We start from the raw sequence: 55,487 nt of genomic DNA, 5'->3' as shown, positions 1-55,487 counted from the left end.
AGCTGGTGCTTGAGCAGCTTGCCGGTCGCGGTGCGCGGCAGCGCCTCGCGCACTTCCCAGGCGCGCGGGATCTTGTAGCGCGCCAGCTGCGGTTCGAGGTACTTGCGCAGCGCGTCGCCGTCGAGCACCCGGCCGGGGCGCGCCGCCATCACAGCGGTCACGGTCTCGCCCCATTCGGGATGCGGACGGCCGATGACGGCCACGTCCTGCACGTCGGGATGCATCGCCAGCACGTCCTCGACCTCCTTCGAATAGACGTTTTCGCCGCCGGTGACGATCATGTCGCGCAGCCGGTCGACGATGAAGAGGTAGCCGTCTTCGTCGATCCGCGCCAGGTCGCCAGTGCGGTACCAGCCTTCGTCGTCGAACGCGGCGGCCGAGGCTTCGGGATTGTCGAGGTAGCCCTTCATGATCGCGGGCGAGCGCAGGTGGATCTCGCCCACTTCGCCGGCCGAGCAGCGCTCGCCGTCGGCGCGGCGCACCTCGACCGCGACCCCCGGCACGCCGGCGCGTCCGATCGAGCCGGCCTTGGCGATCGCCTCCTCGGGATAGAGCACGGTGCCCAGCGGGCCCGATTCGGTCATGCCGTAGACCTGCACGAAGCGGTCGCTGCGGTAGCTGTCGGCCAGCTTGCGTGCCATGTCGGCGCCCAGCGGCCCGCCGCCGTAGGCCCACATCCGCATCGCGCTGAAATCGTAGGACTGCAGGTCGGGCACCACCTGCAGCGGTGCCAGGAAGGCGATCGGCGCGCCGAAGGTGAAGCTGATGCGCTCCTGCGCCAGCGTGTCGAGGAAGGCCTTGGGCGCGTACTCGCGCAGCAACACCACGCTGCCGCCCATCAGCAGGGTGCCGAGCAGCCAGTTGTTGAGCGGCGACGAATGCCAGGCCGGCATCGCGATCAGGGTGCGCTCGTGGCGCGTGATCGAGGTGCTGGCGGCCGCGCACACCGCCGCGAGGAACACGTTGGCATGGGTGTGCAGGCAACCCTTGGGCTTGCCCGTGGTGCCCGAGGTGTAGAGGATCTCGGCCAGCGCGTCGGTGGCCGGCGGCGTGCCGCGCTCCAGGGGCGCGGCCTGCGCGAGCAGTTCGTCGAAGCTGGCCATGCCGGCGCCGGCGCCGGCGCTGTCGGTCGAGAGCCACGCCGGTGCATGCGCGACCTTCTGCGCGAGCGCTGCCAGCGCACCGTCGACCACGCACAGCTTGGTGCCCGAATGCCGCAGCACGTGGTCGACCTCGGGCGCCTGCAGCTTGTGGTTGACCGGCACCACCGCGGCCCCGAGCCGCCAGGCGCCGAACAGCGCGAGCACGAAGCCCGGCGTGTTGAAGCACAGCAGCGCCACGCGGTCGCCGGCGACGATGCCCTGGCCGCGCAGCACGGTGGCGGCGCGGCGGCTCAGCTCGGCGAACTCGGCGTAGCTGTACGAGCGGCCCGCGGCGCGCAGGAACTCCTTGCCCGGCTGCACCCGGGCGTGCTGGTCGAGGATCGAAACGAAATCCGTCATCTTGCTTGTCGCCTCACTGCCAGGCGGCGCGCAGCAGCGCGGCCGGATCGCTGGTGCCCGAGGTGATGCCGGTCACCGGCCCCCAGTCGGGGTCGAAGCGGCTGCCGATGAAGGCGGCCGAGGCCTCGGCGCTCGCGTGCTGCAGCATCAGGCAGGCCTGGGCCGTGAGCACCAGCCGCTGCGTGAAGCGGCGCGCCTGGCGCTCGAGTTCGGCCGGGGGCAGCACGACCGCGTCGCGCAGCGCCTGGGCCTGGGCCCGCAGGCGGCTGTCCTGCGACGCCACTTGCTGCAGATGGTCGAGCACCAGGTGCGCGTCGTCCGGATTGCGCGAGACCGCGCGCAGCACGTCCAGGCTCATCACGTTGCCCGAGCCTTCCCAGATCGAGTTGACCGGCGCTTCGCGGAACAGGCGGCCCATCGGACCGTCTTCCACATAGCCGTTGCCGCCGAAGACCTCCATCGCCTCGCCGGTCAGCGCCACCGCACGCTTGCAGTTCCAGAACTTGGCGGCCGGCGTCACGAGCCGGCGCCAGGCGAGGTCGAAGGGATCGGTCGAGCCGAAGTGCGAGGCCAGGTCCATCGCCAGCAAGGTGGCGGCCTCGGACTCGAGCGCCATGTCGGCGAGCAGATCGGTCATCACGGGCTGCTCGATCAGCGCCTTGCCGAAGGCGTGGCGGTTGCGCGTGTAGTGCAGCGCCTGTGCCAGCGCCTGGCGGATGAAGCCGGCGCTGGCGAGCGCGCAGTCCAGGCGGGTGTAGGTCGCCATCTCGATGATGGTCGGGATGCCGCGGCCCTCGTCGCCGACCCGCACGCCCCAGGCCTCCTTGAACTCGACCTCGCTGCTCGCGTTGGAGCGGTTGCCCACCTTGTCCTTGAGGCGCTGGATCTGGACCGGGTTCTTGCTGCCGTCGGGCCGCCAGCGCGGCACGAAGAAGCAGGTGGACCCCCGCTCCTCGGTCTTGGCGAGCACCAGGTGGCCGTCGCACATCGGGGCCGACATGAACCACTTGTGTCCGGTGATCAGGAACTCGTCGCCCCAGGGGCCCCGGCCCGCCGGCACCGCGCGCGAGGTGTTGGTGCGCACGTCGCTGCCGCCCTGCTTCTCGGTCATGCCCATGCCGACCGTTATCGAGTCCTTCTGCGCGAAGGGCAGGTCGCGCGGATCGTGCACTGTCGCGTTCAGTTTGGGTTGCGTGGCCTCGAACAGCGCCGGATTGAGCCGCATCACCGGGATGCAGGCCTTGGTCATGGTGGTCGGACAGGTCGAGCCGGACTCGATCTGGCTGTGCATGTAGAGCGAGGCGCCGTAGGCGGTCCAGGCCGAGGGGCGCGGGTCGACGAAGGGCAGGTTGGCGATGCCGTTGCGGCGCGCGATGCCCATCATCGTGTGCCACGCAGGATGGAACTTCACGAGGTCGATGCGCTCGCCGATGCGCGAGTGGGTGTGCAGTTCGGGCTCGTGGCGGTTGGCATCCTCGGCGGCGCGGATCGTCGCTTCGCAGCCGTACTCCGCGCCTTGGCGCAGCAGCTCGTCGTCGCGCCAGCCGGCACCGCCGCGCGCCACCGCGCGGCGCAGCGCCGGGTCGCTGGCGTAGAGGTTGTAGTCCTTGAGTTCGGGGACCTGGTTGTCGGGGTGGATGCCTGTCATGGTGTGCCTTTCGGGGGTGAAGGGGGCGCAAGCTCAGCCGCCCGCCGGGCGCTTCATGTGGCAGCTGGTGCCCAGCTCGGCCGCCTTGGCGTCGACCATCGCCACGGGCTTCCAGCCCAGGCCGGTGTTCTCCTGGTCGTGCACCACGGTCTTGCCGTCGACCTTCTCCCAGCTCAGCACGTAGATCGGCTGCTGGGCCTGGTGGTCGGACTTGCGCATCTCGACCGGGCCGTTGAGGCCCTCGAAGCGCATGCCTTCCATCTTCGCGGCCACGGTGGCGGGGTCGGTCGATTTCGTCTCGCGGATCGCCTGCGCCAGCATCAGGATCGCGTTGTGGCCCAGGCCGTTGATGAAGTCCTCGCCGACCTGGCGCTTGAAGCCGCCGAGCAGCGGCCTGGACGCCAGCCGCGGGTCGTTCGGGCTGAAGGCCGAGACCAGCTTGACCCGGCCTTCGCCCGCCGCGCCCATGGCGCCCGGCACGCCGAAGTTGTTGGCGTTGAGCGTGTAGAAGTCGACGCCCAGGCCCGAATCGCGCGCGGCCCGCACGATCAGTGCGAGGTCGGCACCGAAGTCGGCCGTGATCACGGTGTCGGCGCCGGCGCGCTTGATCTTCGCCATGTAGGGCGAGTAGTCCTTGACCTGGCCCAGCGGGTGGAAGTCGTCGCCGACGATCGCGATGTCAGGCCGCTTCTTCGCGAGCGATTCGCGTGCCGCCCTCGAAACCTCCTGCCCGTAGGCGTAGTTCGGGTTCAGCAGGAAGACTTTCTTGATTGCGGGCTGCTTCGCGATGTGGGTGGTCATCGCCTCGATCTTCATGTCGGAATTCGCGTCGGTGCGGAAGTGCCAGAAGCTGCACTGCGCGTTGGTCATCGCCGGGGCCTGCGCGGCGTAGTTCAGATAGACGATCTCCTTGCCCGGATTGCGGCTGTTGTGCTTGTCGATAGCGCCCAGCAGCGCCACGCCGACCGCCGAGGAACTCGCGCCCTGCACCACGTAGCGGATGTCCTGCGCCACGATCGAGTTGAGCAGGCTCAGCGCCTCCTGCGCCGACAGCTTGTTGTCGAAGGCCACGATCTCGAACTTCGTCGGTCCGGCCCAGCCCTCGTCGTTGGCCATCTTCACCGAGTACTGGAAGCTCTTGAGCACATTGAGGCCGAGGCCGGCCATCGGGCCGGACATGGCGTCCAGCGAGGCGATCTTCAGGGTCGAGGCGGGTTGGGCCGAGGCGGTGGCAGCGGCCAGCGCAAGCGCGGCCGAGGCCGCCCGGAGGAAGGTTGTCATGTGTTGCTCGTCTCCCGTTTTTCTGCGTTCCGCGCCGGGCTGCGGCGCTGCTTTCAGCGCTGCAGAATGCCGCCTGTCAGCTCTAAAAATTCTAGGAACAACCGACGCTTCGGGTGTTCGGGTTCCGGTGCAAGGAGGCCAGGATCAAACGCTCACCGACTTCTCCCCCGAGGAGGAAGCCGCGACAGTCGCGCGCACTTCACACTTCCCAAGCCCTGCAGGACGCCTTTGTTCGGCTTTTGGTCGAGCGCGGCTACGCGGGCATCACGATCCGCGAGATCGTCCTGGTGGCCGGCACCGGCCTCGGCAGCTTCTATGAATACTTCGCGAGCAAGGAAGACCTCGCGCGGGTCTGCCTGCACCTGCGCTCCAAGGCGCTGCTGATGGCGCTGCGCGACGCGGCCGAACGCCACGCCGGCCAGCCGATGCGCGAGGTCGTCGACTCGGCGATCGAATCGCAGATCGAGGCGCACCGCGAGCATCCGCTCGAATGGGGCGCCCACTACCTGCTCGAACGACAGCTCTCCGGACCCGACGCCTACCGCAAGATGTACGACCGCTTCGTCGACGAGTGGGGCCAGGCGCTCGCGGCCGCGAGCGACGCGCTGCCGCCCGGCCCGAGGGCGGAGGCGGCACGGGTCTGCCTGACCTTGATCTACGGCCTGATGGCGCAGGCCCACATCGGCGTTCGCGACGCGCCGGACATGCCGGCGATCTCGCGCCAGGCGCGCGGCGCGCTCCACGCCTACCTGGACAGCCTGCGGCCCGACTGACTCAGTGCCCCAGCGGCACGCTGGCTTCCTTCAGCACCCGCAGCACGAAGCTCGACTTGCTGTGGCGGATGCCGGGGATCTTGTAGAGCTTTTCGCGCAGCAGGCGCTCGTAATCGCGCGTGTCGCGCACCGCGATGCGGATGTAGTAGTCGTAGTCGCCCGACACCAGGTAGGCCTCCTGGATCTCGGGAATGGTCGCCAGCACGCGGCCGAATTCGTAGAGTGTCTCGTCGGTATGGCTCTCGAGCGTGAGCTGGACGATCACGAAGTCGTTGTAGCCGAGCTTTGCCGGATCGAGGTCGACCGTGTAGCGCTTGATCACGCCCTGCGATTCGAGCTTCTTGATGCGGGTCCAGCAACTGGTGGCCGAGAGCCCGACCGCGGCGCCGATCTCCTGCAGGGTCTTGCGCGAGTCCTCCCGCAGCTCCCGCAGGATGGCGAGATCGATTCTTTCCGATGAATCTTCGATCAAATCGTCTTTAGTGCGATTGGCTTTCATTGAATGGCGCGAATAAGGCGGAAAAATGAAGCCTATTCTGCGCCAGAGCCGGAAGAATCATGGAATGCAATCCTCCCTGGCCCATTCCCCTCCGCCCGCCGCGCCGGCGCCCTTCGAATCAGCGCGCCTGCGCAATGGCGCCGTCGCGCTGCTCGACACGCTGATCGCCTGTGGCGTCGACACGCTCTTCGGCTACCCCGGCGGTGCCGCGCTGCCTCTGTACGACGCCCTGCACGGCGAGCCGCGCCTGCGGCACATCCTGGTGCGGCACGAACAGGCGGCGGTCCATGCCGCGGAGGGCTATGCGCGCAGCACCGGCCGCGTCGGCGTGGTGCTGGTCACGTCCGGGCCCGGCGTCGGCAACACCATCACTGGCCTGCTCGATGCCATGAGCGATTCGGTGCCGGTGCTGTGCATCAGCGGCCAGGTCGCCAGTTCGGTGATCGGCACCCAGGCCTTCCAGGAGAGCGATGCGCTCGGCATGTCGCGGCCGGTCACCAAGTGGAACCACCAGCCGCGCTGCGCGGACGACATTCCGTCGGTGATCCGCCGGGCACTCGAGATCGCGGCCTCGGGCCGGCCGGGGCCGGTGCTGGTCGATGTGCCGAAGGACGTGCAGTCGGCCTTGCTGCAGCGGCCCGCGCCAACGCAGCCGGCCGCGCCCGCGCGCAAGCCGCGCGCAGCGGTCCTGCCGCCGCCCGATGCCTTGCAGCGCGCGGCCGACCTGATCTCCACCGCGCGCAGGCCGGTGCTGTACGGCGGCGGCGGGCTCGTCAACTCGGGCCCGCAGGCCTGCGCCGCCTTCACGCGCCTGGTGCACCGCCTCGACGCGCCCTGCACGCTGACGCTGATGGGCCTGGGCGCCTTCCCGGGTTCCGATCCCCGCTTCCTCGGCATGCTGGGCATGCATGGCGCGCTGGAGGCCAACCTCGCGATGCACGAGGCCGACCTCGTGGTCTGCGTGGGCGCGCGCTTCGACGACCGCGTGACCGGCAAGCTCGACGAGTTCTGTCCCCTGGCGCGGAAGATCCACATCGACATCGATCCGGGCAGCATCGACAAGGTGGTCAAGGTCGACGTGCCCCTGCCGGGCGACTGCGGCGCGGTGCTCGATGCCTTGCTGGCCCAGCCGGCACTCCACGGCCCGGCACCCGGGCGGCTCGCGCCCTGGTGGCAGCGCATCGCGCGCTGGCGGGCCGAGCGCTGCTTCGACTTCGCGCCGCGCGCCGACGCCATCCTGCCGCAGCAGCTGATGGCGTCGCTGCAGGGCCGGCTGGCCGGCCGCGACGCGATCGTCTCCACCGATGTCGGCCAGCACCAGATGTGGGCCGCGCAGTACCTGCGCTTCGATCGGCCCGGCCGCTGGCTCACCTCGGGCGGCGCCGGCACCATGGGCTACGGCCTGCCGGCGGCCATCGGCGCGCAGATCGCGCATCCGGAGGCGCTGGTCGTGTGCGTGAGCGGCGATGCCTCGGTGCTCATGAACATCCAGGAGCTGTCGACCGCCGTGCAGCATCGCACGCCGGTCAAGCTGGTGCTGTCGAACAACGGCTACATGGGCATGGTGCGGCAGTGGCAGGAACTCAACCACGGCAACCGGCTGAGCCACAGCTGGAACGAGGCGCTGCCCGACTTCGTGGCGCTGGCGAAGGCCTTCGGCTGGGGCGCGCGGCGCGTCACGGCGCCCGCCGAGCTGGACGCGGCGCTGGCCGACTGCCTCGCGAGCGACGGCCCGTTCTTTCTCGACGTTCAGGTGGCGGCCGAGGAGAACTGCTTTCCGATGATGCCGGCCGGCTGCGGGCACCATCGGGTGATGCTCGCGAAGGACCGCTGGTACGAGGACCCGGTCAGGGCAGCCAGTCCCTGAACAGGCGCTTGAACAACCGCCGCCTTGCCTGGTACGGCCGGGGTTGCGCATGGCCGGCCGACGCCGGGGCCGGCGCGGGAATCGCAGCGTTGGCCGCGAGTTGCGCCAGCGATTCGAAGAGCAGCCTTCTAGGCTCCAGTCGGATGCCGCCGAGGCGCAGGAAGTCGATGGCGACGCGGGCGGCCTGGAGGGAGTCGCCGCCGAGATCGAAGAAGTTGTCGGAGCGTGAGATCTCGAACGGCGCCAGGCCCAGCACGCCGCCCCACACGCCCGCAAGGGCGATTTCGGCGGGGGTGGCGGGCTCGTCGCCGCGCCGGGCGGCCGAACGATCCTCCGCCTTCGGCGCCGGGAGCGCCTGCCGGTCGATCTTGCCGTTGGGCAGCAAGGGGAGCGCCGCCAGCGCCACGTAGTGCTGCGGCAGCATGTAGCCGGGCAGCCAGGGCCTCAGGTGCTCCTTGAGCACGCGCGCGTCGAGCGCCCCCTCGCGCAGGACCACGTAGGCCACCAGGCGGATGTCGCCCGGCCGGTCTTCGCGCGCCGTCACGAGGCACTGGGCGATCGAAGGATGGGCCAGCAGGCGGGCCTCGATCTCGCCCGGCTCGATGCGATGGCCGCGCACCTTGACCTGGAAGTCGAGCCGGCCCTGGTGCTCGATCAGGCCGTCGTGCCGCCATCGCCCGCGGTCGCCGGTGCGGTACAGGCGGGCTTGCGGGTCCGGATCGAAGGGATCGGCGATGAAACGCTCGGCGCTGAGTTCGGGCCGGTTCCAATAGCCCAGGGTGACGCCGTCGCCGCCGATGAAGATCTCGCCGGAAACGCCGGGCGGACATGGCCTGTGCTGCGCATCGAGCACGTGGACGCGGGTGTTGGCGATCGGCCGGCCGATCGATATGGCCTGCGCGTCCGGCTGCACCTTCCAGCAGGTGGACCACACCGTGGTCTCGGTGGGGCCATACATGTTCCAGAGCTCGCCGCTTCGCTGCAGGAGTTCGCGGGCCAGGCTCGGGTTCAGGCTCTCGCCGCCGACCAGGGCCTTGAAGGTCGGCGAGCCGCGCCAACCGGCATCGATCAGCATGCGCCAGCTCGCCGGGGTGGCCTGCATCACCGAAGTCCGTGAGCGCTCGATCAACTGTCCGAGTGCGATCCCGTCGGTGGCCTGCTCGCGGGTCGCCAGCACGACAGTGGCGCCGATCGAAAGCGGCAGCAGCAGCTCGAGCACCGCGATGTCGAAGCTCAGCGTGGTGACGGCCAGCACGGCGTCCTGCGCCGTGAGCCCGGGTTCGCGCTGCATCGACAGCAGGAAGTTGACCACCGCCCGATGCGGCACCACCACCCCCTTGGGCTTGCCGGTGGAGCCGGAGGTGTAGATCATGTACGCCGCGTCCCCGGCGCCGGCGTCGCGCTCGGCGTCGGGCGGCAGGGGCGTGTCGGGCTGCGCCATCAGCGCTGCTTCGTCGGCGTCCGGCACCAGCGTCGGCAGTCCGTGCTCGCGCCACCATTCGGCCATGTCCGGCGGGCTCATGAGCAGGCTCAGCCCGGCGTCCAGGGCCATGTCGAGCAGGCGCAGGCGAGGATAGGCCGGGTCCAGCGGCACGTAGGCGGCGCCCGCGGACAGGATCGCGAGCTGCGCAACCACCATGGACGGGCCACGCTCCAGGCACAGGCCGACGCGGCAGCCGCGCTGCACGCCCCTGTGGCGGAGCGCGTGCGCCAGGCGGTGCACGCGCGACCACAGTTCCGGGTAGCCCAGCGCATCGCCCGGAATCTGGAGGATCGCCGTGCCGGCCGACGCGTGTTGCCCCGCGAGCAGGCCGTGCACCGTCATCGCGCGGGGGTAGGCGCTGGCGGTCTGGTTCCACGTCGCCAGCCTGGACAGCTCCAGCGGGTCGGCGGCCGCCAGCTCGTGCAGCGGCCGTTCCGGATCCTGCATGAGCCGGTCCAGCAGATGGAGGTAGCTGTCCAGCAGGGCCTTCGCTGTCGCCGGCGCGAAGAGCTCGGTGGAGTAGGACAAGGCCAGCGAACGCTCGTCCTCGGTCTCGATGGTGAGGGCCAGGTCGAACTGGGTCGCCCCCAGGCTCAGCGGCATGAAGCTCGCGTCCAGGCCTTCGAGCCGGGGAATCTGCCGCGGCGTGTTCAGCACGTTGAACATCGCGCGCACCTCGGGCACCCGGGCGCCGTTGTTGTTGCGCCGCAGGCTGTCGATCACGTGGTCGAAGGGCGCATGCTGGTGGGTGAAGGCCGACAGGCAGGTCTCGCGCACCTGGCAGGCCAGCTCCCGGAAGTTCATCGCGGGCTGCACGTCGCTGCGCAGCATCAGGGTGTTGACCAGCGAGCCCACCAGCGCCTCGGCCTCGACCCGCGTGCGACCCGCGATCGGCGTTCCCACCACGATGTCCTGCTGCGCGCACTGGCGCGCGAGCAGCACCTGGAACGCCGCCAGCAAGGTCATGAAAGGCGTCAGGCCCAGGCGACCGCCGAAGCGATGGACTTCGTGCATCCAGTCATCGGGAATCAACCGTCGAACCTGCTCCCCGCGGCTGGTGCGCCGGCGGGTCACGGCGGAGTCGGCCACCAGGTGCAAGGGAGGCATGCCCGCGAGCTGCTGCAGCCAGTAGCGGGTGTCGCCGGCCAGCGCCTCGGCGTCGGCATGGCCGCGTTGCCAGCTGGCGTAGTCGACGAAGTCGATCGATTGGCGCTGCGCGGGCGCGGGCGCTCCGGCGCAGGCGGCGTTGTAAATCGCCTCGAGGTCGCGCAACAGCACGCCCCATGACCAGTCGTCGCCGATCATGTGGTGCAGCACCAGGACCAGCGCATGGTCCTGGGCGCCGAGTTCGACCAGGATGAAGCGGTGCAGCGGTCCGTGCGCGAGGTCGAAAGGCTCGGCGGCCAGGCGCGCAGCCTGCCGCTCCAGTTCGGTGTCCCGTTCCGGACCGGGGATGGCGCGCAGGTCCAGCCCGACCACGTTCGCCGGCTGCACCGGTCCGATGGTGGCCATCGGTTCGGCGTCCCCCATCGCGAAGGTGGTGCGAAACGCCTCGTGGCGGGCGACGAGCCCGTCGAGCGCCTGACGCAGCGGCGCCGCCTGGAGGGGCCCGCGCAGGCGAAGCGCCTTGCGGACGTGGTACGCGGCACCGTGCGGGTCCATGTCGTGGAACATCCACATGTTGCGCTGCGAGAACGACACCGGCAGCGGCCGGTCGCGCGAGACCGGCACGATCGGGGGATGCCCCGCCGCGGCGCCACCGGACAGCGCCGGTCGATGCGCATCGATCGCCCGGGCCAGGGTCTCGATGGTCGGGTGTTCCAGCACGCTGCGCACCGGCAGTTCGACCTTCAGCGTCGCGCCGATGCGCGAAGCGATCTGCGTCGCCGACAGCGAGTGGCCGCCGAGCTCGAAGAAATTGCTGCGAATGCCGAACCCGGATCGTCCGAGCACCGCCTGCCAGATGTCCATCAGGATGGATTCGGAGGTTGATCGGGGGGGCAGCCGGTCGATCTGCTCGGCGTCGACTCGAACGGCCTGGTCGTGCAGGTCGCGGCGCCTGACCTTGCCGCCCGGGCCGAGCGGAATCGTCTCGAGCACGCGGATTCGCGCCGGGATCTTGAAGTCGGCCACCTGCCCGAACAGCGCGGCCCGCAGCGCCTGTCCCTCGACGGCGTGGCCGGCCGCGGGAACCACGATGGCATGCACGTCCTCGCCGAGTGTCGGGTGCGGCGCGGGGTAGGCCGCCGCCTGGGCGACACCGGGCAGGCGCAGCAGGGCCTGCTCGACGTCGAAGGGCGAGATCTTCTCGCCGCCGCGATTGATCATCTCCTTGCTGCGTCCGGTGAGGAACAGGTCGCCGTCGGCGTCGAAGCGGCCCAGGTCGCCGGTGTGGAACCAGCCGTCGCGAAAGGCTTCCGCATTGGCCTCGGGGTTGTCCTCGTAGCCCTCGAACAGGGCCGGACCGCGCGCCACCACGGCGCCGACCTGCCCGACGGGCAGGCTGTGGCCGTGTCCGTCGATCACGCGCAGCTCGGCGCCGACCGGGCGCCCCACGGAGCCCGGCTTGCGCGGCGCCGGCGGCAGAGGATTGCTCGCCAGCTGGGTGGCCGATTCGGTCATGCCATAGGACTCGATGACCGGCACCCCCCAGAGCTCCTCGACGCGCTGCAGCAACGCCACCGGCATCGGCGAGGAGGCCGAGCGGATCAGGCGCAATGCATGTGCGGGCACGGCCATGCCTTCGCGGGAGGCCTGGTCCGCGATGGCATGGTGGACGGTGGGCGCGGCGGTGTACCAGGTGGGTTCGAACTCGGCCATCCAGTGCATGAAGGCCGTGGCGTCGAAGGCCGGCGCGCAGACCACGGACGATCCGGCCGCGAGCGGCGCGAGCAGGCCGCCGACCAGGCCATGGCTGTGATGGATCGGCATCACGCACAGTGCGCGATCCGCCGGCGCGAGGGCGAGATGCCGCGCGATGCTGCGGGCCGAGCACACGACCTGGCGCTGCCCGAGCGGCACCCGCTTGGCCTTGCCGGTGGTGCCCGAGGTGAACAGCACGAAGGCGGTCTGCGACGGCTCGGGCCAGGGGGCGTTGACGTCCGCCGTGCCTTCCGATGCGCGCGCGAGCCAGTGCGGAAGGTCGAAGTCCAGGGGGGCCAGGTTCAGGGTCCGTGCGAGTCGAGCCGGCACTGCATCGCCGGGCAACCCGACCACAGCGTCGGCGCGCGCATCGGCGAGCAGGGACAGCAATTCGGGCTCGGGCAGCCCCGGGTGGAGCGGGATGCAGGTGGCTTGGGCGCCGATCGCCAGGGTGGCCACGGCCGACTCGATCCCGCTCGGCATGACCACGGCGATGCGCGAGGCCGGCGAGAACCCGTGGCCCGCCAGCCAGGACCGCAGGCTGCGGACGATCTCGAACAGTTCGGCATGGCCGATCGGCCGCCGCCCGGGGGAGAGCAGGGCCGGGGCCAAAGGCTGCGCGAGCGCATGGAGCGCCAACTGGGCGTGGAGGGTCGCGATGCTGTGCTCGATCAAGGCAGATTCACCGGACAGGCCGACGCCACCCAGGGGAACGCAGCGGCGATGCAGAACCATCGCGCGCCCTCGATGCGTTCCGGTGGTTGGCGTTTCCTGGATGTTGACAGCATCAAGACACTCTGCCGCGCCCGGCCTGAACTGTCACTGACATTTGATGGTTCGGCGCGACACTCAGGACACTATTGCGTGATTTTCTTCACGGCCCTTCAGGCCTCTCGATGCATGGCGCACAAAAGAAAACGGCGCTATCGATTAGATAGCGCCGTTCTTTACCAGTGATGGGTTTGCTGGTGGGCCCTGAGTGACTCGAACACTCGACCTACGGATTAAGAGTCCGCTGCTCTACCAACTGAGCTAAGAGCCCCTGAAAAGCATTACTGCTACTCAGGCAATCCCACGATTATAGCCATAACTTTGGCCGCTTCTTCAGGTCCGCTCAAAAATGCAGGCAATCCCTTGGCCGCCGCCGATGCACATCGTCACCAGCGCGTACCTGCCCTGGATGCGCTCGAGCTCGTACAGCGCCTTCACCGTGATCAGCGCGCCCGTGGCGCCGACCGGATGGCCGAGCGAGATGCCAGAGCCGTTGGGGTTCACCTTGGCCGGGTCCAGGCCCAGGTCCTGGGTCACGGCGCAGGCCTGCGCCGCGAAGGCCTCGTTGGCCTCGACCACGTCCATGTCCGAGGCCTTGAGGCCGGCTTTTTCGAGCGCCTTGCGCGAGGCCGGCACCGGACCGATGCCCATGTAGGCCGGGTCGACGCCGGCGAAGGCGTAGGCCACGATACGCGCCATCGGCTTCAGGCCGCGCCGCGCGGCCTCTTCTTTTTCCATCAGCACCACCGCGGCCGCGGCGTCGTTGACACCCGAGGCGTTGCCCGCGGTCACCGTGCCGTTTTCCTTCAGGAAGGCCGGCTTGAGCTTGGCCATGTCTTCGATCTTGGCGTCGTTGCGCACGTGCTCGTCGGTGTCGAAGAGGGTGGTGCCCTTGCGGCTTTCCAGCGCGACCGGGACGATCTGCGACTTGAAGTAGCCGGCCTCGATCGCCTTCTGCGCCCGCTGGTGGCTGGCGAGCGCGGTCTGGTCCTGGGTCTCGCGGCTGATGCCCCACTTCTTGGCGATGTTCTCGGCCGTGATGCCCATGTGGATGGTCTGGAACGGGTCGTGCAGCGCGCCGAGCATCATGTCGACCATCTTGCTGTCGCCCATGCGGGCACCCCAGCGCGCCGTGAGGGACGCGAAGGGCGCCCGGCTCATGCTCTCGGCGCCGCCGCCGACCGCCACCTTGGCATCGCCCAGCTGGATGCTCTGCGCCGCGCTGACGATCGCCTGCAGGCCCGAGCCGCACAGCCGGTTGACTGTCAGCGCGGGGGTTTCCTGGGCGCAGCCGCCTTCGATCGCAGCGACCCGGGCCATGTACATGTCGCGAGGCTCGGTGTTGATGACGTGGCCGAAAACCACGTTCTCGACGTCCTTGCCGTCGACCTTGGCGCGGGCCAGCGCCTCTTTCGTGACCAGGGCGGCGAGCTTGGTGGGCGGAACGTCCTTGAGGCTTCCGCCGAAGGTTCCGATGGCGGTGCGAACGCCGCTGACGACAACCACTTCCTTCATGAATATCTCCTTGCAAACGAAGCGCCGATGATGCCAGCCCGGCCGCCGCCGGGGTGACGCCGGCGTTACGATGCGTTCCCCAACCAGGAGCGTTGCGATGACCGATTCCAGCTTTCCCCGACATGTGGTGGTCACGGGCGCCGCCGGCGCGCTGGGGCGCGCGGTGGTGCAGCAGTTTCTCGGGCAGGGCGCGCGCGTGGCCCTGGTCGACCATCGGCTGGAGCACCTGGCCAGCACCTTCCCGGGGCTGGACAACTCGCAGCACCTGCTGCTCGAAGCGGACGTGACCTCGACCGAGGCCATGACCGGGGCAGGGCAGCGCATCCTGGCCTCCTTCGGCGGGCAGGTCGACGCCCTGGTCCACATCGCCGGCGGCTTCGAGATGGGCGAGCCGGTGCATGCGCTCGGCCGCGCGGCCTGGGACCGCATGATGAACCTCAACGCCTGGTCATTCGTGGCGGTGACGCAGGCGCTGGTGCCCGCGATGATCGAGCGCAAGGCCGGCCGGGTGGTCGCCGTGAGCGCCAAGACCGCCGCCCGCGGCGCTGCCGCCATGGCCGCCTACATCGCCTCCAAGAGCGCGCTGCAGCGCCTGGTCGAGGCCGCCGCGGCGGAACTCGCGCCGCACGGCATCGCCGTCAACAGCATCGCGCCCAGCGTGCTCGACACGCCTGCCAATCGGCAGGCGATGCCGGACGCCGACCCGGGCAAGTGGGTGTCGACCGCGGTGGCGGCGCAGACCGTGGCCTTCCTGGCCTCGCCGGCCGCCGCGGCGCTGCACGGCCAGCACCTGGCGCTGGACGCCTGAGCGGCCCGGCGCCAGGGCGCGCCCTGGGCGGGTTGCACCAAGGGGCAATCGCCGCTTCACCTTGGGACAAGTGCGTTTTGTCCCCGACTTGCGCATGCTGTGGGCACGCTGCGGCGCGGCGGGTTGCCCGCACGCGCCAGCGCACCCCTCACAACCAGGAGTCGACATGGCATCGAAGAAGCCCGCCGCCAGCCCGTCCGGAGCGAAGCCGCCCAATATCCTCGTGATCTGGGGCGACGACATCGGCATCGCCAACCTCAGCTGCTACACGCACGGCCTGATGGGCTACCAGACGCCCAACATCGACCGCATCGCCAGGGAAGGGATGAAGTTCACCGACTCCTACGGCGAGCAGTCCTGCACCGCCGGCCGCTCGTCCTTCATCACCGGCCAGAGCGTCTACCGCACCGGGCTCTCGAAGGTTGGCATCCCGGCCGCACCGATCGGCATGAGCGACAAGATCGTCACCATCGCGGCGCTGCTCAAGACCCGGGGCTATGCCACCGGCCAGTTCGGCAAGAACCACCTGGGCGACCGCAACGAGATGCTGCCGACCAACCACGGCTTCGACGAATTCTTCGGCAACCTCTACCACCTGAACGCCGAGGAAGAGCCGGAGATGTACGACTACTACCCGGAGAAGGACTTCCCCAATTTCAGGAAGAAGAACGGCCCGCGCGGCGTGATCCACTCCTATGCCACCGACAAGGACGACGCGACCGAGGAGCCGCGCTGGGGCCGCGTCGGCAAGCAGAAGATCGAGGACACCGGCCCGCTGACCAAGAAGCGCATGGAGACCTGCGATGACGAATTCGCCGAGGCGGCGAAGGGATTCATCGGCAAGCAGCACGAGGCGGGCAAGCCCTTCTTCGTCTGGCTCAACTTCACGCACATGCACATGTTCACGCACACCAAGCCCGAGAGCCTGGGGCAGGCCGGGCGCTGGCAGTCGCCCTACCACGACACGATGATCGACCACGACAAGAACGTCGGCCAGCTGCTGGACTACCTCGACGAGCTCGGCATCGCCGAAGACACCTTCGTCATGTATTCGACCGACAACGGCCCGCACATGAACAGCTGGCCCGACGGCGCGATGACGCCTTTCCGCAGCGAGAAGAACACCAACTGGGAAGGCGCCTTCCGCATCCCGATGGTGGTGCGCTGGCCCGGCCATGTGCCCGCCGGCAGCGTCTCCAACGGCATCGTCCAGCACCACGACTGGCTGCCGACCTTCCTCGAGATGGCGGGCGAGCCCGACATCGTCGAGAAGTGCAAGAAGGGGGTGCAGGCGATCGGCCGAACGTACAAGAACCACATCGACGGCTTCAGCCTGCTCGGCCACATCACGGGCAAGGAGAAGGAGAGCCCGCGCAAGCTCTTCGTCTACATCAGCGACGACGGCGACATCCTCGGCCTGCGCTACGACAACTGGAAGGTGGTCTTCATGGAGCAGCGGCTGCCCGGCACCATGGCGGTGTGGGCCGAACCCTTCGTCCGGCTGCGCCTGCCGAAGATTTTCAACCTGCGGACCGATCCCTTCGAGCGGGCGGACACGACGTCGAACAGCTACTACGAGTGGTTCCTGTATCACGCCTACATCCTTTATGGCGCCTACGCGATCGCCGACCAGTTCGCCGCCACCTTCAAGGACTTCCCGCCGGTGCAGAAGCCCAATACCTTCACCATCGACGACGCGCTGTCGAAGATGGCCGAAGCCTCCGCGGGCGGCGCCAACTGAGCGCCGGCCGGCGCTTCCGGGACAGCGTCATGAGCCGCCCGGCCCGCCCGCGTGGGTGGACCGGCCGCAGGGCCGGCCCGGGCCTGCCGCGTGGCCGCGCCGAGTGCTTCCCGCTGCAGGCGCTGGCCCTGGCGCCGGCCGTCCCGGGGCCCGACCCCGAGGCCCGGCTCAGCGACGACTACGTGCGCCTGGTGGCGCGCGACGCCTACTTCTGGGCCTGGCCGATCGTCAACGTCTACAACCGGCGCATCGCCCTCGGCCGCCTGCCGCATCCGATGCTGCTGGGCGGGGTGCTGCCGGCCGGACCGGCCAACAGCCTCACGATGCTGACCGACTACGTCGATCCCGCCGGGCGGGCGGTGGCCTGCCCGAACCATGACCTGGTGTGCGGCAGCGGCATCGTCGCCCTGGACCAGTCGCCGGTGGTGCTGCAGGTGCCGGACTTCGGCGATCGCTTCTGGGTTGTCCAGGTGCTGGATTCGCGCACCGACAGCATTGCCGAACTGGGCCTCATGTACGGCTCGCCGCCGGGCTTCTATCTGCTGGTGGGACCGAACTGGGTCGGCACGGTGCCGCCGGGCATCCGCCGGGTGTTCGTCTCGCAGACCCGTACCGGGGTGGTGATTCCGCGCGTGTTCCGCGACGACAGCGTCCCGGACCTGAAGACGGTGCAGCGGCTGATCAGCCAGCTCGGCCTGTACCCGGTGGCGCAGTTCGATGGCCGCATGAAGACGACCGACTGGCGCCAGGTGCCGGTGGTGCCGGCCGCGGCCGGCGGCGGGGACGCGGAAACCCGCTGGGTGGCGCCCGAGACCTTCCTGGCCGACCTGCCCGCCGCGCTGGCCGATGCCAGGCCGCTGCCGGGCGAGTCGGCGCGCTATGCACAGGTGCTCGCGGTGGTGGCTGCCGCCGCCAGGGACGCCCGCCTCAGGCAGGTCTTCGAGCAGGCGGTGGCGGCGGCCGACCGCGAGCTGGTCGAGCCCCTGTTCGAGTTCCGCAGCCATGGCCGCCGGCTGCCGCACCACTGGTCGACGATCGCCAACGGCGCTTGCTTCGGCACCGACTATTTCACCCGCACGGCGGTCGCTAAATCGAACATCTTCGTCAACAAGCCCAACGAGGCGCAGTGCTTCCACCAGGACTTCGACCGCGACGGTGCGCGCCTGTGCGGCAGCGGACGCTACACGGTGACTTTCGCGCAGGGGGCTGTGCCGCCGGTGAAGGGTTTCTGGTCGATGAGCCTCTACAACGGCCGCCATCTTTTCGAGGTCAACGCGCTGGGACGCTATGCGGTGGGCAGCAAGAGCAGGATGCGGTTCGCCGCCGACGGCTCGTTGACCATCCACGTCCAGCCGCAGTCGCCCGGAGCCGAGCACGAGAGCAACTGGCTGCCGGCACCGGCTGGCGAGGCGAGCGAGTTCTCGCTTTCGATCCGCGCCTACTGGCCGGAGTCCGCGCTGCTCGACGGCCGCTGGACGCCGCCGGCCGTGGTCCGCTGCGCATGAAGGAATCCATGATGATGAAGTCCAGATCCTCGGTCACGCGCGCGGCGCGCCGCCTCCTGCTGCTGGCCTGGCTGGTGGCCGCGGCCACTGTGGCGCAGGCGCAGGGTCTGCCTTCCTGGAACGACGGTGCCGCCAAGCAGGCGATCCTGCGTTTCGTGGCCGATGTCACGACCCCGGGCTCGGCGAGCTTCGTGCCGTCGGCCGAGCGCATCGCGGTCTTCGACAACGACGGCACGCTGTGGCTGGAGCAGCCGATCTACGTGCAGTTCGCCTTCGCGCTCGACCGGGTCAAGGCGCTGGCGCCGAAGCATCCCGAATGGAAGACCACGCCGCCTTTCGACGCGATCCTCGGGGGCGACATGAAGGCCTTCGCGGCCTCGGGCGAGAAGGGCCTGATGCAGGTGCTGGCCGCCACCCATGCGGGGATGACGACCGAGGAGTTCTCGCGCACCGTTGCCGACTGGCTCGCGAAGGCCCGCCATCCGCGCTTCAAGCAACCCTACGAGGCACTGGTCTACCAGCCGATGCTGGAGCTGCTCGCCTACCTGCGCGAGAACGGCTTCAAGACTTTCATCGTCTCGGGCGGCGGCGTCGAGTTCATGCGCGTCTTCGCCGAGAAGGTCTACGGCATCCCGCCCGAGCAGGTGGTCGGATCGACCGGGCAGCTGGCCTTCAAGACCGGCGCCGACGGCAAGCCGGTGCTGCTGAAGCTTGCGAAGATCGACCTGGTCGACGACCATGCGGGCAAGCCGGTCGGCATCCAGCGCTTCATCGGCCGGCGCCCGATCTTCGCCTTCGGAAATTCCGACGGCGACCAGCAGATGCTCGAATGGACCGCCGCCGGCGCCGGGCCCCGCTTCATGGGCCTGGTGCATCACACCGACGCCGAGCGCGAGTACGCCTACGACCGGACGTCCGGCGTCGGCAAGCTCGACAAGGCCCTGGACGAAGCCGGCACGCGGGGCTGGACCGTGGTCGACATGAAGCGCGACTGGAACAAGGTGTTTGCGTCGGACAAGTAGCCAAGGAGGTGCGGGCATGGCAGATGACAAGGCGTGGGTCGACCCGGGGGCGGACTTCGATCGGGTCTCGGTCGAACTGTCCTCGCGCCGGACCGGGATGTCGTTCCAGCGCACGCGCATGAGCGCGGAGCGGACCCTGATGTCGGTGATCCGGACATCGTTGTCGCTGATCGGCTTCGGCTTCACGATCTTCCAGGTGTTCCAGAAGCTGCACGACATGCAGGTGGTCAAGAGCAGCATGGCGGCGCGCCGCTTCGGCGAGGCGCTGGTCCTGATCGGGATCGCGATGCTGGTCTCCGGCATTGTCTACCACTGCACCTTCATGGCCGGGCTGCGCGCCGAACGCAAGATGCTGAAGAGCCAGGGGCTGATCCATGCCGAGAGCCAATTCCCGCCGTCGCTGACGCTGGCGGTGGCGCTGCTGCTGTTGCTGCTTGGCTTCCTCGCCATCTCGAGCATGGTGTTCGACATCGGTCCCTTCGGGTCCTGAGGGGGTCCCGATGCGCCGAACGAAGACCGGGTCGACTATGGCGTCGAGCTGCTGCTGGCCGACGGATCGACCTTCCCCGCCCGGGGCGCGTCGCCGACGCGGCCTTCAGCCAGGAGACCGGCACCTTCGGCCAGGCGAGCCGCTCGCTGTCCGACCTGTGGGGTCGGCTGGGCGCGGATCTGGAGCTATGGGGCCGACGTCAGCCTGCCCATCTTCACGCCGGCGCCATCGCCGGCCAGGTGGAGAGCGCCGAGGCGGGGCAGCGCGCGGCCGAAAAGAAAGTGTTGGTGGAGAGGATGAGGATCGAACTCACGACCTCCGCATTGCGAACGCGGCGCTCTCCCAGCTGAGCTACCCCCCCAAACACAAAGAGAATTCTAACCAGAACCGGCCCCGGTTTGCACGGCGGCGTGGCGGCCGTGCCAAGATGCGCGCCTCGCACACCCTGGAGCAGAACCGATGGCCTCGTACGATCCCGCCTGGCTGGACCGCATGTACAACAACCGCGCCCTGGTGCCCGACCATCCGGCCTACTTCGAGCGCTGGGCGGCGGAATCCGCCGCCACCCGCGCCGCGCAGCCTTGCCATGTCGACTTGCGCTACGGCGACGGCGTGGGCGAGACGCTCGACGTCTTTCCGGCGCCGGTGCCCGATGCGCCGGTGCTGGTGTTCATTCACGGCGGCTATTGGCGCGCGCTCGACAAGAGCGAGCATTCATTCATCGCCCGACCCTTCAACGACCGCGGTGTCTGCGTCGTGGTGCCCAACTACGCGCTGTGTCCGGGCACGCCCGGGCAGCCGGTCGGCATCGATGACATCGCGTTGCAGATGGTGCAGGCGCTCGCCTGGACCTGGCGCCACGTCGCGGCGCATGGCGGCGATCCGTTGCGCATCACGGTGTCGGGCCATTCGGCCGGCGGGCACCTGGCGGCGATGCTGCTGGGGTGCGACTGGCAGGCGGTCGCGCCCGATCTGCCGCCGCAACTGGTGCGCAACGCGCTGTCGATCTCGGGCATACACGACCTGCGGCCGCTGCAGCACGCGCCCTTCATCGCCGACACGCTGGGGCTGGACGACGCCCAGGCGCGGCGCCTGAGCCCGGCGCTGTGGCCGGCGCCGGCGCGGGGCCGGCTCTGGGCGGTCGCCGGCGGCGACGAGAGCGAGGAATTCCAGCGCCAGAACGCGCTGATCCGCGATGCCTGGGGTCCGCGGACCGTGCCGGTGTGCGAACTGATGCCCGGGCGCAACCATTTCAGCGTCCTGGATGCGCTGGCCGAGCCGGCGCACCGGCTGCACCAGCTGGCGGCGCAGCTGCTGGAGGCTTGAGCCCGGCCGGCCTACATGAGCAGGTGTTCGCCGGCGTTGTCGCCGCCCAGGGTGACGTAGTTGACCCTGCGGATGTCCATCAGCTTGCGCCCGCCGGCATAGCTGATCGAGCTCTGGATGTCCTGCTCCATCTCGACCAGCGTGTCGGCCAGCTTGCCCTTGATCGGCTCCAGGATGCGCTTGCCCTCGACGTGCTTGTATTCGCCCTTGTTGAAGTCGCTGGCCGAGCCGTAGTACTCCTTGAAGAGGGCGCCGTCGACCTCGACCGTCTTGCCGGGCGACTCTTCATGGCCCGCGAACAGCGAGCCGATCATCACCATCGACGCGCCGAAACGGATGCTCTTGGCGATGTCGCCATGGTCGCGGATGCCGCCGTCGGCAATGATCGGCTTGGTCGCCACGCGGGCGCACCACTTGAGCGCCGACAGCTGCCAGCCGCCGGTGCCGAAGCCGGTCTTGAGCTTGGTGATGCAGACCTTGCCCGGGCCGATGCCGACCTTGGTGGCGTCGGCGCCCCAGTTCTCGAGGTCGATCACGGCCTCGGGTGTGCCGACGTTGCCGGCGATCACGAAGCTCTTGGGCAGCTTCTTCTTGAGGTAGCCGATCATGTTCTTCACGCTGTCGGCATGGCCGTGCGCGATGTCGATCGTGATGTATTCGGGCGTCAGGCCGGCGGCGACCATCTGGTCGACCGTGTCGTAGTCGGGCTTCTTGACGCCCAGCGAGATCGAGGCGAACACGCCCTGGGCGTGCATGTCCTTGACGAACTGGAGGTTGTCCAGGTCGAAGCGGTGCATCACGTAGAAGTAGCCGTTCTTGGCCAGCCAGGTGCAGATGGTCTCGTCGACCACCGTCTTCATGTTGGCCGGCACCGTCGGGATGCGGAAGCTGCGCCCGCCCAGCATGACGCTGGCGTCGCATTCCGAGCGGCTTTCCACCACGCATTTGCGGGGCAGCAAGAGGATGTTGTCGTAGTCGAAAATCTGCATACCAAGCTCCTTTGTGTCAGGTGGATGAGCGCTTGGTCCGGCCGGTTTTCGAGCTGTCTGCACTGCGGGACGCAGCGTGAAACGGGCACAAAAAACCGGGCGCAAGAAACTTGGGCCCGGTGACTGATTTTACACGCTTGCCCGCGTCGGGGGCTTGGGCAACTTCGTATAACCCCGATACGCAGGGCTTTCTACAATCGACGGATGTTCACCGACCTCGCGGCCGCCGCAGATTCGCCGCTGCTCCACAACCTCAACCCGGAGCAGCGTGCCGCCGTCACGTTGCCGGCCGGCAACGCCCTGATCCTGGCGGGCGCCGGTTCCGGCAAGACCCGGGTGCTGACCACCCGCATCGCCTGGCTGATGCAGACCGGGCAGGTGTCGCCGGGCGGCATCCTGGCCGTCACCTTCACCAACAAGGCCGCCAAGGAAATGATGACCCGGCTGGGCGCGATGCTGCCGGTCAATGTGCGCGGCATGTGGATCGGCACCTTCCACGGCCTGTGCAACCGTTTCCTGCGCGCCCACTGGAAGCTCGCCAACCTGCCGTCGACCTTCCAGATCCTCGACACCCAGGACCAGCTCTCGGCCATCAAGAGGCTGATGAAGCAGTTCAACGTCGACGACGAACGTTTTCCGGCCAAGCAGACGCAATGGTTCATTGCCGGCGCCAAGGAAGACGGCCTGCGTCCGCGCGACGTCGAGGCCCGCAGCGACGACGACCGCAAGAAGGTCGAGCTGTACCAGCTCTACGAAGAACAGTGCCAGCGCGAGGGCGTGGTCGACTTCGGCGAACTGATGCTGCGCAGCTACGAGCTGCTGCGCGACAACGACCCGGTCCGCGAGCACTACCAGCGGCGCTTCCGCCACATCCTGATCGACGAGTTCCAGGACACCAACCGGCTGCAGTACGCCTGGATCAAGATGCTCTCGGGCACCACGGCCGAGGGCCGCTTCACGCCGAACGACAACAGCGTGATCGCGGTCGGCGACGACGACCAGAGCATCTATGCCTTCCGTGGGGCGCGCGTGGGCAACATGGCCGACTTCGTGCGCGAATTCGACGTCTCGCACCAGATCAAGCTCGAGCAGAACTACCGCAGCTACAGCAACATCCTCGATTCGGCCAATGCGCTGATCAGCCACAACACCAAGCGGCTGGGCAAGAACCTGCGCACCGACCAGGGCCCCGGCGAGCCGGTGCGGGTCTACGAGGCGACCAGTGATTTCGCCGAGGCGCAATGGATGGTCGAGGAGATGCGCCAGCTGGTGCGCGACGGCATCGATCGCAAGGAAATGGCCGTGCTCTACCGCAGCAATGCGCAGAGCCGGGTGATCGAGACGGCGCTCTTCAATGCCGCGGTGCCGTACCGCGTGTATGGCGGGCTGCGCTTCTTCGAGCGGGCCGAAATCAAGCACGCGCTGGCCTACCTGCGGCTGCTGGAGAACAAGGACGACGACACCAGCTTCCTGCGGATCGTCAATTTCCCGCCGCGCGGCATCGGCGCCCGCAGCATCGAGCAACTGCAGGACGCGGCCCGCGCAGCCGGACGGTCGATGCACGACGCGGTGAGCGCTGTCGGCGGCAAGGCCGGCAGCAACCTGACTGCCTTCGTGGCGAGGATCGACGTGCTGCGCGAGCAGACGCAGGGCCTGTCGCTGCGCGAGATCATCGAGCTGGTGCTCGACCACAGCGGCCTGATCGAGCACTACAAGGCCGACCGCGAAGGCGCCGACCGGATCGAGAATCTGGAAGAACTGGTGAACGCGGCCGAGAGCTTCGTCACCCAGGAGGGCTTCGGCCGCGACGCGGTGGCGCTGCCGGTCGACGAGCTGCGCCAGTCGCCGGCCAGCCAGGGGCTGGACCCGAACCGGCCCTTGCTCGACGAGCCGCTGGCGCCCGACGCCGAAACCGGCGAGACCCTGAGCCCGCTGGCCGCCTTCCTGACCCATGCGGCGCTGGAATCGGGCGACAACCAGGCCCAGGCCGGCCAGGACGCGGTGCAGCTCATGACCGTCCACGCGGCCAAGGGCCTCGAGTTCGACTGCGTCTTCATCACCGGCATGGAAGAGGGCCTGTTCCCGCACGAGAACTCGATGAGCGACAACGAGAGCCTCGAGGAAGAACGGCGGCTGATGTACGTGGCCATCACGCGCGCACGCCAGCGGCTCTACATGAGCCACTCGCAGACCCGGATGCTGCACGGCCAGACCCGCTACAACCTGAAGAGCCGCTTCTTCGACGAACTGCCCGAAGGCGCGCTCAAGTGGCTGACGCCCAAGAACCAGGGCTTCGCGCCTTCGGCCTTCGGCTATGGCGGCGGCTATGCCACGACCCGCGGCGGCGCCGGCGGCTTCAGCAAGGATTCGTTCGCCAGCCCGCCGGTGCCGCCGCAGAAGGCCGCGCCGTCGCACGGGCTGCGCTCGGGCATGCAGGTGTTCCACAACAAGTTCGGCGAGGGCACGGTGACTGCGCTCGAAGGCACCGGCGACGACGCCCGCGCGCAGATCAATTTCCCGCGCCACGGCATCAAGTGGCTGGCGCTCTCGGTCGCCAAGCTCACGCCCGTCTGACCTTGACCCGGCCCCCGGCCGGCGCAGCCCGGCACGGGGCCGAGCCTGGCTACTCCTGGAACGAGTCGCGGAAGGTGAACCAGGTGCTGGTGAAGAACATCGCCGCCATCACCAGCGCGCCGGCGATCATCATGGCGCCGCCGATCGCGGCGGCACCGTCGCCGGCACCCATCGCGCCCACCGCCACCAGCAGGCTGGCGAGCAGGCTCAGCACGATGCCGGCGCCGATGAAGACGCCGACCCAGGCCAGGCCGAACACGGTGAGGGCGCCGAAGTTCTTGAAGCAGGCCACGAAACTGAAGAACAGGCTCTTGGCCGGCGGCACGCGGTGCCAGTGGACCAGCGCCGGTGCGTGCCAGAAAGCCAGCGAGAGCGGCAGGTACAGCCCCATGGCGATCCACAGTGCAACCTGGAATTCGGTCGATTCCGCCAGCTCGCGGGTGAGCGGGCCGCCGAGCAGGTAGACGCGGGCGAACTGGCCGCCGTCGGCCAGGGCCGAGATCGCCATGACCCCGAGGAACAGGCCGGCATACAGGGCCCCGAGCACCGCCATCGGCCGCACGTCGGCGCGAATCGCGTTCAGGGCGGCCAGGAACACGGTGCCGGCCGCCGGCTTTTCGGGCCCGGCGGCCTGCTGTGCCGCGGCCATGAGCCCGAGCGTCATCGTCGGCAGCAGCATCAGCGCGATCGCGGCGCCGACCAGTGGCAGCTGCGAGGCGATCGAGACCAGCGCCATGAAGAAGAAGAACAGCGAGATGAAGGCCAGCGGTTGCCGGGCGAAGGCCTTGAGCCCGCTACGGACCCACAGCACGCCGGTACGGGCCGGCACGAGATTGAGTTTCATCGGGTCCGGTCAGGCGGCCAGCGCGTCGGCGCCGGTCGCGAATTCGAAGGTGGCGTGGGCGCGCTGCCGCAGCACGCGCTCGAAGTGGGTGGGGTCGTGGGCCTTGAGCATGGTGGCCTCGCGCGGCAGGTGGAAGTCCCAGAGGCGCGAGATCCAGAAGCGCAGCGCCGCGGCCCGCAGCATCGCCGGCAGCAATGCCCGCTCGGGCGCCGTCAGCGGCCGCACGGTGCCGTAGGCGGCCAGCAGGGCATCGGCCCGGGCCGCATCGTGGCGGCCGCTGGCCAGGTCGATCGCCCAGTCGTTCAGGCAGACGGCGAGGTCGAACAGCCAGCTGTCGGCGCCGGCGAAATAGAAATCGAACACCCCGGTGAGGCGTGGCGCGTCGGCGCTGGCGTGGGTGTCGAACATCGCGTTGTCGCGGAACAGGTCGGCATGCACCGGCCCGCGCGGCAGCGCCGCATAGGCCGAGGACTCGGCCACGTGATTCTGGTAGGCCAGCTCGCTGCGCAGCAGCGCGGCCTGGGCGGCGTCCAGGTGGGGCAGCACCACCGGCATGGTGTCGTTCCACCAAGCCAGGCCACGCAGGTTGGGCTGGATGCGGGGGTAGTCGCGGGCCGCCAGGTGCATGCGGGCGAGCAGCCGGCCGAGTTCGGCGCAATGGGCGGCCGAGGGGGCCAGTTCGCTCTTGCCGTTCAGGCGCTGGACCACCGCCGCCGGCTTGCCCGCCACCGTGTGCAGCAGCTCGCAGGGGGCGTTGGCCGGGATCGACAGCGGGTGGCCCTGGGGCGGCGCCACGGCCGGGTCGGCCACCGGCTCGGGCACCGGGATGCCGCGCGCCGCCAGGTGCTTCATCAGGCAGAGGTAGTAGGGGAGCTGCTCGGCGCCCAGGCGCTCGAACAGGGTCAGGACATATTCGCCGGATTCGGTGCTGGCGAAGTAGTTGGTGTTCTCGATGCCGCCCTCGATGCCCTTGAGGGCGGTCAGGGCGCCCAGGCCGAGGCGCCGGACGAGCGCGTCTGCTTCGTCGAATCCGACTTCCGTGAAAACCGCCACTGCGCGCTCAGAACTTGAAGACGTTCCACCAGACCCGCGAGCCGCCTTCGCCCGCGCTGGAGTCGGACTGGCCCTGGCTGCGGCTGCGCTCTTCGGTGTTGGGCAGGACCTGGTAGGGCGGGGCGTTGTTCTTGGGCTTGACCTTGATGTCCTGGGTCTGGCCGCCGACGCGGAGCTCGTCGATGGTGGCGCCGCTGTCTTCGACGTGGATGCGCTCGATCGTCTGGTTCTGGCGGCCGGCGGCCTTGTCCGGGTCCGGCTGCGCCTGGGCGGGCGCCGGAGCCGCAGGCTGCGGGTTTTGCGCAAAGACGACGGCGGCGGGCGCGGCGCAGGCCAGCGCGAGCAGTGCCAGGCGGACCAGGGGCATGGAAGAAGACATGGAAGAGATTGTAGGTCCGGGTCCGGTCCGGAGATAGCCAAGAGGTCCGATCTTTTCGACCTTCCGGGGGCGGCCGCGCGGCACGGCAAAATGGCCCGATGACCGACAAGAAAACGCTGCTGCTCGTGGACGGATCGAGCTACCTCTATCGTGCCTTCCACGCGATGCCCGATCTGCGCGCCGTTCCGGGCGACAACGGCAGCCCCGCCACCGGGGCCATTCGAGGAATGATCAACATGATGCAGGCGCTGCGGCGCGAGGTGCGGGCCGACTACGCGGCCTGCGTCTTCGATGCGCCCGGAAAGACCTTCCGGGACGACTGGTATCCCGACTACAAGGCCAACCGCTCGCCGATGCCGGACGACCTGCGCAGCCAGGTCGAGCCGATCCACCGCGTGGTGCGGATGCTCGGCTGGCCGGTGCTGACGGTGCCCGAGGTCGAGGCCGACGACGTGATCGGCACGCTGGCGCGCACCGCCGCCCGCCAGGGCATCGAGGTGATCGTCTCCAGCGGCGACAAGGACCTGAGCCAGCTGGTGGACGAGCACGTCACGATCATCGACACCATGAACGGCAAGAAGCGCGACGTGGCCGGCGTGACGGCTGAATTCGGCGTGCCGCCGAACCTGATGATCGACTATCAGACGCTGGTCGGCGACAGCGTCGACAACGTGCCGGGCGTGCCGAAGGTCGGCCCCAAGACCGCCGCCAAGTGGCTGCTCGAATACGGCTCGCTCGACGCCCTGATCGCGCGCGCGGCCGAGGTCAAGGGCCAGGCCGGCGAGAACCTGCGCCGGGCCCTCGACTGGCTGCCCCAGGGCCGCCGGCTGGTCACGATCCGCACCGACTGCGAGCTCGGCGAGCATGTGGCCGGCCTGCCGGCGCTGGACGCGATCGCGATCGGCCCGCAGCAGGTCGACGCGCTCAAGGATTTCTACGAGCAGTACGGCTTCAAGAGCCTGGTGAAGTCGCTCGAGGCGCACGCCGTGCCGCCCGAGCTGATCGAGGAAAACAAGAAGCGCGGCGGCCCGGAGGCGAACGGCGACCTGTTCAGCGACCCGGCCCAGGCGGCGGCCGAGAAGGTCAGCAACCTGGTCTACGACACGGTCATGACCTGGGAGGCCTTCGACGCCTGGCTGGCCAAGATCGAGGCCGCCGAGCTGGTCGCGCTCGACACCGAGACCACCTCGCTCGACGAGATGCGCGCCGAGATCGTCGGCCTGAGCTTCAGCGTCGAGCCGGGCGCGGCGGCCTACATCCCGGTGGCCCACAACTACCCCGATGCGCCGGCGCAGCTGCCGCGCGACGAGGTGCTCGCCAAGCTCAGGCCCTGGCTCGAGAACGGCGCAAAGAAAAAGCTGGGCCAGCACGTCAAGTACGACCGCCACGTGTTCGCCAACCATGGCATCGAGGTGCAGGGCTACGCCCACGACACCATGCTGCAGAGCTATGTGCTCGAAGTGCACAAGCCGCACGGCCTGGCCAGCCTGGCCGAGCGGCACCTGGGCCGCAGCGGCATCGACTACGAGGACCTGTGCGGCAAGGGCGCGCACCAGATCTCGTTCAGCCAGGTGTCGATCGACAAGGCGGCCCAATATTCGTGCGAGGACTCCGACCAGACGCTCGACGTGCACCGGGTGCTCTGGCCGAAGCTCGAGGCCGACGAGAAACTGCGCTTCGTCTACGAGCTCGAGATGGCCAGCAGCGAGACGCTCTACCGGATCGAGCGCAACGGCGTGCTGATCGACGCGCCGACCCTGGCGTCGCAGAGCAACGAACTCGGCAAGCGCATCATGGCGCTCGAGGAGGAGGCCTACGCGCTCGCGGGCCAGCCTTTCAACCTCGGGTCGCCCAAGCAGATCGGCGAGGTCTTCTTCACCAAGCTCGGGCTGCCGGTGATCAAGAAGACGCCGAGCGGCGCACCGAGCACCGACGAGGAAGTGCTCGAGAAGCTGGCCGAGGATTTCCCGCTGCCGGCGAAGATCCTCGAGCACCGCGGCTTGTCCAAGCTGAAGGGCACCTACACCGACAAGCTGGGCCTGCTGGCCAATCCGCGCAGCGGCCGCGTCCACACGCACTACGCGCAGGCGGTGGCGGTGACCGGGCGGCTGTCGAGCAACGACCCGAACCTGCAGAACATCCCGATCCGCACGCCCGAGGGCCGGCGCGTGCGCGAGGCCTTCGTGGCGCCCGCGGGCCGTGTCATCGCGAGCTCCGACTACTCGCAGATCGAGCTGCGCATCATGGCCCACATCAGCGGCGACGAATCGCTGCTGCGGGCCTTCACCGAGGGCATCGACGTCCATCGCGCAACGGCGGGCGAAGTCTTCGGCGTCCCGGTCGACCAGGTGTCGAGCGAGCAGCGCCGCTATGCGAAGGTGATCAACTTCGGCCTGATCTACGGCATGAGCAGCTTCGGGCTGGCGCGCAACCTCGGCATCGAGACCAAGGCCGCGGCCTCCTACATCGAGCGCTACTTCGCCCGCTACCCTGGTGTGAAGGTCTACATGGACGAGACCAAGGCGCTGGCCAAGGAGAAGGGCTATGTCGAGACCGTGTTCGGCCGCCGGCTCTACCTGCCCGAGATCAACTCGCCCAACGGCCCGCGCCGCGGCGGCGCCGAGCGCGCCGCGATCAATGCGCCGATGCAGGGCACGGCGGCCGACCTGATCAAGCTCAGCATGGTCAAGGTGCAGCAAGTACTCGATGCCGAGCAGCGCGGCACGAAGATGATCATGCAGGTGCACGACGAACTGGTCTTCGAAGTGCCCGAGGAAGAGGTCGAGTGGGTCCGCACCGAAATACCGCGCCTGATGGCCGGCGTGGCCGACCTCAAGGTCCCGCTGCTGGCCGAAATCGGCATCGGACCCAACTGGGACAAGGCACATTGAGAATCCCCAAGAGAAAAATGAACCCGATGAAACGCTCCGCTCTCGCCACCTTTGCGCTCTGCGCCGTCTGCGCCGCCTGGATGGGCAGCGCGTCCGCCGCCCCCGATGCACGCATCGCCGCGCTGGCCGCCAAGGAAAAACCGGCGCTGCTGCAGACCTTGAACCAGCTGGTCTCGATCGAATCCGGCAGCCGCGACCTCGAAGGGCTCGACAAGATCGCCAACCTGATCGCGGACAAGTTCCGTGCGCTCGGCGGCCAGGTCGAACTGATCGATCCCTCGGCCGACGCCTACCGCATGGAGGACACGCCCGAGAAGATCGGCAAGGTCGTGCGCGCGACCTTCAAGGGCACCGGCAGCAAGAAGATCATGCTGATCGCGCACATGGACACGGTCTACCAGATCGGCATGCTGAACAAGCAGCCCTTCCGCATCGAAGGCGACAAGGCCTACGGTCTGGGCATCGCCGACGACAAGCAGGGCATCGCCGTGATCGCCCACACGCTGGCGCTGCTGAAGGCGATGGACTTCAAGGAGTACGGCACGCTGACCGTGCTGATCAACGGCGACGAGGAGATCAGCTCGCCCGGCGCGCGCAAGCTGATCACGCAGCTGGGTGGCGAGCACGACGTCGTGATGTCCTACGAAGGTGCCTACATCCACGGCGACAAGCTGTCGCTGGCCACCGCGGGCATCGCCTCGGTCACCCTGAACGTCACCGGCAAGGCCTCGCACGCGGGGTCGGCGCCGGAGCTGGGCGTGAATGCGCTGTACGAACTGTCGCACCAGATCCTGCAGATGCGCGACCTGTCCGACCCGGCGACCGGTCTCAAGATGAACTGGACCATCTCGCGCTCGGGCAGCAACCGCAACGTGATCCCGGCCAGCGCCACGGCGGGCGCCGACGTGCGGGTGCTCAGGGTCGCGGACTACGACCGCATCGAGCAGCAGGTGCAGGAGCGCGTGAAGAAGCAGCTCGTCCCCGAGGCCAAGGTCGAGCTGAAGTTCGAGCGCCGCCGGCCGCCGCTCGAGGCCAACGACGCCTCGCGGGCCCTGGCGCTGCATGCGCAGCAGATCTACAAGGACATGGGCCGCGAGCTGGGCGCCGACGACAAGGTCGCCGGCGGTGGCACCGATGCGGCCTTCGCGGCCCTGAAAACCAAGGCGGCGGTGGTCGAGCGCTTCGGCCTGCAGGGCTTCGGCGCCCACTCGGCCGACGCCGAGTACGTGCTGATCGATTCGATCGAGCCGCGGCTGGCGCTGTCGGCGCAGCTGATCATGGACATCTCGCGCGACAAGATCTCATCCCCCTGAGCGATTGATGCGCCTGCGCCACATCGAGGTCTTCAACGCCATCATGCTCACCGGCAGCGTGAGCGCTGCGGCGCGGCTCATCAACATCACGCAGCCGGCGGTCAGCCGCACCTTGCAGCATGCCGAGATCCAGCTCGGCTTTCCGCTGTTCCAGCGCGCCAAGGGCCGGCTCTCGGCCACCACCGAGGCGCTGGCCCTCTATCCGCACATCGAGCGCCTGTTCGCCCAGCTCGACGAGGTGCAGCGGCTGGCGGCCAACCTGCGCACGGCGAGCGATGCGGGCGAACTCCGCGTCCTGAGCGTGCTGGCCTTGAGCTACGAGGTGCTGCCGCGGGCCTTGAAGCGCTTCCGCGAGCAGCATCCGTCGATCGCGGTGACGCTCGAGTCGCTGCATTCGCCGCAGATCATGTCGGCGCTGCTGCTCCAGGAGGCCGATGTCGGCTTCGCGTTCAGCCCGGCGGTGCATCCCTCGCTGACCCAGGAGGCGCTGGCCGACAGCCGCATGGTCTGCATCGCCCCGAAGGGCATGCTGCCGCGGGCCCTGCTGCGCAACGGCTCGGTGGCCCTGCACGACCTGGTCAAGCTGCCGGTGATCGGCCTCGACAGCCGCGACCCGGTGGGCACCAGCCTGAGCCAGGCCTGCCGGCAGGCCGGCGTGGGCTTCCAGCAGGCGGTGGTCACGGTGCAGACCTACCACGCGGCGCTGGCGATGGCGCACCATGGACTGGGCGTGGCGCTGGTCGACGGCTGCACCGCGAATTCGGCCGATCGCGGCAAGGTCGACGTGCTGACGCTCGAGCCGCACATCCCGGTGCCGATCCGCGCGCTGCGCTTCGCCGGCCGGCCGGATTCGGTCGCGGTGCGCAGCATCACCCGCTTCATGCGCGAGGCGATCGAGGAGATGAAGGGGCCGGGATGAGCCGTCCGCCCGACCGCCTGACGTCCTTGTTCCACAGCGGCGACGCCCTGCGCAGCCGAAGCGTGAGCGATGTCGTGCTGTGGGGCCGGCTCGACCTGCCCGTGCCGCCCGCCCGCCTGGTTGCCGATTGGGAGCGGGAGGTCGCTGCGCGCCTGGAACTCGAGCCCGGCGACGTCGAGCCCCTGCCGCTGGCGCGGGCGCGTGCCCGCTGGCCGGACTTGCGGCACTGCGTGCAGGCGATGGCCGACTGGACGCGCTCGCTCGGGCTGTCCGAGGTGCTGGCCGCCAGCGAGGTCGCCCTGATGGCCTGCCGGGGCGCGCGGTACCACCATGACGGCGAGCACTACGGCGGGGCCGCCTTCTGCAATCTCTTCGTGAGCGAGGACAAGGGCCTGGACCTGCACTTTCCGGTGGCGGGCCATCGAATCCCGCTGGCCCGCGGGACGGCGGTGGTGTTCGACACCGGCCAGCCGCATGCCGTCATCCGGCGCCAAGGCAGTGGCTTCGACCCGGCCGACTTCGCGCCCGGCCTGGACTGCACCCAGGTGTTCCTGACGTGGGAACTGTCGATCGAGGATGTGCATGTGGGACGCACCCTCCGGGTGGACTTCGACACCGATCCCGCCGCCGCCCTGGGGGTCGACCAGGAGCAGGTGCTGTTGAACGGTGAACGGGCCGTGGTGTGCCCCGAGTCCGGCCGCTGGCGCCGGCCGGCCTGAGCGTCCGCTCAGCGCCCCGAGATCCGCGCCCATGCCGCCCGCAGGCGTCGCGCGCGGTCTTCGAACAGGTACGAGCCTGCCAGCGTCAGCAGGCCTGAAATGAGCCCCGTCACGAGCGCCTCGGCGTAGGGGATGCCGTAGTGATTGGCATGCGAGTAGGCGTCGCCCAGCGCGGTCAGGCAGCCGACGACCAGCGCATTGCCGTACCGGTTGCCGTAGAGCCTGGCCGCCGGCGTGAAGGTCAGGAGCACGGCCAGGATGCCGGTCGCCAGGCCGGTCTGCAGCGCGGTCGCCCAATGCGCCGCGCTCATCAGATTGCTCCAGCTTCCCGGCATGCAGGTCATGCAGGCGGAGGTGGGTTGCCAGAAGCGCTGGATGAACAGCCTGGCGCGGCGCTTCCAGTCGGTCGAGATCATGGGGTCCCCGTCGAGGATCTGGATGAAATGATCGCACGGAGTCGACCTCGCGGGGGCTAAGTCAGTCCAGCGCCTCGGCCACCCGCTCGGCCGAGCCGAACGCCAGCGTGAACCCCAACGCCCCGTGACCGGTGTTGAAGAGCATGTTCGAGGGAGCTCCCGCGAGCCGCCCGACGATCGGCACGCCGGTCGGCGTGGCCGGCCGCATGCCGGTCCAGGGCTGCAGTGCTTCGAGCCGGCCGGCGCGCGGGAAAACGGCGCGCGTGGCCTCGGCCAGCGCCTCGATGCGCTGGGCCGGGATGCTGGCGTCGTGGCCGACCAGCTCGGCCATGCCGGCCACCCGCAGGCGCGATCCGATGCGCGCGAACACCACCTTTCGGACGCTGTCGGTGACGCTCACCTGCGGCGCCGCGCCAGGCGCCGGATCGACATCGACCGTGATGCTGTAGCCCTTGAGCGGATAGACCGGCAGGTAGGCGCCGAGCTGGCGCCCGAGCCGGTGCGAGGCCGTGCCCAGCGCCATCACGAAGGCATCGGCCTCGACGTCGCCGGCGGCGGTGTGCACCGCGGCCACCCGCCCGTTGCGGGCATCGAAGCCGGTGATCTCGGTGTCGAGCATGAAGCGCACGCCGCGCGCGCGCAGCGCCCGCAGGAGTTCCGTGCAGACCTTGAGGCAGTCGGCCGCACATTCGCTGGGCGTGTGGACGGCGCCGGCGATCCGCGCCCGGTAGCTGGCCAGCGCCGGCTCGATGGCGATGCACTCGTCGGCCGTGACCAGGCGCTGCTGGCTGCCCATGGTCCGCTGCAGTTCGAGCTGCCGCTGGGCGCCGGCCAGCGATGCAGCACTGGCGTAGAGCACCAGCTTGCCGGTGGCCGAGAAATCGCAGTCGGGCGCGATGTCGGCCCGCATGGCCTCGAAGGCGGCGCGGCTGCGCGCCGCGAGCGCCAGCAGGCTGGCGGTGCTCTCGTGCGAGGTGCGGGCGTTGCAGGCCGCCAGGAAGGCGAGGGCCCAGCGCCATTGCAGCGGGTCGAGCTGCGGGCGCAGCTTGAGCGGCGAGGAGGGCGACAGCAGCAGCTTGGGCAACTGCTTCCAGATCGACGGGTCGGCCAGCGGCTGGACGTACGAGTAGCTCAGCTGCGCGCCATTGCCGCCGCTCGCTCCGGCGCCGGGCGCGGCACGGTCGATCACGCTGACCTGGAAACCCTGGCGGTTCAGCCGCCAGGCGGTCGCCAGGCCGACGATGCCGGCCCCGAGCACGCAGACGTGCATGACGCGTTCCTCTCTCTTGTTTCGGAAGGGTCGACTGTAGGTTCGCGCCGGCGCGCCGGGAAATGCCAAAAGCGCGGCAGCCCATAGCCAAAGCACATGGCATGCCCAGCCCATAACTTTTGGTCATGCCCCGGCGCAGAAAAGGAATTGTGAGCCGCGCAGGAATGATTCCTACACTCGCTTACCTTCAATCAGCCGAAAGGGCTCCATGAAATTCTCCGCATCGATGGCCGCGGTCCTGCTCGCCGCAGCCACCACCGGCGCCCAAGCCGCCGACACCCTGGCCAAGATCGCCGAGAGCGGCAAGATCACCCTGGCCTACCGCGAATCGTCCGTGCCCTTCAGCTACCTCGCAGGCGGCGAGAAGCCGATCGGCTTCTCGGTCGAGCTGTCGAATGCGGTGGTCGACGCGGTCAAGAAGAAGCTCAACAAGCCAAAGCTCGAGGTGGCGCTGATGCCGGTGACCTCGCAGAACCGGATTCCGCTGATCAGCAACGGCACCATCGACCTGGAGTGCGGCTCGACCACCAACAACACGGCGCGTGCCAAGGACGTCAGCTTCGCCATCAACCACTTCTACACCGGCACCCGGCTGCTGGTGAAGAAGTCCTCGAAGATCAAGAACTACGCCGACCTGGCGAAGAAGACCGTGGCCAGCACCACCGGCACCACCAACGCCCTGGTCATGCGCAAGTACAACACCGAGAAGAACCTCGACATGGACCTGGTGCTCGGCAAGGACCACGCCGACGCCTTCCTGCTGGTCGAGAGCGACCGCGCGGTCGCCTTCGCGATGGACGACATCCTGCTGTTCGGCCTGATGGCCAATGCCAAGAGCCCGGCCGACTTCGAGGTCGTCGGCGACGCGCTGCAGGTCGAGCCCTATGCCTGCATGCTGCCCAAGGACGACCCGGCCTTCAAGAAGCTGGTGGACGACACTTTCATCGACCTCATGAAGAGCGGCGAGTTCGAGAAGATGTACGCCAAGTGGTTCCTGCAGCCGATCCCGCCCAAGGGCGTGCCGCTGAACCTGCCGATGAGCCCGCAGCTGCGCGAGAACATCCAGGCGCCGAACGACAAGCCCGCGACCTGAACCCGAGAGGCGGCATCGCATGCTCGCGCCGCAAACGGTCGGCATCCTCGGCGGCATGGGCCCGGCGGCCGGCGCGGACTTCGTGCGCCTGTTCGTCGACGCCTGCGCCCGCCTGCTGCGCGCGCACGGCCAGGTGGTCGGCGACCAGGCCTTTCCGGAGCACTGGCTGGCCCAGGTGCCGGTGCCCGACCGCAGCGGTGCGCTCGAGTCGAGCGAGTCCGGCGCCCACCAGCCGCTCGAGCCGATGCTGCAGGCGCTGGGGCGGCTGGCCGCGCTGGGCAGCCGCGCGGTGGCCATCGCCTGCAACACGGCGCACGCCTGGCACGGGACGCTGCAGGCCCGCTTTCCGCAGGTCGAGGTGCTGCACGTGGCGCGGGAGGTGTCGGCCCACCTGGCGGCGCAGGGCGTGCGCGGCGCCGCGCTGATGGCGACCGAAGGCACCTACCGGGTCGGTCTCTACGCGCAGGCGATGGCCGACGCCGGCATCGCCTGCCACCTGCCGCGGGACGAGGAGCGCCGCCTCCTCATGCGCGGCATCTATGACGGCGTGAAGGCCGGCGACATGGCGCTGGCCCGTTCCTGCTTCAGCCGGGTGGCGCTGCAGCTGGCGCAGCGGCACGGGCAGGTCGCGATCGTCATGGGCTGCACCGAGATCCCGCTCGGGCTGCAGGGGGCGGCCGGGACCGAGGACCTGGCCTTGCTCGACCCGGCGCAGGTGCTGGCGTCGGCGCTGGCGGCGCGCGCCTATCGCGGGGTTCCGGGGCATCCCCCTTGACACGGTTGATAAGATCGAAGCGCCGAAGCCGTCCGATGGGCGGCTTTTGTTTTTGCCTCCCAAGCGCGAAGCCGCCATGAATTTGTTTGCCATCATCGCCGCGACCCTGGTCGCCGGCATCGGAAGTGTCTGGATCGCCGCGCTGCTGCTGCGTGTGGGCGTGCGCAGCGGCTCCGGCGGGGTCAATCCGCAGCACCTGCTGAGCCTGGCCGCGGGCGCCTTGCTCGCGACCGCCTTCATGCATCTGCTGCCCGAGGCCTTCGAGAGCCGGATCGAACCCGGCGTGCTGTTCGGCGTGCTGCTGTTCGGGCTGGTCTTCTTTTTCCTGCTCGACAAGGCGGAGCTGTGGCACCACGGCCACGAGCATCACCAGGGCCATGACCACGGCCACGGCCACGGCCACGCCCATGCGCATGCCCATGCGCACGGCCACGACCATGCGCCGCGCGGCGGCGGCGGCTGGGCCGTGCTCACCGGCGACAGCGTGCATTGCTTCGGCGACGGCATCCTGATCGCCTCGGCCTTCATTGCCGACCTGCGGCTGGGCATGGTGGCGGCGATCGCGGTGCTGGCGCACGAGGTGCCGCACCATATCGGCGACCTGGTGGTGCTGCGCCAGAGTTCAGCCAACCCGCGGGCGGCGTTGGTCAAGGTCTCGCTGGCCGGCACCATGACGGCGCTCGGCGGCGTGGTCGGCTGGTGGCTGGTCGACCGGCTGCACGGCTGGCTGCCGTATTTCCTGGTGCTGGCGGCCAGCAGCTTCGTGTACGTGGCCCTGGCCGACCTGATCCCGCAGCTGCAGAAACGCCTTCCCGCGCGCCAGACCGCCTTGCAGATCGTCTGGCTGGTGGCAGGCATCGTGCTGGTCACGCTGGTGAGCCGCCTGGCGCATGGCGACCACGACCATGCCCACGAGGGGGCAGGCCATGACGCCGCCCACGAAGCGGCCCACACGCATTGAATGGACACCCGCGGCGCTTTCTGACAAGCTTCTTGTCCCTTCGCCGATGAGGTGGATTCGGCTGGGGCGCGCCTACTGGAGCGCATCATGCAAAGCAGCAATCTAGGAGTCCGATCATGACCAGCGCCGACCCCCCTCTGCGGTCCGGAGAAGCCGCAGACGAACCCGAGATCGACGACACCGATGACGTCTTGCCCGAGGACGAAGAGGAATTCGATTCGGACGAAACCGGCGCCACCGACGAGCTGTCGGAAGAAACCGGCATCGACCTCACCGACGCCAGCGAACTCGACGCCGACAACGTGCCGGCCGACGAGGAATTCGACCGGGTGATCCAGGCACCGGATTGATTTCGCCCCGCTTCGGGGCGAGTCGGAGGCTCAGTCCTCGAGGGTAAAGCCCACCTTCAACGTCACCTGCCAGTGGCCGACCTTGCCGTCGACCACGTGGCCGCGGGTCTCGGTGACCTGGAACCACTGGATGTTGCGCACCGATTCGCTGGCCTTCGCGATCGCGCGGCGCACTGCATCGTCGCTGCTGGTCGGGGACGAGCCGGTGAGTTCCAGAAGCTTGTAGACGTGATCGGACATGGTGGTCTCCTTTTTTCGGGACCGCCATGGTGGCACGTTCGCAGCCGTCTGTGGGGGCTCCCTATACTTCCGGCGCATGCACCCCTCTCAAGTCGGAATCCGCCGGGCCGCTCGCCTTGTCCTCTCGTTGCTGGCCGCGGTGCTGCTGGCCGGCTGCTACGCCCCGGTGCGGCTGATGCCCACCCCGGTGAGCTTCAGCAACGGTGACATCGACCCCTTCGAGAACATCGGCGAGAAGCTCAAGACCACCGACGTGCCGGTGTTCTATGCCACCAACCGGCTGGCCCTGATCGAGCATCCCGATCCGGTCCACACCATCGTGCCGACCGACGACCTGCGCATGGGCGTGGCGCATGTGCGGGTCGGCGACGAGTCGCTCGACTGGGAGACGCTGCATCGGCTGTCGACCAGCGCCGACCCAGACGAGCGCCCGATCGTCCACCTCGAGCGGCTCGAGCAGAAGGCGGTGCTGCGCTCGAACGAGGACGTGAAGAATTCGCCCGAGGCCCAGGCCTTCTTCGCGATGATCAACAAGGCGCTGGCCGCCAGTCCCAACAGCGAGCTGCTGATCTACGTGCATGGCTCCAACAACACGGTCCCCCGTGCGGCCGCCCAGGCGGCGCAGTTTCGCCATTTCACCGGACGGCGGATGGTGGTGCTGGTCTTCATGTGGCCTTCTGCGGGATCGATCCTGCGCTACCTGACCGACGTCAACAATGCGGCCAGCACGGTCGAGCCCTTCGCGCGGATGGTCGAGCTGCTGGGCGAGAACACCACGGCGTCGAAGATCGACGTGCTGGCCTACAGCGCCGGCGCGCAGGTGCTGAGCCCGGCACTGGTGCAGCTGGGCACGCCGCGGCCCGGCGAGACGCGGGCCCAGCTGCAGCAGCGCCTGCGGCTCGGGCAGATCTACTTCGCGGCGCCGGACATCGACACCCGCCGCTTCGTCAACGAGCTGACCGGCTACATCGACATCATCGAGCGCGTGAGCATTGCCGCCAACCTCAACGACTCGGTGCTGCGCTTCGCCGCCATCGTCGGCCGCGCCTCGCGCGCGGGCCGACCCGACGTGACCGAACTCGACGAGGAGCAGACCCGCTTCCTGGTCGACGCATCGCGCAAGCTGCGCTTCGACCTGATCCGCGTCGACCCGAACGACATCCCCAACCTGCCCGAGAGTTCGCACGCCTTCTGGTACGACGACCCCTGGGTCAGCGGCGACATGGTGGCGCAGTTCCTGTTGAATGCGCCGCCGCCGCGGCGCGGGCTCGACGAGCAGCAGAGCCCCGAGGGCGCGCGCTACTGGCGCTTCCCGGCCGATTTCTACGACCGCATCTACCAGTTGTTCCGGCCTAGGGCGGCGGGTGGTTAGGGCTTCGGGCTGCCGCTGTACTTGGTGACGCTGTCGGCGGCGATCTGGTAGCCGCTCACGCCCATCATCGAGTCGATGCGCACGGTCTGCAGCTTGCCGCTGACCCAGACCGTGTCCATGGCGCGGAACTTCGCACCCTGCTTCGGGCGCACGTGGAGGATCTGGTTGGCCGGCGGCGGCGGCGTGTGGATGCAGGCGCCGAAGTAGGGCACCAGCAGGAACTCGGTGACCTCGCCCTTGTTCTCCTCGAGCGGAACGATGAAGCCCGGGATCTTGACCTCGACCCCGTTGAGCGCCGGGTTGGTCGGTGCATTGTTCGACACCTCCTGCAGCTTCATGAGCAGCTCGTTGGCGCGCGGGTCGCTGTCATCGAGCTTGCTCAGGTCGATGCCCTTGAGCTCCTTGCCCGGGTCCCAGTCCTTGGGCACCAGCTCTTCCCAGGTGATGACGCGCGGCTGGCCCGGCACGGCCTTGGTGTCGGCGACCTTGCCGCCGAGCGGCTGGGTCGGCGAGGTGGCCTGCGGCGCGGGGCCGGCGGCGAGGGCGCTGCCGGCGATGGTGAACGAAAGCAGCGACAGAAGAAGAGGGCGCAAGTTCATGTGTCAGATCCTGGGTGAGAGTCCATCGGCAAGCGACAGCCTGTAGGCACGAATGCCCGGCAGCAAACTGGCGAGCCAGCCGGCCGCCAGCACGCTCGCGAGCAGCAGCCATTCGTTGGGGGTGGGTTCGGTCAGCCGCAGTGCGAGACCGAAATGGGACTGCAGCCAGGGCGACAGGCAGGCGACGCCGAGCACCGTCGCCACGACGCCGAGCAGCACGCCCAGCAGCGTCACCAGGGCGCCTTCGAGCGCCAGCAGCGCCAGCACGTGGCGCAGGCTGGCGCCGACCGCGCGCAGCACGGCGAGTTCACGGCGCCGTTCGTTCAGGCCGGCCATCACCACCGACACCAGCCCGGCCAGGCTCACCAGCGCGACCAGTGCCGACATCAGCAGCAGCGCGTTCTCGCCGACGCCGACCACGCGCCAGAGTTCGTCGAGTGCCACGCCCGGCAGGATCGCCATCAGCGGCTCGCCGCCATAGGTCGAGACCCAGCGCTGGACCGCGAACACGGCGGCCCGGTTCTTCAGGCCGACCAGCACCGCCGTCACGGTCTTGGGCGTGAGGTCGAACTTGCGCACCTGCTCGGCCGGGATCTTGAGGCCCGGCATCGGCGCGCCGCCGACCCATTCGAGGTGGATCGCCTCCATCGCCTCGAGCCCGATGTGGACCGTGCGGTCGACCGGCGTGCCGGTGCGCGCGAGCACGCCCACCACGGTGAAGGGCTTGTCGGCATGGTCGGAGACGTCGAGCTCGCCGCTGCCGTGCGCCAGCGTGATCTGCTGGCCGACGCGATAGCCGAGCGAATCCGCCACCTCGGCGCCGACCACGGCGTCGAACAGCTCGGCGAAAGGCTTGCCTTCGCGCAGCCGCAGCGGCTGCCGGTTGCCGTAGCGGAAGCGCTCGAAATAGGCCGGCGTGGTGGCCAGCACCGAGAAGCCGCGATGGGAGTCGCCGAGCGACACCGGCACCACCCAGGCGACGCCCGGGTGGGCGGCCAGCGCCTGCACGCTCTTCCATTGCAGGTTGTTGGTGGCGGCGCCGATGCGGAACACCGAATACAGCAGCAGCTGGGTCGAGCCGGTGCGTGCGCCGACGATCAGGTCGGTGCCCGACACGGAGGACGAGAAGTTCTCGCGAAGCTCGGTGCGGATGCGTTCGACGCCGAGCAGCAGGAAGGTCGACAGCGCGATCGACAGCACCGTGAGCGCGAGCGTGAAGCGCCGGTTCCAGGCACTGCGCCAGGCGATGCCGAACAGCGCCGTCATGCCGCCACCCCCGAGGCGGCGCGGTTGATCTCGGGCAGCAGCACGTGGCGCGAGAAGCGCGCGGCGATGCGCTGGTCGTGGCTCACGAAGACCAGCGCGCTGCGATGGGCCGCGCAGGCCGCCAGCAGCACGTCGAGGAAGGCCTCGCGGCGGTCCTCGTCGAGCGCCGAGGTGGGCTCGTCGGCGATCACGACCTCGGGATGGCCGATCAAGGCCCGGGCGGCCGCCACGCGCTGCTGCTGGCCGACCGACAGCTGCATCGCCTGGCGCTGCCAGAGGCTGCTGTCCAGGCCCATGCGGGCCAGCAGTTCGCGGGCCTGCGCCTGTGCCGAGCCGTCCTGCGAGGCCTGCGCCATGCGGCGGCCCGAGAAGCGGCAGGGCAGCAGCACGTTGTCGAGCACGCTGAGGTAAGGCAGCAGGTTGAACTGCTGGAAGATGTAGCCCACGTGCGCGACCCGGGCCCGGTCGCGCGCGGCGCCGGAGAGCGCGGCCCAGTCGTGGCCCAGCAGGCGGACCTGGCCGGCGTCGGCGATCAGCACGCCGGCCAGCAGCGACAGCAGCGTGCTCTTGCCGCAGCCGCTCGGCCCGTGCAGGAACACGGCCTCGCCGGCATCGACCTCGAAGCGCTCGATGTCGATGCAGGGGCGGTCGGCGCCTGGCCAGGCGAAGCGCAGCGCGGCGGCCGAAAGGACAAGGCTCACGGTCAGGCTACTTGGCCCAGGCCAGCCGGGTCGCGGGCCGCTTCAGCGTGCGCTTGAACTGGCCCTGCGGCGCGGCGATCTGGGCCTCGATCTGGCGCGGCCCCTTGAAGGCATTGAACAGCTCGACATCGATGAACTTGGCGGCCGTCGCGTTGGTGCAGTTGAATGCGAAGCTGCCGTCCAGGTCGGCGTGGCCTTCAGCGGCGCCTTCTTCGCCCTTGCCCAGCCCCAGCGTGGCCGAGCGCAGCGTCACCGGGCCGAGTTTGCAGTTCGCGGCCGGATCGATCTTGAACAGGTCGGCGCCGGCGCGCAGCTGCGCGATCGCGTCCTCGACGGTCTTCTTCTCGGCGTCGGTGCGCGGTGCGCGCTCGAAGCCGACGAAGTTGTCGAGCGGGGATTCCATCGCGATCACGATGGTCGGGCCGTCGACCACGACGTCGAGCCTGATCTGGCCATGGACGTGGGCGGCCTGTGCCTGGGCCGACGCGGCCAGGGGAGCGGCCAGGAGAGCGGTGATCGCGAAGGTGACGAACGGTCGTCGGAACAGGGTCATGCTTGGGCGCCTTGCCGGGTCGGCAGCCCCGGCGTGTTGCTCCATTCGCTCCAGCTGCCGGCATAGAGCGCGGTCGGCCCGAGGCCCGCGATCTGCATGGCGAGCAGGTTGGGCACGGCGCTCACGCCGCTGCCGCATTGGTGGACGACCGTCGCGGGATCCCGGCCCGCCAGCAAATCCTCGAACTCGGTGCGCAACTGCGCGGCCGGCTTGAACTTTCCGTCGGGACCGAGGTTCTCGGTGAAGGGCCGGTTCAGGGCCCCCGGGATGTGACCCGCGATCGGGTCCAGAGGTTCCACCTCGCCGCGATATCTTGCGGCGGCGCGAGCGTCGATCAGCGTCTGGTCAGGCTGCTCGAGCCGGGCCGCGACCGTTCGCGTGTCGACCAGCTTCAGCAGCGGCGCGCCGGCGACGAAGTTCGACTGGAAATGCGTCGGCTCCTCGCGGCTCGTGACCTCGCCGCCCGCGGCCTGCCAGGCCTGCAGGCCGCCGTCGAGCACGGCCGCGGCCTCGTGGCCCATCCACTTGAGCATCCACCAGAGCCGGCCGCAATAGTTGGCGCCATTGCGGTCGTACACCACCGCCTGCATGCCGTTGGCGAAACCGACGCTCGACAGCCAGGCCGCGAAGCGCTCGCGGCTGGGCAGCGGGTGGCGCCCGCCCGAGGCCGGCGGGCCATCGTCCTGCGCCACCACCACGCCGTGGGCGCCCGGCGCGCCATGCTTGGCGCTCAGGTCGGTGTCGATGTTGGCGTACACCGCGCCCGGGATGTGGGCCGCGCGGTACAGCTGCGGGCCGGCGTCGGGCTTCATCAGCTCGAAGCTGCAGTCGAACACCATCGATGCGGTGCCGCTTGCCAGCAGGGTCTTCAGCTGCTCGGCGGAAATCAAGGTCGTGTACATGGAAGCTCCCCTTCAGTGTTCCTCGGCGGGCGCCTTGGGCAGCGAGCGCTGGCGCAGCACGGTGGCGGCGATTCCGCTGCAGACGATCAGTGCCATGCCGGCCCAGCCCGAGGCGTCGATCCGGTCGCCGAACAGCAGCACACTGTAGATCGCCGCAAAGACGATGCCGGAATACTGGAGATTGGCGACCAGCAGGGTACCGCTTTCAGTCTTGGCGCTGGCGTAGGCGCGTGTCATGCAGAGCTGGCCCAGCGCCGCCAGCACGCCCACCGGCAGCAGCCACAGCGCGTGGCCCCAGGTCCATTCGGCCCACGGCGTGGCCCCGCCCAGCAGGGTGCCGAGGCCGCCCGCGACGGCAGAGCCGACCGCGAAATAGAACACCGTGCGCGCCTCGGGCTCGCCGAGCCGTGACAGCGCGACGACCTGCATGTAGGCGAAGGCAGCCGTGAGGCCGGACAGCAGGCCCATCAGTCCGGCGAAGCCCTGGTTGTCGCCGACCGTCGGCTTGAGCATCAGCACCACGCCGCCGAAGCCGGCCAGCACGGTCAGCACCAGCGGGCCCTGCAGGGGCGGCCGCGCAATGTTGCCGTCGCGGCCCGGCACCGGCACCCAGGCGAGCAGGGCGCCGCCGACCAGGAAGGCGGCGATCCAGACGCTGCTCATGTAGTTGAGCGTCATCGCGGTGGCCAACGGCATGTGGGCGATGGCGAAGAACCAGGCGCCCAGCGAGACCACGCCGATCAGGCTGCGCCAGGCATGCATGCCGGGATAGCGCGTGCCCAGCGTGACGCCGCGGCTGCGTGCCAGCACCCACAGGAAGACGATGCCGATCAGGCCGCGGTAGAACACCAGTTCGGCGCTGGAGAACCAGGCCGAGGCGAACTTCACGCACACGCCCATGGTGGCGAAGATCAGTGCGCCCAGCACCATCCAGAGCGCCTGCATCAGGAGGGGCTGCGCATCTCGCGGCGGTACCACTCGTGGAACTGCTGCATGCCGTCTTCCATCGGGCTCTGGTAGGGGCCGCTCTCGTCGTCGCCGCGCAGCATCAGGGCGCGGCGGCCGGCGTCCATGCGCTCGGCGATCTCGTCGTCTTCGACGCAGGTCTCCATGTAGGCGGCCTGCTGGGCCTCGACGAATTCGCGCTCGAAGGCGACGATCTCTTCCGGGTAGAAGAACTCGACCATGTTGAGCGTCTTCTGGGGCCCGATCGGATGCAGCGTCGACACCGTGAGCACGTGCGGATACCACTCGACCATCACGTGCGGGTAGTAGCTGAGCCAGATCGCGCCGTAGCGGGGTGGGTTGCCGTTGCGGTACTTGAGCAGCTGCTCTTGCCAGCGCTGGTAGACCGGGCTGCCCGCGCGCCCGAGCCGGTTGGCCACGCCCACCGTCTGGACCGAGAAATGATGGCCGAACTCCCAGCGCAGGTCGTCGCAGGTGACGAAGCTGCCGAGGCCGGGGTGGAACGGGCCGACGTGGTAGTCCTCGAGGTAGACCTCGATGAAGGTCTTCCAGTTGTAGTTGCACTCGTGCAGTTCGACACGGTCGAAGGCGTAGCCCTCGAAGTCGAGGTCCAGCCGCGGGCCGAGCCGGGACAGGTCGGCGCCGATGTCGCGGCCGCGACCGTTGGCGCTCTGCTCGAACAGCAGCCCGTTCCATTCGGTCAGCGGGTAGTTGTGCAGGTTGAGGCAGGGGTCCTGCTCGAAGTGCGGGGCGCCGATCAGGGTGCCGGTGGTGCGGGCGTCGGCGGCGGCGTAGGTCCAGCGGTGCAGCGGGCAGACGATGTTGCCGCCGGCCTGGGCATCGAGTTGGCCGCGGCCCTGCAGGATCAGCGCCTGGCGATGGCGGCAGACGTTGGAGATCAGCTCCACCCCCTTCGGCGTGTGCACCAGCGCGCGGCCTTGCTGTTCCTGGGGCAAGGTATGGAAGTTGCCCGGTTCGGGAACCGTGAGACGGTGGCCGACATAGCGCGGCCCGTCGGCGAAGAGCGTTTGCAGCTCGCGGGCGTAGAGCGCCTCGTCGAAGTACGCGGAAACCGGAAGTTGGCTCGAGGCCTGCTGCAGTTGAAGACTTAAATCAGACATGGGTGACCTGACCAAGCTCCCCACAGGGAGAGAGAAATAAAAACGGAAGGCTGCCGTCGAAGGTGTGGACGGCCCGAAGGAGTGCGCCGGCAGCGCCGGCTTTTGGGAGAGGGCGATTGTACCCTCGGCGCCGCATTCCTGCCCCCGCCCTAAAATGGCGCGTTTCACGCCAAACCCCTGAATGCCCAAGGTGCCTCCCTCTCCCATGCCCGCCGATGCGTCCGCCGTGGCCAGCTCGCCCGACACCGGTCCCTTGCCCGCGAGCTACGAAGCCGGGCTCCAGGAACTCGAACAACTCGTGACCGAACTCGAATCCGGCCAGTTGCCGCTCGACAAGCTGCTCGGCAGCTACCAGCGCGGCGCCGCGCTGCTCGCCTTCTGCCGCGACCGCCTGCAGGCGGTCGAAGACCAGATCAAGGTGCTCGACGCGGGCAGCCTCAAGGTCTGGGCCGGCGAATGAAGGGCGTGGACACCTCGCGCTGGGATGCGGCGCAGCTGGCCGCCTGGAGCGACCCCCACCTGGCGCGGGTCGAGTCGGCGCTGTCGCGATGGGTGGGCGTCGATGCCCCGGTCCGGCTCGGCGATGCCATGCGCTATGCGGTCCTCGACGGCGGCAAGCGGCTGCGGCCCCTGCTGGTGTTTGCGGCCAGCGAAGCGGTCGGAGGCCAGCCGGCCGCGGCCCTGCGCGCTGCCTGCGCGGTCGAATTGATCCACGCCTACTCGCTGGTGCACGACGACCTGCCGTGCATGGACAACGACGTGTTGCGCCGCGGCAAGCCGACGGTCCACGTGGCGTTCGGCGAAGCCGGCGCCCTGCTGGCGGGCGACGCCCTGCAGGCGCTGGCCTTCGAATTGCTCACGCCCGCCGGCGACGAAGTGGCAGCGGAGGTCCAGGCCCAGCTCTGCCGCCTGCTCGCCACGGCGGCCGGCAGCCAGGGCATGGCTGGTGGCCAGGCGATCGACCTGGCCAGTGTCGGCCTGGCGCTCGACGAGGCCCAGCTGCGCGAAATGCACCGGCTCAAGACCGGCGCGCTGCTGCAGGGCAGCGTCGAGATGGGCGCGGCCTGCGGCGACCGGCAGCCGCCCCCGGTGCTCGCCGCCCTGCGCGACTACGGCGCCGCCGTGGGTCTTGCGTTCCAGGTGGTGGACGACATCCTCGACGTCGTCGCCGATTCCGAGACGCTCGGCAAGACCGCCGGCAAGGACGCCGCCAGCGACAAGCCCACCTACGTGTCGCTGCTCGGCCTGGACGGCGCCCGCGCGCAGGCCCGCGAACTGCTGGCCCGGTCGCTCGCCGCGCTCGATCGCAGCACCCTGGCCGACACCGCCGCGCTGCGGGCGCTGGCCCGCATGATCGTGGACCGCGATCGATAACAACAACACATCCCCATGGCTCCGCTGCTCCCCACCATCCACGATCCCTCCGTGCTGCGCCGGTTCGACCGCGTGCAGCTCAAGCAACTGGCCGACGAGGTGCGCACCTGCGTGCTCGACAACGTGTCGCGCACCGGGGGCCACCTGAGCTCGAACCTCGGCACGGTCGAGCTCACGGTCGCGCTGCACCATGTCTTCAACACGCCGCACGACCGGCTGGTGTGGGACGTGGGCCACCAGACCTATCCGCACAAGATCCTGACCGGCCGGCGCGAGCGCATGCCGACCCTGCGCCAGCTCGGCGGCATCTCGGGCTTCCCGCAGCGCAGCGAGAGCGAGTACGACACCTTCGGCACGGCCCATTCGTCGACCAGCATCTCGGCTGCGCTCGGCATGGCGATGGCGGCCAAGCAGAAGGGCGAGGACCGGCATTCGGTGGCGATCATCGGCGACGGCGCGCTGACGGCCGGCATGGCCTTCGAGGCGCTCAACAACGCCGGCGTCTGCGACTGCAAGCTGCTGGTGATCCTGAACGACAACGACATGTCGATCAGCCCGCCGGTGGGCGCGCTCAACCGCTACCTGGCGCAGCTGATGAGCGGCAACTTCTATGCCGCCGCCAAGAACGTCGGCAAGAGCGTGCTGCGCGCGGCGCCGCCGCTGTTCGAGCTGGCCAAGCGCTTCGAGCAGCATGCCAAGGGCATGGTGGTGCCGGCCACGCTGTTCGAGCAGTTCGGCTTCAACTACGTCGGCCCGATCGACGGCCACGACCTCGATTCGCTGATCCCGACGCTCGAGAATCTCAAGCATCTCGACGGCCCGCAGTTCCTGCATGTGGTCACCAAGAAGGGCCAGGGCTACAAGCTGGCCGAGGCCGACCCGGTGGCCTACCACGGGCCGTCCAAGTTCGACCCCGCGGTCGGGCTGGTCAAGCCCGCGACGGCGCCGAAGCAGACTTTCACGCAGGTCTTCGGCCACTGGCTGTGCGACATGGCGGCGCAGGACGGCCGCCTGGTCGGCATCACGCCGGCGATGCGCGAGGGCTCGGGGCTGGTCGAGTTCGAGCAGCGCTTTCCGGGCCGCTACTACGACGTCGGCATCGCCGAGCAGCATGCGGTCACCTTCGCGGCCGGACTGGCCTGCGAAGGCCTGAAGCCGGTGGTGGCGATCTACTCGACCTTCCTGCAGCGCGCCTACGACCAGCTGATCCACGACGTCGCGATCCAGAACCTGCCGGTGGTGTTCGCGCTCGACCGCGCGGGGCTGGTGGGTGCCGACGGCGCGACCCACGCGGGTGCCTACGACATCCCGTTCCTGCGCTGCATTCCGAACATGAGCGTGGCCTGCCCGGCCGACGAGGCCGAATGCCGGCAGCTGCTGAGCAGTGCCTTTGAACAGGACCACCCGGTGGCGGTGCGCTACCCGCGCGGCGCCGGTGCCGGCGTCACGCCGCCGCTGACGCTCGAGGCACTCCCCTTCGGCAAGGGTGAGCTGCGGCGCGAGGGCCGCCGCATCGCGATCCTGGCCTTCGGCACCTTGCTGTATCCGGCGCTCACGGCCGCCGAGGCGCTCGACGCCACGGTGGTCAACATGCGCTGGGCCAAGCCGCTCGACGTCGAGCTGTTGCTGAAGGTCGCCGGCACGCACGATGCCATCGTCACCCTCGAAGAGGGCGCGATCATGGGCGGCGCGGGCAGCGCGGTGCTCGAAGCGCTGCAGGCAGCGGGCGTACAGAAGCCGGTGCTGCAGCTGGGCTTGCCGGACCGCTTCATCGAGCATGGCGATCCGGCCAAGCTGCTGGCGGGCATCGGTCTCGACGCGGCCGGGATCGAGCAGTCGATCCGGGCCCGGTTCTAGCCGTCACTGACCGGGCGGCCGGTTGGCCGGGGCGCCGCAACCCGTACACTGGCGCGATGGACAGGATCTTCGAGCAGGTCGCGCGCTCCATGCAGCCGGTCGTCGAGCTGCGCCAGGATGCCGCCACGCACACCTATGCCTACGGCGTGCGCGCGCCGCGGGCGGGCGGCGTTGTGCCGCCCATGTCTTTCAACGAAAGCGGCTTCGCCAGCCTGGCGGCCTGCCTGCTGCATGTCGCCCGGGGACTGGGCGGCAACTTTCCGTGCATCTATGTGCGCCTGGAAGGCCAATGCGTCGGGGAACGCGCCATCGCTGAGCTGTGGTGCGAGCCGGAGCGCGTCGCCAGCGAACTGGAGGCTGCCTACCGCGCAGCGCAGCCGCAGGGTGCGGCTTCGGCGGCCGAAACGCTGCCTGGTTAGGTTCTAGCTGGACGTTGAGCTGCTGCTGAATTTGCTCGCACCCACGATGTCATCGTCACGCTCGAGGAGGGCGCGATCATGGAGGGAGCGGGTAATGCGGTGCTCGAAGCGTTGCAGGCCACAGGCCTGCAGAAGCCGGCGCTATCGCGGAGCCTCCCAGTCGATCGATGACAGAAAGGTCTGTATCAGCCCGTGCGCTCGTGCCAAAGCGGCCAAATGGGCCTCGGATTCCGAGCCCTCAAAGCCCAGCGAAAGAAAAACCTCATGTCCACCGGGCACGGTGAAATAGTCGGCCCTTGTTTTGAGTTGAGCATGGACGTAACGTGCATCGTTTGGGTAGGTGAGCACGGTGTCATCGCTGCCCTGCAGCAACAGCGTTGGCAACCGTAGGCGCTTGAGACCCTGTGCGGTAAACAAGGCGTCGCCCACCGGTGCCATCGCCACCACGGCAGCAGCCCGGACCGCCGGGACAGGCCGCAACTGCTCTTGCATGTGGCTCAGCTTTCGCTGGCCGTGGATCCGTCCGGGTGCCACAACGTCATGGTCCAGGCACATCACATCGCCGTGCGGATGGTCCAGGCAGTATTGATCAAGTGCGAGCGACGAAGGCTGAGCTCCCCCTGCGACGAGCGCCGTGTAGGCCCCGGCGGAGAAGCCCATGGCAACGACGCGGCGCGTGTCGACCGAGCGTGCCAACTCGGAGGCAAGCACGGCGTCCAATGCGGCATCCCATTCCCGAGGTCGGTTGGCCCAGACCTTGAGGGTCGAACTGCCTTGCAGATCCTGCGCGTTGTCCAGTGCATGCACTGGCGTCGCCACGACGTAGCCGTGCTTGGCCAGGAACTGCGCTGTTCTCCAGTGGCTCAAATGCGATCCGCCGGAACCGTGCGACAAGATGACGAGCGGATGAAGGCCATCCCGCGGGCGGCCGTCCGGGACGGCGCGAAGCTGCAAGTGACGAATGACCACGGACGTTTCCTGCGCGTCCGTCGGATACCAAAGCATCAATGGGAGTGGGCGGGTCGAGAGTGGGCTCTCATAGTTCAGTTGTTTGATGGCAACCGAAAAAGCTGGGTCCGATCGTTCTGGGTTCGCGGCCCTTGCGGGTGAGGCGGCGACGGCCTCTGCATGGACGGGTGGTGGCGGAACACACCACAAGGAGCAGGCAAATATCAAGGTCAGAAGCCCATGGCGGCGCTGATGCAAGGCGTTCCCGGTGCCTCGGAGTGCGCGCAGTGGCAGGGATCCGCGCCTCAACATCCGGCCGCGGCGCAGGGGTGACCTTGCGCCAACTCCAAACCATGCCGGCGGACGAACCAAGTCAACACTCGAATCAGTGGCCATGATCCCCTCCCAGGGTGTCGATTCGCATCTGCAGCCGAGGCGGCTGCCATGAGGAGGGGATGTTTTGGAAGCTTCGACACTTTGGTCGATCACTCGCGGCCCGCTCCTGAAGCCACTCTATTCAGACTCGATCGAGTTGGAAACAGATTCTTCGTCGGTGAAAGTACTGTCAATCGAAGTACCGTGCGTGAAATTGTGTCGAAATTCACGCGATGCCGTGGCTCGGTAGTGACGGGGCTCAACCCCCCAGGTACGCGTCCTGCACCTTCGGATTCCCCAGCAGCTCGCGCCCGTCGCCTTCCAGCACGATCTTCCCGGTCTCGATCACATACGCGCGGTCGGCGATCTTCAGCGCCTGCCGCACGTTCTGCTCGACCAGGAATACCGTCRGGCCCGCCTTGTTGATCTCGCGCAGCGTCCGGAAGATGTCCTGCACGATGATCGGCGCCAGGCCCATCGAGGGTTCGTCGAGCAGCAGCACGCGGGGCTTGGCCATCAGCGCGCGGCCGATCGCCAGCATCTGCTGCTCGCCGCCCGAGAGGTTGCCGGCCAGGCCGTCCGAGCGTTCCTTGAGCCGCGGGAACAGTGTGTAGATGTGGTCGAGGTCGTCGGCACGCTGGGCGCGGCTGTCGCGCCGCGTGTAGCCGCCGAGCTCGAGGTTCTCGCGCACGCTCAGCGTGGTCAGCGTCGCCCGGCCCTCGGCCACCTGGACCATGCCGGAGGCCACGATCTTGTGCGGCGAGAGCGACGTCAGGTCCTGGCCGCCCAGCAGCACCCGTCCGGCGGCCTTCTTGACCAGCCCCGACAGGGCCAGCAGCGTGGTCGACTTGCCGGCGCCGTTGGCGCCGACCAGGGTCGTGATCTGGCCTTCGTGCAGTTCGAAGTCGATGCCCTTGACGGCCTCGATGTGGCCGTAGGAGACCTTCAGGCCCTCGACCTTGAGCAGGGGAGAAGAAGAGGAAGAAGCGCTCATGCCGTGGCTCCCTCGTTGCTCGCTTCGTCTTCCTCGCGGCCCAGGTAGGCCTCGATCACCTGCGGGTCGTTGCGGATCTGGTCCGGGCCGCCGCGCGCGATGATGCGGCCGAAGTTCAGCACGGCGATGTGCTCGCACAGGCCCATCACGAAACGCATGTCGTGTTCGATCATGAAAATGGTGTAGCCGCGACCGCTGATGTTGCGGATCTCGTGCATCAGGTCGGTCTTTTCGCTGCTGTTCATGCCGGCCACCGGCTCGTCGAGCAGCAGCAGCTTCGGCTCGGTCGCCAGCGCGCGTGCCAGTTCGAGCTTGCGCTGGTCGCCGTAGGACAGGTTGTCGGCCGCGTCATCGGCCTTGTGGTCGAGCTTGACCCACGAGAGCAGTTCGCGCGCACGGTCGCGCGCGCGCCGCTCCTCGCTGCGGAACAGGCCCGACGAGGCCAGCAGGCCGAGCCCGCCGTAGCGCAGCTTGGCGTGCATGCCGACCATCACGTTCTCGAGCAGCGACATCTCCTTGAAGATGCGGATGTTCTGGAAGGTGCGCGCGATGCCGCCGCGCGTGATCTCGTGCGGCTTGACGCCGGCCAGGTCCCGGCCTTCGAAGCGGATCGTGCCGCCGGTGGTCGGCAGCAGGCCGGTGGTCAGGTTGAAGACGGTGGTCTTGCCGGCGCCGTTGGGTCCGATCAGCCCGAAGATGCCGCCCTGCGGCACTTCGAGGTTGACGTCCTGCAGCACCTTGAGGCCGCCGAAGTGGCGCGATACGCCGTCGAGATGGAGAAGAGGAGTCGTGCTCATGCCGCAGCTCCCTTGCGTCCGAACCACTGGCGGAACCGCGCCGGGTCCCAGATGCCCTTGGGCAGGAACAGCACGATCAGCACCAGGATCACGCCGTTGACCACCAGCCGGAAGTCGCCGAAGGCGCGCAGCGCCTCGGGCAGGATGGTGAGGATCACGCCGCCGAGCACCGGGCCGGTGAGGCCGTTGATGCCGCCGAGCACGGTCATGGTGAGGATGTCGACGCCGCGGTCGAAGCCGAATTCGTTCGGGCCGATGAAGAAGGTCTGGTGCGCGTTGAGCACGCCGGCCAGGCCGGCGATGGCGCCGCCGAGCACGAAGGCCAGCATCTTGTGGGCCTGGACGTCGATGCCCATCAGGCCGGCGGCGGTTTCGTCCTCCTTGATGGCCTCGAAGGCGCGGCCGACCTTGGAGCGGCGCAGCCGCCAGAGGCCCAGCAGCACCAGCACCAGCGCCAGCGCCACGTGCCACCACTGGGTGATGGGCGGGATGCCGTTCAGGCCCAGCGCGCCGCCGGTCAGCGATTCGGCGTTGAGCACCACGATGCGGACCACCTCGCCGAAGGCCAGCGTGGCCATCGCCAGGTAGACGCCGGAGAGCCGGAGCGTCGGCTTGCCGATCACGAAGGCGGTCAGCGCCGGCGCCGCCATGCCGGCCGCGATGGCGACGGGGAACGGCACGCCGTAGGTCATCGTGAGGATCGCCGAGGTGTAGGCGCCGATGCCCATGAAGGCGGCGTTGGCCATCGCCAGCATGCCGCACGAGAGGGTGAGCCAGATCGACAGCGCCAGCAGGGCGTTGGTGCCCAGCGTGAGCACCAGGTTGCTGTAGACCGACCAGAAGTTGTTGAGGGCGTCCATGCTCAGACCTTGCGTTCCTGCATGGAGCCGAACAGGCCCTTGGGCCGCACCAGCAGCACCAGGAACAGCAGGCCGAAGGCGACCGCGTCGCGCATCGTCGAGCCGATGTAGGCCACCGACAGCACCTCGGCGAAGCCGAGGAACAGGCCGCCGAGCATCGCCCCGCGGATGTCGCCCATGCCGCCCAGGATGATCACCGCGATGCCCTTGTGCAGCATCGGCTGGCCCATCAGCGGGAACACGGCGTTGGAATAGAGGCCGATCAGCACCCCGGCCAGGCCGCCGAGCGCGGCGGCCGCGAACGAGGTCAGGAAGAACAGGCCTTCGACATTGATGCCGAGCAGGTAGGCGGCCTTGGGCGATTCGGCGATCGCGCGCAGGGCGCGGCCGAGCTGGGTGCGCTTGAGCGCGACCATCAGCACCCCCATCAGCACGAAGGACAGCAGGATGATGCCGAGTTCGAGCGCTGTCAGGTGGATGCCCGCGAGGTCCAGAGATTCGCCCGACACCACGCCGGCCGGGAAGCGCACGTTCTCGGCACCGAAGATGCCCTGGATGCCGTTGTTGAGGATGATCGCGACGCCGATGGTGGCGATCATCGGGATCAGGTGGGGGGCGTTGCGCGCGCGCAGCGGCCGCAGCACCAGGAAGTCGATCAGCAGGCCGAGCAGGCCGCAGAACACGAAAGCGAACAGCAGTCCGGCCCACAGCGGCAGGTCGAAGCGCGCCATGGCCTGCACCGCGGCATAGGCACCGACCATGAAGACCGCGCCGTGCGAGAGGTTGATGACGCCGAGCACGCCGAAGATGAGCGTGAAGCCGAGCGCGAAGAGCGCATAGACGCATCCCAGAGAGAGTGCGTTGACGAGTTGCTGTTCAAGCATGGAAGTTCCGTTCCGGAAAGAGCGGGCCGGCCAAAGCCGGTCCCGCTGTTCGTGAAACACCGAAGAACCGGCTTTGCCGGGCTTCAGGTGTTGCCCCGGTAGGGGGTGGGCGGCTACACGAAGTGAGCCAACCTGGGGGCGAGCGCTATTTAGCGATTACGAATTCAGCGCCCTTGGTCACGCTGACGATGGGGGTCTGCTGGGCGTCGTAGCCGGCCGGCTTGCCAGCCTTGTCGGTGGCGCGGCGGAACTGGAAGGCGCCGGTGGCACCGGTCCACTTGGCGTTCGGCAGCGCGTCGCGCACGGCGGCACGGTCGGCGGTCAGGTTGCCGCTGATCTTGACGCCCTTGAGCGCCTGCGCCGCGATGTACATGGCGTCGTAGGCCTGGGCCGCGAACTGGTCGGGCGCGGTCTTGTACTTCTCGTTGTAGGCCTTGATGAACTTGGTGTTCTCGGGCGTCGCGTTGCTGGCCGACCAGGGGCTGCCGACATAGAGGTTGTCGGAGTTGCCCTTGGCGAGCTCGAACACCTTGACCGAGTTCATGCCGTTGCCGCCGATGATCGGCACGTTCAGGCCGAGCTGGCGGGCCTGCACCATGATCGGCGCGCCTTCGGCGAGCAGGGCCGACAGCACGATCGCATCGGCGCCGCTGGCCTTGATCTTGGTCAGCTGGGCCTTGAAGTCGACGTCGCCCTTGGCGAAGGTCTCGGTCGTGGTGACCGGGATCTTCAGGTCGTCGAGCGCCTTCTTGAAGTTGTCGTAGCCGCTCTTGGTGAAGACGTCGTCGTTGCCATAGAGCACGGCGACTTTCTTGATGCCGGCGTTCTTGACCGCGGTCTTGATGGTCTCGGGCAGCACGTCGGCTTCGGTCACCGAGTTGCGGAACACATGGTCGCCGATCGAGGTGATGCCGTCGGCGGTGTTCGAGGTGCCGAAGGCCACGGTCTTGGCGGCCTGGGCGATCGGGTCGGCGGCCTGGGCCGAGTTCGACAGCGTCGGGCCGAAGACCATCAGCACCTGGTCCTGGAAGATCAGCTTCTTGAAGACGTTGATCGCTTCTTCCTTCTTGCCCTGCTCGTCGGCGACGACCAGCTCGATCTTGTTGCCGTTGATGCCGCCGGCGGCGTTGATCTCGGCGGCTGCGAGCTCGAAGCCGTTGCGGATCGCCACGCCATACTGCGCGGCACCGCCCGACAAGGCTTCGGCCACGCCGATCTTCAGGTCGGCGGCCTGGGCGGCGAAGGCGGCGAAGGTCGCCAGTGCGAGCAGCGAGGTCTTGAACGGAAGTTGTCTCATTTGGGAAGATCTTTCGGGAAAGGGAAGAACGGGGGCGGCCATTTTATAAGCTGCTTACAGGCCCCGCGTTCAGTGATTCCTACAATCGCGCGTCCCCGCCTTGGGGGCTTTCCAGGAGTTCCGATCGATGCAACGTCGTTTTCTGATCCAGCGTGCCGGCCTGGCCGGGGTGCTCGCTGCCGGCGTGGCGCCGGCCGTGCATGCGCAGGCGCTGACGCGCTGGCGGCTGGCATCGAGCTTCGCCAAGTCCCACGACCTGCTGTTCGGCGCCGCCGAGTCCTTCGCCAGGAAGGTCGGCGAGATGAGCGGCGGGCGCTTCCAGG

General features: G+C 68.7%; 49 protein-coding genes and 2 tRNA genes (2 of these 51 running past the window's edge). 23 read left to right on the top strand and 28 right to left on the bottom strand.

Features of this window, described 5'->3' with window-relative positions; all coding sequences use genetic code 11:
- The 3 genes in view from AC1DF3_RS08730 to AC1DF3_RS08720 are tightly spaced (at most 33 nt apart) and all read right to left on the bottom strand, a layout consistent with a single transcriptional unit that may run on beyond the window.
- On the bottom strand, nt 1-1,502 hold the 5' portion of the coding sequence (locus AC1DF3_RS08730; RefSeq protein WP_478139368.1) for a class I adenylate-forming enzyme family protein. 7 nt of this gene lie to the left of the window's left edge; only the first 1,502 of its 1,509 coding nucleotides appear in the window; the start codon lies at nt 1,500-1,502; the stop codon falls past the left edge of the window.
- A gap of 13 nt (nt 1,503-1,515) precedes the next feature.
- Nucleotides 1,516-3,150, bottom strand: a complete 1,635-nt coding sequence (locus AC1DF3_RS08725; RefSeq protein ID WP_478139367.1) for an acyl-CoA dehydrogenase family protein — start codon at nt 3,148-3,150, stop codon at nt 1,516-1,518.
- Between the two features lie 33 nt (nt 3,151-3,183).
- The gene (locus AC1DF3_RS08720; RefSeq protein WP_478139366.1) at nt 3,184-4,431 is read right to left on the bottom strand and encodes a branched-chain amino acid ABC transporter substrate-binding protein; all 1,248 of its coding nucleotides are present in this window, start codon (nt 4,429-4,431) and stop codon (nt 3,184-3,186) included.
- A 113-nt stretch (nt 4,432-4,544) separates the two neighbouring features.
- Here AC1DF3_RS08720 and AC1DF3_RS08715 point away from each other — a divergent pair, with 113 nt between their 5' ends.
- Nucleotides 4,545-5,204 carry a TetR/AcrR family transcriptional regulator gene (locus tag AC1DF3_RS08715; RefSeq protein ID WP_478139365.1) on the top strand — a complete coding sequence of 220 codons (660 nt, stop codon included), beginning with the start codon at nt 4,545-4,547 and terminating at the stop codon, nt 5,202-5,204.
- A 1-nt stretch (nt 5,205) separates the two neighbouring features.
- Here the strand turns inward: AC1DF3_RS08715 and AC1DF3_RS08710 are convergent, their stop codons facing one another.
- Nucleotides 5,206-5,676: an Lrp/AsnC family transcriptional regulator gene (locus tag AC1DF3_RS08710; protein WP_478139364.1), complete on the bottom strand. Its 471-nt coding sequence runs from the start codon at nt 5,674-5,676 to the stop codon at nt 5,206-5,208.
- 91 nt (nt 5,677-5,767) lie between these two features.
- Here AC1DF3_RS08710 and ilvB point away from each other — a divergent pair, with 91 nt between their 5' ends.
- Nucleotides 5,768-7,570 carry a biosynthetic-type acetolactate synthase large subunit gene (ilvB, locus tag AC1DF3_RS08705; RefSeq protein ID WP_478139363.1) on the top strand — a complete coding sequence of 601 codons (1,803 nt, stop codon included), beginning with the start codon at nt 5,768-5,770 and terminating at the stop codon, nt 7,568-7,570.
- Here the strand turns inward: ilvB and AC1DF3_RS08700 are convergent.
- From AC1DF3_RS08700 to bktB, 3 genes are all read right to left on the bottom strand, one after another.
- Nucleotides 7,551-12,650, bottom strand: coding sequence for an amino acid adenylation domain-containing protein (locus tag AC1DF3_RS08700; protein ID WP_478139362.1), 5,100 nt, complete (start codon nt 12,648-12,650; stop codon nt 7,551-7,553). The genes ilvB and AC1DF3_RS08700 overlap by 20 nt on opposite strands.
- A 231-nt stretch (nt 12,651-12,881) precedes the next feature.
- A tRNA-Lys gene (locus tag AC1DF3_RS08695) sits at nt 12,882-12,957 on the bottom strand.
- A gap of 62 nt (nt 12,958-13,019) precedes the next feature.
- The gene (gene bktB, locus AC1DF3_RS08690; RefSeq protein WP_286526421.1) at nt 13,020-14,201 is read right to left on the bottom strand and encodes a beta-ketothiolase BktB; all 1,182 of its coding nucleotides are present in this window, start codon (nt 14,199-14,201) and stop codon (nt 13,020-13,022) included.
- Between the two features lie 97 nt (nt 14,202-14,298).
- On the opposite strand from bktB, the gene AC1DF3_RS08685 reads away from it, so the two are divergent.
- The 5 genes from AC1DF3_RS08685 (at nt 14,299) to AC1DF3_RS08665 (ending at nt 19,767) form a co-directional block, all read left to right on the top strand.
- Nucleotides 14,299-15,009 carry an SDR family NAD(P)-dependent oxidoreductase gene (locus AC1DF3_RS08685; protein ID WP_478139361.1) on the top strand — a complete coding sequence of 237 codons (711 nt, stop codon included), beginning with the start codon at nt 14,299-14,301 and terminating at the stop codon, nt 15,007-15,009.
- Nucleotides 15,010-15,175: 166 nt separating this feature from the next.
- A complete protein-coding gene (locus tag AC1DF3_RS08680; protein WP_478139360.1) occupies nt 15,176-16,750 on the top strand; it encodes an arylsulfatase in 1,575 nt (524 codons plus the stop codon).
- A 29-nt stretch (nt 16,751-16,779) separates the two neighbouring features.
- Nucleotides 16,780-18,255, top strand: a complete 1,476-nt coding sequence (locus AC1DF3_RS08675; protein WP_478139359.1) for a DUF1254 domain-containing protein — start codon at nt 16,780-16,782, stop codon at nt 18,253-18,255.
- Nucleotides 18,256-18,269: 14 nt separating this feature from the next.
- Nucleotides 18,270-19,277, top strand: coding sequence for an HAD family hydrolase (locus AC1DF3_RS08670; protein WP_478139358.1), 1,008 nt, complete (start codon nt 18,270-18,272; stop codon nt 19,275-19,277).
- A gap of 16 nt (nt 19,278-19,293) precedes the next feature.
- Entirely contained in the window at nt 19,294-19,767 is a 474-nt protein-coding gene (locus AC1DF3_RS08665; RefSeq protein WP_286535468.1) for a YidH family protein, read from the top strand.
- A gap of 285 nt (nt 19,768-20,052) precedes the next feature.
- Here the strand turns inward: AC1DF3_RS08665 and AC1DF3_RS08660 are convergent.
- A tRNA-Ala gene (locus AC1DF3_RS08660) sits at nt 20,053-20,128 on the bottom strand.
- A 98-nt stretch (nt 20,129-20,226) separates the two neighbouring features.
- On the opposite strand from AC1DF3_RS08660, the gene AC1DF3_RS08655 reads away from it, so the two are divergent.
- On the top strand, nt 20,227-21,093 hold the full coding sequence (locus AC1DF3_RS08655) for an alpha/beta hydrolase (protein ID WP_478139357.1): 867 nt from the start codon (nt 20,227-20,229) through the stop codon (nt 21,091-21,093).
- A gap of 11 nt (nt 21,094-21,104) precedes the next feature.
- Here the strand turns inward: AC1DF3_RS08655 and AC1DF3_RS08650 are convergent, their stop codons facing one another.
- Nucleotides 21,105-22,082: a GMP reductase gene (locus AC1DF3_RS08650; RefSeq protein WP_301805334.1), complete on the bottom strand. Its 978-nt coding sequence runs from the start codon at nt 22,080-22,082 to the stop codon at nt 21,105-21,107.
- 204 nt (nt 22,083-22,286) lie between these two features.
- Here AC1DF3_RS08650 and AC1DF3_RS08645 point away from each other — a divergent pair, with 204 nt between their 5' ends.
- Nucleotides 22,287-24,656 (top strand): UvrD-helicase domain-containing protein, encoded by a 2,370-nt coding sequence (locus tag AC1DF3_RS08645; RefSeq protein ID WP_478139356.1) that lies wholly within the window; start codon nt 22,287-22,289, stop codon nt 24,654-24,656.
- A gap of 49 nt (nt 24,657-24,705) precedes the next feature.
- Here the strand turns inward: AC1DF3_RS08645 and AC1DF3_RS08640 are convergent, their stop codons facing one another.
- The 3 genes from AC1DF3_RS08640 to AC1DF3_RS08630 are packed head-to-tail and all read right to left on the bottom strand — an operon-like array spanning nt 24,706 to nt 26,932.
- Nucleotides 24,706-25,500: a BPSS1780 family membrane protein gene (locus tag AC1DF3_RS08640; protein WP_478139355.1), complete on the bottom strand. Its 795-nt coding sequence runs from the start codon at nt 25,498-25,500 to the stop codon at nt 24,706-24,708.
- A 9-nt stretch (nt 25,501-25,509) separates the two neighbouring features.
- Nucleotides 25,510-26,553 (bottom strand): homoserine kinase, encoded by a 1,044-nt coding sequence (locus AC1DF3_RS08635; RefSeq protein WP_286535491.1) that lies wholly within the window; start codon nt 26,551-26,553, stop codon nt 25,510-25,512.
- Between the two features lie 7 nt (nt 26,554-26,560).
- Nucleotides 26,561-26,932 (bottom strand): hypothetical protein, encoded by a 372-nt coding sequence (locus AC1DF3_RS08630; protein ID WP_286535492.1) that lies wholly within the window; start codon nt 26,930-26,932, stop codon nt 26,561-26,563.
- 98 nt (nt 26,933-27,030) lie between these two features.
- Here AC1DF3_RS08630 and polA point away from each other — a divergent pair, with 98 nt between their 5' ends.
- From polA to AC1DF3_RS08610, 4 genes are read left to right on the top strand one after another with little or no spacing between them, the layout of a single operon-like run.
- Nucleotides 27,031-29,823 carry a DNA polymerase I gene (gene polA, locus AC1DF3_RS08625; RefSeq protein ID WP_478139354.1) on the top strand — a complete coding sequence of 931 codons (2,793 nt, stop codon included), beginning with the start codon at nt 27,031-27,033 and terminating at the stop codon, nt 29,821-29,823.
- Between the two features lie 17 nt (nt 29,824-29,840).
- The gene (locus tag AC1DF3_RS08620; protein WP_478139353.1) at nt 29,841-31,136 is read left to right on the top strand and encodes a M20/M25/M40 family metallo-hydrolase; all 1,296 of its coding nucleotides are present in this window, start codon (nt 29,841-29,843) and stop codon (nt 31,134-31,136) included.
- Between the two features lie 7 nt (nt 31,137-31,143).
- On the top strand, nt 31,144-32,055 hold the full coding sequence (locus AC1DF3_RS08615; protein WP_286526405.1) for a LysR family transcriptional regulator: 912 nt from the start codon (nt 31,144-31,146) through the stop codon (nt 32,053-32,055).
- Nucleotides 32,052-32,774, top strand: coding sequence for a hypothetical protein (locus AC1DF3_RS08610; protein ID WP_478139352.1), 723 nt, complete (start codon nt 32,052-32,054; stop codon nt 32,772-32,774). The genes AC1DF3_RS08615 and AC1DF3_RS08610 overlap by 4 nt, the downstream gene beginning before the upstream one ends.
- A gap of 8 nt (nt 32,775-32,782) precedes the next feature.
- Here the strand turns inward: AC1DF3_RS08610 and AC1DF3_RS08605 are convergent, their stop codons facing one another.
- Both AC1DF3_RS08605 and AC1DF3_RS08600 read right to left on the bottom strand, forming a co-directional pair.
- The gene (locus AC1DF3_RS08605; protein WP_478139413.1) at nt 32,783-33,187 is read right to left on the bottom strand and encodes a hypothetical protein; all 405 of its coding nucleotides are present in this window, start codon (nt 33,185-33,187) and stop codon (nt 32,783-32,785) included.
- Between the two features lie 64 nt (nt 33,188-33,251).
- Complete coding sequence (locus AC1DF3_RS08600; RefSeq protein ID WP_478139351.1) at nt 33,252-34,460, bottom strand: D-amino acid dehydrogenase; 1,209 nt, start codon at nt 34,458-34,460, stop codon at nt 33,252-33,254.
- A gap of 208 nt (nt 34,461-34,668) precedes the next feature.
- On the opposite strand from AC1DF3_RS08600, the gene AC1DF3_RS08595 reads away from it, so the two are divergent.
- The 4 genes from AC1DF3_RS08595 (at nt 34,669) to AC1DF3_RS08580 (ending at nt 37,639) form a co-directional block, all read left to right on the top strand.
- Complete coding sequence (locus AC1DF3_RS08595; RefSeq protein ID WP_478139350.1) at nt 34,669-35,553, top strand: transporter substrate-binding domain-containing protein; 885 nt, start codon at nt 34,669-34,671, stop codon at nt 35,551-35,553.
- Nucleotides 35,554-35,572: 19 nt separating this feature from the next.
- Complete coding sequence (locus tag AC1DF3_RS08590) at nt 35,573-36,328, top strand: aspartate/glutamate racemase family protein (RefSeq protein WP_478139349.1); 756 nt, start codon at nt 35,573-35,575, stop codon at nt 36,326-36,328.
- A 76-nt stretch (nt 36,329-36,404) separates the two neighbouring features.
- A complete protein-coding gene (locus AC1DF3_RS08585) occupies nt 36,405-37,289 on the top strand; it encodes a ZIP family metal transporter (RefSeq protein ID WP_478139348.1) in 885 nt (294 codons plus the stop codon).
- A 116-nt stretch (nt 37,290-37,405) separates the two neighbouring features.
- Nucleotides 37,406-37,639, top strand: a complete 234-nt coding sequence (locus AC1DF3_RS08580; protein ID WP_286526398.1) for a hypothetical protein — start codon at nt 37,406-37,408, stop codon at nt 37,637-37,639.
- Nucleotides 37,640-37,669: 30 nt separating this feature from the next.
- On the opposite strand, the gene AC1DF3_RS08575 is transcribed toward AC1DF3_RS08580, so the two are convergent.
- A complete protein-coding gene (locus AC1DF3_RS08575; protein WP_286369278.1) occupies nt 37,670-37,879 on the bottom strand; it encodes a dodecin in 210 nt (69 codons plus the stop codon).
- A gap of 76 nt (nt 37,880-37,955) precedes the next feature.
- Between AC1DF3_RS08575 and AC1DF3_RS08570 the strand changes: the two genes are divergently transcribed.
- Nucleotides 37,956-39,251, top strand: a complete 1,296-nt coding sequence (locus tag AC1DF3_RS08570) for an alpha/beta hydrolase (protein WP_286535505.1) — start codon at nt 37,956-37,958, stop codon at nt 39,249-39,251.
- Here the strand turns inward: AC1DF3_RS08570 and AC1DF3_RS08565 are convergent.
- The 7 genes from AC1DF3_RS08565 to AC1DF3_RS08535 are packed head-to-tail and all read right to left on the bottom strand — an operon-like array spanning nt 39,248 to nt 45,359.
- The gene (locus tag AC1DF3_RS08565) at nt 39,248-39,850 is read right to left on the bottom strand and encodes a DUF3299 domain-containing protein (RefSeq protein WP_478139347.1); all 603 of its coding nucleotides are present in this window, start codon (nt 39,848-39,850) and stop codon (nt 39,248-39,250) included. The genes AC1DF3_RS08570 and AC1DF3_RS08565 overlap by 4 nt on opposite strands.
- A gap of 3 nt (nt 39,851-39,853) precedes the next feature.
- Nucleotides 39,854-41,116 carry an ABC transporter permease gene (locus AC1DF3_RS08560; protein WP_301805372.1) on the bottom strand — a complete coding sequence of 421 codons (1,263 nt, stop codon included), beginning with the start codon at nt 41,114-41,116 and terminating at the stop codon, nt 39,854-39,856.
- On the bottom strand, nt 41,113-41,817 hold the full coding sequence (locus AC1DF3_RS08555) for an ABC transporter ATP-binding protein (protein WP_286535510.1): 705 nt from the start codon (nt 41,815-41,817) through the stop codon (nt 41,113-41,115). Before AC1DF3_RS08555 ends, AC1DF3_RS08560 begins: the two co-directional genes overlap by 4 nt.
- 7 nt (nt 41,818-41,824) lie before the next feature.
- On the bottom strand, nt 41,825-42,370 hold the full coding sequence (locus AC1DF3_RS08550; protein ID WP_286535511.1) for a DUF2796 domain-containing protein: 546 nt from the start codon (nt 42,368-42,370) through the stop codon (nt 41,825-41,827).
- Entirely contained in the window at nt 42,367-43,272 is a 906-nt protein-coding gene (locus tag AC1DF3_RS08545) for a sulfurtransferase (RefSeq protein ID WP_286535512.1), read from the bottom strand. The genes AC1DF3_RS08550 and AC1DF3_RS08545 overlap by 4 nt, the downstream gene beginning before the upstream one ends.
- A gap of 12 nt (nt 43,273-43,284) precedes the next feature.
- Nucleotides 43,285-44,217: a DMT family transporter gene (locus AC1DF3_RS08540; protein WP_286526389.1), complete on the bottom strand. Its 933-nt coding sequence runs from the start codon at nt 44,215-44,217 to the stop codon at nt 43,285-43,287.
- Nucleotides 44,217-45,359, bottom strand: a complete 1,143-nt coding sequence (locus AC1DF3_RS08535) for an aromatic ring-hydroxylating oxygenase subunit alpha (protein ID WP_286535513.1) — start codon at nt 45,357-45,359, stop codon at nt 44,217-44,219. Before AC1DF3_RS08535 ends, AC1DF3_RS08540 begins: the two co-directional genes overlap by 1 nt.
- A gap of 181 nt (nt 45,360-45,540) precedes the next feature.
- Here AC1DF3_RS08535 and xseB point away from each other — a divergent pair, with 181 nt between their 5' ends.
- Genes xseB through AC1DF3_RS08515 form a run of 4 tightly spaced genes read left to right on the top strand, consistent with a single transcriptional unit; the run spans nt 45,541 to nt 49,009 of the window.
- A complete protein-coding gene (gene xseB, locus AC1DF3_RS08530; protein ID WP_286535514.1) occupies nt 45,541-45,819 on the top strand; it encodes an exodeoxyribonuclease VII small subunit in 279 nt (92 codons plus the stop codon).
- Nucleotides 45,816-46,733 (top strand): polyprenyl synthetase family protein, encoded by a 918-nt coding sequence (locus AC1DF3_RS08525; RefSeq protein ID WP_478139346.1) that lies wholly within the window; start codon nt 45,816-45,818, stop codon nt 46,731-46,733. Before xseB ends, AC1DF3_RS08525 begins: the two co-directional genes overlap by 4 nt.
- A 15-nt stretch (nt 46,734-46,748) precedes the next feature.
- On the top strand, nt 46,749-48,590 hold the full coding sequence (gene dxs, locus AC1DF3_RS08520; RefSeq protein ID WP_286535516.1) for a 1-deoxy-D-xylulose-5-phosphate synthase: 1,842 nt from the start codon (nt 46,749-46,751) through the stop codon (nt 48,588-48,590).
- 56 nt (nt 48,591-48,646) lie between these two features.
- Nucleotides 48,647-49,009: a hypothetical protein gene (locus tag AC1DF3_RS08515; protein WP_478139345.1), complete on the top strand. Its 363-nt coding sequence runs from the start codon at nt 48,647-48,649 to the stop codon at nt 49,007-49,009.
- 141 nt (nt 49,010-49,150) lie between these two features.
- Here the strand turns inward: AC1DF3_RS08515 and AC1DF3_RS08510 are convergent, their stop codons facing one another.
- From AC1DF3_RS08510 to AC1DF3_RS08485, 6 genes are all read right to left on the bottom strand, one after another.
- On the bottom strand, nt 49,151-49,978 hold the full coding sequence (locus AC1DF3_RS08510) for an alpha/beta hydrolase family protein (protein ID WP_478139344.1): 828 nt from the start codon (nt 49,976-49,978) through the stop codon (nt 49,151-49,153).
- 613 nt (nt 49,979-50,591) lie between these two features.
- Nucleotides 50,592-51,326, bottom strand: a complete 735-nt coding sequence (locus AC1DF3_RS08505) for an ABC transporter ATP-binding protein (RefSeq protein WP_478139343.1) — start codon at nt 51,324-51,326, stop codon at nt 50,592-50,594.
- Nucleotides 51,323-52,123 (bottom strand): ABC transporter ATP-binding protein, encoded by an 801-nt coding sequence (locus AC1DF3_RS08500; protein WP_478139342.1) that lies wholly within the window; start codon nt 52,121-52,123, stop codon nt 51,323-51,325. Before AC1DF3_RS08500 ends, AC1DF3_RS08505 begins: the two co-directional genes overlap by 4 nt.
- Nucleotides 52,120-52,983: a branched-chain amino acid ABC transporter permease gene (locus AC1DF3_RS08495; RefSeq protein WP_286526378.1), complete on the bottom strand. Its 864-nt coding sequence runs from the start codon at nt 52,981-52,983 to the stop codon at nt 52,120-52,122. Before AC1DF3_RS08495 ends, AC1DF3_RS08500 begins: the two co-directional genes overlap by 4 nt.
- A gap of 2 nt (nt 52,984-52,985) precedes the next feature.
- Nucleotides 52,986-53,867, bottom strand: a complete 882-nt coding sequence (locus AC1DF3_RS08490) for a branched-chain amino acid ABC transporter permease (RefSeq protein ID WP_286508251.1) — start codon at nt 53,865-53,867, stop codon at nt 52,986-52,988.
- A 145-nt stretch (nt 53,868-54,012) separates the two neighbouring features.
- Complete coding sequence (locus AC1DF3_RS08485; protein WP_286535520.1) at nt 54,013-55,164, bottom strand: ABC transporter substrate-binding protein; 1,152 nt, start codon at nt 55,162-55,164, stop codon at nt 54,013-54,015.
- 127 nt (nt 55,165-55,291) lie between these two features.
- Here AC1DF3_RS08485 and AC1DF3_RS08480 point away from each other — a divergent pair, with 127 nt between their 5' ends.
- Nucleotides 55,292-55,487: the 5' portion of a TRAP transporter substrate-binding protein gene (locus AC1DF3_RS08480; protein WP_478139341.1), read on the top strand. It continues 884 nt past the right edge of the window; 196 of the gene's 1,080 nt are visible here — the first part of the coding sequence; its start codon is at nt 55,292-55,294; the stop codon falls past the right edge of the window.

It is taken from the genome of Variovorax sp. 10N432 (genome assembly GCF_056394465.1).
Note: the sequence above shows the minus strand (reverse complement) of the source record. Positions and strands in the feature narration are given on the sequence as shown.

What these genes read in the sequence shown, in the direction of transcription:
- AC1DF3_RS08725 (WP_478139367.1), bottom strand. Translation starts at nt 3,150, where the DNA reads ATGACAGGCATCCACCCCGACAACCAGGTCCCCGAACTCAAGGACTAC.
- AC1DF3_RS08720 (WP_478139366.1), bottom strand. Translation starts at nt 4,431, where the DNA reads ATGACAACCTTCCTCCGGGCGGCCTCGGCCGCGCTTGCGCTGGCCGCT.
- ilvB (WP_478139363.1), top strand. Translation starts at nt 5,768, where the DNA reads ATGCAATCCTCCCTGGCCCATTCCCCTCCGCCCGCCGCGCCGGCGCCC.
- AC1DF3_RS08700 (WP_478139362.1), bottom strand. Translation starts at nt 12,650, where the DNA reads ATGGTTCTGCATCGCCGCTGCGTTCCCCTGGGTGGCGTCGGCCTGTCC.
- bktB (WP_286526421.1), bottom strand. Translation starts at nt 14,201, where the DNA reads ATGAAGGAAGTGGTTGTCGTCAGCGGCGTTCGCACCGCCATCGGAACC.
- AC1DF3_RS08685 (WP_478139361.1), top strand. Translation starts at nt 14,299, where the DNA reads ATGACCGATTCCAGCTTTCCCCGACATGTGGTGGTCACGGGCGCCGCC.
- AC1DF3_RS08680 (WP_478139360.1), top strand. Translation starts at nt 15,176, where the DNA reads ATGGCATCGAAGAAGCCCGCCGCCAGCCCGTCCGGAGCGAAGCCGCCC.
- AC1DF3_RS08675 (WP_478139359.1), top strand. Translation starts at nt 16,780, where the DNA reads ATGAGCCGCCCGGCCCGCCCGCGTGGGTGGACCGGCCGCAGGGCCGGC.
- AC1DF3_RS08670 (WP_478139358.1), top strand. Translation starts at nt 18,270, where the DNA reads ATGAAGTCCAGATCCTCGGTCACGCGCGCGGCGCGCCGCCTCCTGCTG.
- AC1DF3_RS08665 (WP_286535468.1), top strand. Translation starts at nt 19,294, where the DNA reads ATGGCAGATGACAAGGCGTGGGTCGACCCGGGGGCGGACTTCGATCGG.
- AC1DF3_RS08655 (WP_478139357.1), top strand. Translation starts at nt 20,227, where the DNA reads ATGGCCTCGTACGATCCCGCCTGGCTGGACCGCATGTACAACAACCGC.
- AC1DF3_RS08650 (WP_301805334.1), bottom strand. Translation starts at nt 22,082, where the DNA reads ATGCAGATTTTCGACTACGACAACATCCTCTTGCTGCCCCGCAAATGC.
- AC1DF3_RS08645 (WP_478139356.1), top strand. Translation starts at nt 22,287, where the DNA reads ATGTTCACCGACCTCGCGGCCGCCGCAGATTCGCCGCTGCTCCACAAC.
- AC1DF3_RS08640 (WP_478139355.1), bottom strand. Translation starts at nt 25,500, where the DNA reads ATGAAACTCAATCTCGTGCCGGCCCGTACCGGCGTGCTGTGGGTCCGT.
- AC1DF3_RS08630 (WP_286535492.1), bottom strand. Translation starts at nt 26,932, where the DNA reads ATGTCTTCTTCCATGCCCCTGGTCCGCCTGGCACTGCTCGCGCTGGCC.
- polA (WP_478139354.1), top strand. Translation starts at nt 27,031, where the DNA reads ATGACCGACAAGAAAACGCTGCTGCTCGTGGACGGATCGAGCTACCTC.
- AC1DF3_RS08620 (WP_478139353.1), top strand. Translation starts at nt 29,841, where the DNA reads ATGAACCCGATGAAACGCTCCGCTCTCGCCACCTTTGCGCTCTGCGCC.
- AC1DF3_RS08615 (WP_286526405.1), top strand. Translation starts at nt 31,144, where the DNA reads ATGCGCCTGCGCCACATCGAGGTCTTCAACGCCATCATGCTCACCGGC.
- AC1DF3_RS08610 (WP_478139352.1), top strand. Translation starts at nt 32,052, where the DNA reads ATGAGCCGTCCGCCCGACCGCCTGACGTCCTTGTTCCACAGCGGCGAC.
- AC1DF3_RS08600 (WP_478139351.1), bottom strand. Translation starts at nt 34,460, where the DNA reads ATGCACGTCTGCGTGCTCGGGGCCGGCATCGTCGGCCTGGCGACCGCC.
- AC1DF3_RS08595 (WP_478139350.1), top strand. Translation starts at nt 34,669, where the DNA reads ATGAAATTCTCCGCATCGATGGCCGCGGTCCTGCTCGCCGCAGCCACC.
- AC1DF3_RS08590 (WP_478139349.1), top strand. Translation starts at nt 35,573, where the DNA reads ATGCTCGCGCCGCAAACGGTCGGCATCCTCGGCGGCATGGGCCCGGCG.
- AC1DF3_RS08585 (WP_478139348.1), top strand. Translation starts at nt 36,405, where the DNA reads ATGAATTTGTTTGCCATCATCGCCGCGACCCTGGTCGCCGGCATCGGA.
- AC1DF3_RS08580 (WP_286526398.1), top strand. Translation starts at nt 37,406, where the DNA reads ATGACCAGCGCCGACCCCCCTCTGCGGTCCGGAGAAGCCGCAGACGAA.
- AC1DF3_RS08575 (WP_286369278.1), bottom strand. Translation starts at nt 37,879, where the DNA reads ATGTCCGATCACGTCTACAAGCTTCTGGAACTCACCGGCTCGTCCCCG.
- AC1DF3_RS08570 (WP_286535505.1), top strand. Translation starts at nt 37,956, where the DNA reads ATGCACCCCTCTCAAGTCGGAATCCGCCGGGCCGCTCGCCTTGTCCTC.
- AC1DF3_RS08565 (WP_478139347.1), bottom strand. Translation starts at nt 39,850, where the DNA reads ATGAACTTGCGCCCTCTTCTTCTGTCGCTGCTTTCGTTCACCATCGCC.
- AC1DF3_RS08560 (WP_301805372.1), bottom strand. Translation starts at nt 41,116, where the DNA reads ATGACGGCGCTGTTCGGCATCGCCTGGCGCAGTGCCTGGAACCGGCGC.
- AC1DF3_RS08550 (WP_286535511.1), bottom strand. Translation starts at nt 42,370, where the DNA reads ATGACCCTGTTCCGACGACCGTTCGTCACCTTCGCGATCACCGCTCTC.
- AC1DF3_RS08545 (WP_286535512.1), bottom strand. Translation starts at nt 43,272, where the DNA reads ATGTACACGACCTTGATTTCCGCCGAGCAGCTGAAGACCCTGCTGGCA.
- AC1DF3_RS08540 (WP_286526389.1), bottom strand. Translation starts at nt 44,217, where the DNA reads ATGCAGGCGCTCTGGATGGTGCTGGGCGCACTGATCTTCGCCACCATG.
- AC1DF3_RS08535 (WP_286535513.1), bottom strand. Translation starts at nt 45,359, where the DNA reads ATGTCTGATTTAAGTCTTCAACTGCAGCAGGCCTCGAGCCAACTTCCG.
- xseB (WP_286535514.1), top strand. Translation starts at nt 45,541, where the DNA reads ATGCCCAAGGTGCCTCCCTCTCCCATGCCCGCCGATGCGTCCGCCGTG.
- AC1DF3_RS08525 (WP_478139346.1), top strand. Translation starts at nt 45,816, where the DNA reads ATGAAGGGCGTGGACACCTCGCGCTGGGATGCGGCGCAGCTGGCCGCC.
- dxs (WP_286535516.1), top strand. Translation starts at nt 46,749, where the DNA reads ATGGCTCCGCTGCTCCCCACCATCCACGATCCCTCCGTGCTGCGCCGG.
- AC1DF3_RS08515 (WP_478139345.1), top strand. Translation starts at nt 48,647, where the DNA reads ATGGACAGGATCTTCGAGCAGGTCGCGCGCTCCATGCAGCCGGTCGTC.
- AC1DF3_RS08500 (WP_478139342.1), bottom strand. Translation starts at nt 52,123, where the DNA reads ATGAGCACGACTCCTCTTCTCCATCTCGACGGCGTATCGCGCCACTTC.
- AC1DF3_RS08495 (WP_286526378.1), bottom strand. Translation starts at nt 52,983, where the DNA reads ATGGACGCCCTCAACAACTTCTGGTCGGTCTACAGCAACCTGGTGCTC.
- AC1DF3_RS08490 (WP_286508251.1), bottom strand. Translation starts at nt 53,867, where the DNA reads ATGCTTGAACAGCAACTCGTCAACGCACTCTCTCTGGGATGCGTCTAT.
- AC1DF3_RS08485 (WP_286535520.1), bottom strand. Translation starts at nt 55,164, where the DNA reads ATGAGACAACTTCCGTTCAAGACCTCGCTGCTCGCACTGGCGACCTTC.